Source organism: Lentzea sp. NPDC092896 (genome assembly GCF_044754905.1).
GTDB lineage: Bacteria > Actinomycetota > Actinomycetes > Mycobacteriales > Pseudonocardiaceae > Lentzea.
In genome coordinates this window covers 387,582-445,252 of record NZ_JBIVPX010000001.1, presented here as the reverse complement: position 1 = coordinate 445,252, position 57,671 = coordinate 387,582, and the positions used below count along the sequence as shown (strand labels likewise).

The 57,671-nt window shown below is 65.6% G+C and carries 49 protein-coding genes and 1 pseudogene (2 of these 50 cut by a window edge); 19 read left to right on the top strand and 31 right to left on the bottom strand.

The genetic code is table 11. The features are described from left to right. Positions 1-848: the 3' portion of a glutamate decarboxylase gene (locus tag ACIQF0_RS02350; protein WP_401027660.1), read on the top strand. Its footprint begins 511 nt before the window's first position; 848 of the gene's 1,359 nt are visible here — the last part of the coding sequence; its start codon lies beyond the left edge, outside the window; its stop codon occupies positions 846-848. Between the two features lie 108 nt (positions 849-956). Here the strand turns inward: ACIQF0_RS02350 and ACIQF0_RS02345 are convergent, their stop codons facing one another. From ACIQF0_RS02345 to ACIQF0_RS02335, 3 genes are all read right to left on the bottom strand, one after another. After that, the gene (locus ACIQF0_RS02345; RefSeq protein ID WP_401023622.1) at positions 957-1,955 is read right to left on the bottom strand and encodes an alpha/beta fold hydrolase; all 999 of its coding nucleotides are present in this window, start codon (positions 1,953-1,955) and stop codon (positions 957-959) included. 13 nt (positions 1,956-1,968) lie between these two features. Further along, positions 1,969-3,153: an MFS transporter gene (locus ACIQF0_RS02340; protein WP_401023621.1), complete on the bottom strand. Its 1,185-nt coding sequence runs from the start codon at positions 3,151-3,153 to the stop codon at positions 1,969-1,971. Positions 3,154-3,244: 91 nt separating this feature from the next. Continuing rightward, a complete protein-coding gene (locus ACIQF0_RS02335) occupies positions 3,245-4,216 on the bottom strand; it encodes an aldo/keto reductase (protein WP_401023619.1) in 972 nt (323 codons plus the stop codon). 96 nt (positions 4,217-4,312) lie between these two features. Between ACIQF0_RS02335 and ACIQF0_RS02330 the strand changes: the two genes are divergently transcribed. From ACIQF0_RS02330 to ACIQF0_RS02320, 3 genes are all read left to right on the top strand, one after another. Further along, positions 4,313-4,918, top strand: a complete 606-nt coding sequence (locus tag ACIQF0_RS02330) for a TetR/AcrR family transcriptional regulator (protein WP_401023617.1) — start codon at positions 4,313-4,315, stop codon at positions 4,916-4,918. 106 nt (positions 4,919-5,024) lie between these two features. Continuing rightward, positions 5,025-6,092, top strand: coding sequence for a Gfo/Idh/MocA family protein (locus ACIQF0_RS02325; RefSeq protein WP_401023616.1), 1,068 nt, complete (start codon positions 5,025-5,027; stop codon positions 6,090-6,092). 108 nt (positions 6,093-6,200) lie between these two features. Continuing rightward, positions 6,201-6,593: an ester cyclase gene (locus ACIQF0_RS02320; RefSeq protein WP_401023614.1), complete on the top strand. Its 393-nt coding sequence runs from the start codon at positions 6,201-6,203 to the stop codon at positions 6,591-6,593. Positions 6,594-7,432: 839 nt separating this feature from the next. Here the strand turns inward: ACIQF0_RS02320 and ACIQF0_RS02315 are convergent. From ACIQF0_RS02315 to ACIQF0_RS02295, 5 genes are all read right to left on the bottom strand, one after another. Further along, the gene (locus ACIQF0_RS02315) at positions 7,433-8,038 is read right to left on the bottom strand and encodes a hypothetical protein (RefSeq protein ID WP_401023613.1); all 606 of its coding nucleotides are present in this window, start codon (positions 8,036-8,038) and stop codon (positions 7,433-7,435) included. Positions 8,039-8,061: 23 nt separating this feature from the next. Continuing rightward, positions 8,062-8,766: a hypothetical protein gene (locus ACIQF0_RS02310; RefSeq protein ID WP_401023611.1), complete on the bottom strand. Its 705-nt coding sequence runs from the start codon at positions 8,764-8,766 to the stop codon at positions 8,062-8,064. A gap of 4 nt (positions 8,767-8,770) precedes the next feature. Beyond that, the gene (locus ACIQF0_RS02305) at positions 8,771-9,499 is read right to left on the bottom strand and encodes a hypothetical protein (RefSeq protein WP_401023609.1); all 729 of its coding nucleotides are present in this window, start codon (positions 9,497-9,499) and stop codon (positions 8,771-8,773) included. Positions 9,500-9,552: 53 nt separating this feature from the next. Then, positions 9,553-9,900 (bottom strand): hypothetical protein, encoded by a 348-nt coding sequence (locus ACIQF0_RS02300; protein WP_401023607.1) that lies wholly within the window; start codon positions 9,898-9,900, stop codon positions 9,553-9,555. Between the two features lie 111 nt (positions 9,901-10,011). Further along, positions 10,012-10,338: a hypothetical protein gene (locus ACIQF0_RS02295; protein ID WP_401023605.1), complete on the bottom strand. Its 327-nt coding sequence runs from the start codon at positions 10,336-10,338 to the stop codon at positions 10,012-10,014. An 834-nt stretch (positions 10,339-11,172) separates the two neighbouring features. Here ACIQF0_RS02295 and pssA point away from each other — a divergent pair. Then, a pseudogene (pssA, locus tag ACIQF0_RS02290) lies at positions 11,173-12,061 on the top strand (CDP-diacylglycerol--serine O-phosphatidyltransferase). 142 nt (positions 12,062-12,203) lie between these two features. On the opposite strand, the gene ACIQF0_RS02285 reads toward pssA, so the two are convergent. The 5 genes from ACIQF0_RS02285 to ACIQF0_RS02265 form a co-directional block, all read right to left on the bottom strand. Further along, positions 12,204-12,551 (bottom strand): hypothetical protein, encoded by a 348-nt coding sequence (locus ACIQF0_RS02285; protein WP_401023604.1) that lies wholly within the window; start codon positions 12,549-12,551, stop codon positions 12,204-12,206. A gap of 79 nt (positions 12,552-12,630) precedes the next feature. After that, the gene (locus ACIQF0_RS02280) at positions 12,631-12,810 is read right to left on the bottom strand and encodes a hypothetical protein (protein ID WP_401023602.1); all 180 of its coding nucleotides are present in this window, start codon (positions 12,808-12,810) and stop codon (positions 12,631-12,633) included. 33 nt (positions 12,811-12,843) lie between these two features. Beyond that, positions 12,844-12,969: a hypothetical protein gene (locus ACIQF0_RS02275; protein ID WP_401023600.1), complete on the bottom strand. Its 126-nt coding sequence runs from the start codon at positions 12,967-12,969 to the stop codon at positions 12,844-12,846. A 240-nt stretch (positions 12,970-13,209) separates the two neighbouring features. Then, the gene (locus ACIQF0_RS02270) at positions 13,210-14,436 is read right to left on the bottom strand and encodes a CHAP domain-containing protein (RefSeq protein WP_401027658.1); all 1,227 of its coding nucleotides are present in this window, start codon (positions 14,434-14,436) and stop codon (positions 13,210-13,212) included. A 692-nt stretch (positions 14,437-15,128) separates the two neighbouring features. Beyond that, positions 15,129-17,054: a CHAP domain-containing protein gene (locus ACIQF0_RS02265; RefSeq protein ID WP_401023599.1), complete on the bottom strand. Its 1,926-nt coding sequence runs from the start codon at positions 17,052-17,054 to the stop codon at positions 15,129-15,131. A gap of 356 nt (positions 17,055-17,410) precedes the next feature. Here ACIQF0_RS02265 and ACIQF0_RS02260 point away from each other — a divergent pair, with 356 nt between their 5' ends. Continuing rightward, positions 17,411-18,808 carry an FG-GAP-like repeat-containing protein gene (locus tag ACIQF0_RS02260; protein ID WP_401023597.1) on the top strand — a complete coding sequence of 466 codons (1,398 nt, stop codon included), beginning with the start codon at positions 17,411-17,413 and terminating at the stop codon, positions 18,806-18,808. Positions 18,809-19,053: 245 nt separating this feature from the next. Continuing rightward, the gene (locus ACIQF0_RS02255; protein ID WP_401023595.1) at positions 19,054-20,694 is read left to right on the top strand and encodes a CHAP domain-containing protein; all 1,641 of its coding nucleotides are present in this window, start codon (positions 19,054-19,056) and stop codon (positions 20,692-20,694) included. A 714-nt stretch (positions 20,695-21,408) separates the two neighbouring features. Here the strand turns inward: ACIQF0_RS02255 and ACIQF0_RS02250 are convergent. Both ACIQF0_RS02250 and ACIQF0_RS02245 read right to left on the bottom strand, forming a co-directional pair. Next, positions 21,409-23,124, bottom strand: a complete 1,716-nt coding sequence (locus tag ACIQF0_RS02250; RefSeq protein WP_401023593.1) for a hypothetical protein — start codon at positions 23,122-23,124, stop codon at positions 21,409-21,411. Between the two features lie 247 nt (positions 23,125-23,371). After that, positions 23,372-25,552, bottom strand: a complete 2,181-nt coding sequence (locus tag ACIQF0_RS02245; protein WP_401023592.1) for a DUF262 domain-containing protein — start codon at positions 25,550-25,552, stop codon at positions 23,372-23,374. A gap of 1,075 nt (positions 25,553-26,627) precedes the next feature. Here ACIQF0_RS02245 and ACIQF0_RS02240 point away from each other — a divergent pair. Next, entirely contained in the window at positions 26,628-26,972 is a 345-nt protein-coding gene (locus ACIQF0_RS02240) for a hypothetical protein (RefSeq protein WP_401023590.1), read from the top strand. 478 nt (positions 26,973-27,450) lie between these two features. Here the strand turns inward: ACIQF0_RS02240 and ACIQF0_RS02235 are convergent, their stop codons facing one another. From ACIQF0_RS02235 to ACIQF0_RS02220, 4 genes are read right to left on the bottom strand one after another with little or no spacing between them, the layout of a single operon-like run. Then, complete coding sequence (locus tag ACIQF0_RS02235; RefSeq protein WP_401023588.1) at positions 27,451-27,939, bottom strand: DUF6346 domain-containing protein; 489 nt, start codon at positions 27,937-27,939, stop codon at positions 27,451-27,453. After that, complete coding sequence (locus ACIQF0_RS02230) at positions 27,936-28,994, bottom strand: hypothetical protein (RefSeq protein WP_401023587.1); 1,059 nt, start codon at positions 28,992-28,994, stop codon at positions 27,936-27,938. Before ACIQF0_RS02230 ends, ACIQF0_RS02235 begins: the two co-directional genes overlap by 4 nt. Next, positions 28,991-29,290, bottom strand: a complete 300-nt coding sequence (locus ACIQF0_RS02225; RefSeq protein WP_401023586.1) for a hypothetical protein — start codon at positions 29,288-29,290, stop codon at positions 28,991-28,993. The genes ACIQF0_RS02230 and ACIQF0_RS02225 overlap by 4 nt, the downstream gene beginning before the upstream one ends. Then, positions 29,287-29,811 (bottom strand): YbaB/EbfC family nucleoid-associated protein, encoded by a 525-nt coding sequence (locus tag ACIQF0_RS02220; protein WP_401023584.1) that lies wholly within the window; start codon positions 29,809-29,811, stop codon positions 29,287-29,289. The genes ACIQF0_RS02225 and ACIQF0_RS02220 overlap by 4 nt, the downstream gene beginning before the upstream one ends. 1,260 nt (positions 29,812-31,071) lie before the next feature. Between ACIQF0_RS02220 and ACIQF0_RS02215 the strand changes: the two genes are divergently transcribed. Further along, positions 31,072-31,668: a helix-turn-helix domain-containing protein gene (locus tag ACIQF0_RS02215; RefSeq protein WP_401027655.1), complete on the top strand. Its 597-nt coding sequence runs from the start codon at positions 31,072-31,074 to the stop codon at positions 31,666-31,668. Then, on the top strand, positions 31,665-32,546 hold the full coding sequence (locus ACIQF0_RS02210) for a hypothetical protein (RefSeq protein ID WP_401023583.1): 882 nt from the start codon (positions 31,665-31,667) through the stop codon (positions 32,544-32,546). The genes ACIQF0_RS02215 and ACIQF0_RS02210 overlap by 4 nt, the downstream gene beginning before the upstream one ends. Before the next feature lie 2,224 nt (positions 32,547-34,770). Here ACIQF0_RS02210 and ACIQF0_RS02205 read toward each other — a convergent pair. Continuing rightward, entirely contained in the window at positions 34,771-35,037 is a 267-nt protein-coding gene (locus tag ACIQF0_RS02205; protein WP_401023581.1) for a hypothetical protein, read from the bottom strand. Here ACIQF0_RS02205 and ACIQF0_RS02200 point away from each other — a divergent pair. The 3 genes from ACIQF0_RS02200 (at position 34,942) to ACIQF0_RS02190 (ending at position 38,325) form a co-directional block, all read left to right on the top strand. Next, positions 34,942-35,316, top strand: coding sequence for a hypothetical protein (locus ACIQF0_RS02200; RefSeq protein WP_401027798.1), 375 nt, complete (start codon positions 34,942-34,944; stop codon positions 35,314-35,316). The two genes, ACIQF0_RS02205 and ACIQF0_RS02200, sit on opposite strands and share 96 nt — an antisense overlap. A 1,184-nt stretch (positions 35,317-36,500) precedes the next feature. Further along, positions 36,501-37,238, top strand: a complete 738-nt coding sequence (locus ACIQF0_RS02195; RefSeq protein ID WP_401023580.1) for a helix-turn-helix domain-containing protein — start codon at positions 36,501-36,503, stop codon at positions 37,236-37,238. A 43-nt stretch (positions 37,239-37,281) separates the two neighbouring features. Next, a complete protein-coding gene (locus ACIQF0_RS02190) occupies positions 37,282-38,325 on the top strand; it encodes a hypothetical protein (RefSeq protein ID WP_401023578.1) in 1,044 nt (347 codons plus the stop codon). A gap of 352 nt (positions 38,326-38,677) precedes the next feature. On the opposite strand, the gene ACIQF0_RS02185 is transcribed toward ACIQF0_RS02190, so the two are convergent. Further along, entirely contained in the window at positions 38,678-41,635 is a 2,958-nt protein-coding gene (locus ACIQF0_RS02185) for a tetratricopeptide repeat protein (protein ID WP_401023576.1), read from the bottom strand. Between the two features lie 1,064 nt (positions 41,636-42,699). Beyond that, entirely contained in the window at positions 42,700-43,935 is a 1,236-nt protein-coding gene (locus ACIQF0_RS02180; RefSeq protein WP_401023574.1) for a hypothetical protein, read from the bottom strand. A gap of 1,107 nt (positions 43,936-45,042) precedes the next feature. On the opposite strand from ACIQF0_RS02180, the gene ACIQF0_RS02175 reads away from it, so the two are divergent. Further along, positions 45,043-45,969: a hypothetical protein gene (locus ACIQF0_RS02175; RefSeq protein WP_401023573.1), complete on the top strand. Its 927-nt coding sequence runs from the start codon at positions 45,043-45,045 to the stop codon at positions 45,967-45,969. A 16-nt stretch (positions 45,970-45,985) separates the two neighbouring features. Here the strand turns inward: ACIQF0_RS02175 and ACIQF0_RS02170 are convergent, their stop codons facing one another. After that, positions 45,986-46,585 (bottom strand): hypothetical protein, encoded by a 600-nt coding sequence (locus ACIQF0_RS02170; RefSeq protein WP_401023571.1) that lies wholly within the window; start codon positions 46,583-46,585, stop codon positions 45,986-45,988. A 754-nt stretch (positions 46,586-47,339) separates the two neighbouring features. Here ACIQF0_RS02170 and ACIQF0_RS02165 point away from each other — a divergent pair. The 4 genes from ACIQF0_RS02165 to ACIQF0_RS02150 all read left to right on the top strand — a co-directional run bounded on the left by ACIQF0_RS02165 (position 47,340) and on the right by ACIQF0_RS02150 (position 50,554). Beyond that, positions 47,340-48,092, top strand: coding sequence for a hypothetical protein (locus ACIQF0_RS02165; RefSeq protein WP_401023569.1), 753 nt, complete (start codon positions 47,340-47,342; stop codon positions 48,090-48,092). Then, positions 48,089-48,820 carry a hypothetical protein gene (locus tag ACIQF0_RS02160; protein WP_401023567.1) on the top strand — a complete coding sequence of 244 codons (732 nt, stop codon included), beginning with the start codon at positions 48,089-48,091 and terminating at the stop codon, positions 48,818-48,820. Before ACIQF0_RS02165 ends, ACIQF0_RS02160 begins: the two co-directional genes overlap by 4 nt. A 61-nt stretch (positions 48,821-48,881) precedes the next feature. Beyond that, a complete protein-coding gene (locus ACIQF0_RS02155) occupies positions 48,882-49,469 on the top strand; it encodes a hypothetical protein (protein WP_401023565.1) in 588 nt (195 codons plus the stop codon). Beyond that, positions 49,466-50,554, top strand: a complete 1,089-nt coding sequence (locus tag ACIQF0_RS02150) for a hypothetical protein (protein ID WP_401023563.1) — start codon at positions 49,466-49,468, stop codon at positions 50,552-50,554. The genes ACIQF0_RS02155 and ACIQF0_RS02150 overlap by 4 nt, the downstream gene beginning before the upstream one ends. Positions 50,555-50,713: 159 nt before the next feature. On the opposite strand, the gene ACIQF0_RS02145 is transcribed toward ACIQF0_RS02150, so the two are convergent. Beyond that, positions 50,714-51,295, bottom strand: coding sequence for a GNAT family N-acetyltransferase (locus ACIQF0_RS02145; RefSeq protein WP_401023562.1), 582 nt, complete (start codon positions 51,293-51,295; stop codon positions 50,714-50,716). Between the two features lie 490 nt (positions 51,296-51,785). Here ACIQF0_RS02145 and ACIQF0_RS02140 point away from each other — a divergent pair, with 490 nt between their 5' ends. After that, positions 51,786-52,016 carry a hypothetical protein gene (locus ACIQF0_RS02140; protein WP_401023560.1) on the top strand — a complete coding sequence of 77 codons (231 nt, stop codon included), beginning with the start codon at positions 51,786-51,788 and terminating at the stop codon, positions 52,014-52,016. A 142-nt stretch (positions 52,017-52,158) separates the two neighbouring features. Here the strand turns inward: ACIQF0_RS02140 and ACIQF0_RS02135 are convergent, their stop codons facing one another. The 7 genes from ACIQF0_RS02135 to ACIQF0_RS02105 all read right to left on the bottom strand — a co-directional run. Further along, positions 52,159-53,361 carry an AbrB family transcriptional regulator gene (locus ACIQF0_RS02135; protein ID WP_401023558.1) on the bottom strand — a complete coding sequence of 401 codons (1,203 nt, stop codon included), beginning with the start codon at positions 53,359-53,361 and terminating at the stop codon, positions 52,159-52,161. 13 nt (positions 53,362-53,374) lie between these two features. Further along, positions 53,375-54,250: a formyltetrahydrofolate deformylase gene (locus tag ACIQF0_RS02130; protein ID WP_401023557.1), complete on the bottom strand. Its 876-nt coding sequence runs from the start codon at positions 54,248-54,250 to the stop codon at positions 53,375-53,377. Next, positions 54,220-54,390 carry a hypothetical protein gene (locus tag ACIQF0_RS02125; RefSeq protein ID WP_401023555.1) on the bottom strand — a complete coding sequence of 57 codons (171 nt, stop codon included), beginning with the start codon at positions 54,388-54,390 and terminating at the stop codon, positions 54,220-54,222. Before ACIQF0_RS02125 ends, ACIQF0_RS02130 begins: the two co-directional genes overlap by 31 nt. A 249-nt stretch (positions 54,391-54,639) precedes the next feature. Beyond that, positions 54,640-55,182, bottom strand: coding sequence for a hypothetical protein (locus tag ACIQF0_RS02120; RefSeq protein WP_401023554.1), 543 nt, complete (start codon positions 55,180-55,182; stop codon positions 54,640-54,642). Positions 55,183-55,266: 84 nt separating this feature from the next. Beyond that, positions 55,267-55,497: a helix-turn-helix domain-containing protein gene (locus tag ACIQF0_RS02115; protein ID WP_401023552.1), complete on the bottom strand. Its 231-nt coding sequence runs from the start codon at positions 55,495-55,497 to the stop codon at positions 55,267-55,269. 285 nt (positions 55,498-55,782) lie between these two features. Further along, a complete protein-coding gene (locus ACIQF0_RS02110; RefSeq protein WP_401023550.1) occupies positions 55,783-56,748 on the bottom strand; it encodes a S1 family peptidase in 966 nt (321 codons plus the stop codon). 322 nt (positions 56,749-57,070) lie between these two features. Continuing rightward, positions 57,071-57,671: the 3' portion of a hypothetical protein gene (locus ACIQF0_RS02105; protein ID WP_401023549.1), read on the bottom strand. It continues 140 nt past the right edge of the window; the window shows 601 of its 741 coding nt (coding positions 141-741); its start codon lies beyond the right edge, outside the window; it ends in the stop codon at positions 57,071-57,073.

Sequence of the window (57,671 nt, the reverse complement as noted above, 5' to 3'; positions counted from 1 at the left end):
ATCGCTTCCACCTCACCGCCGACCAGGTCGCCGAGCACTGCGACGAGAACACCATCGGCGTGGTCGCCGTGCTCGGCTCCACGTTCGACGGCAGCTACGAACCGGTCGCCGAGATCTGCGCTGCCCTGGACGCGGTGCAGGCCGACAGGGGCTGGGACATCCCGGTGCACGTGGACGGCGCGTCCGGCGCGATGATCGCCCCGTTCTGCGATCCCGGTCTGGAGTGGGACTTCCGGCTGCCCAGGGTCGCCTCGATCAACACCTCCGGCCACAAGTACGGACTGGTCTACCCCGGCGTCGGCTGGGTGCTCTGGCGCGACGCCGCCGCGCTGCCGGAGGACCTCGTGTTCCACGTCAACTACCTCGGCGGCGACATGCCCACCTTCGCGCTCAACTTCTCCCGCCCCGGCGCCCAGGTGGCCGCCCAGTACTACTCGTTCCTACGACTGGGCCTGGAGGGCTACACCCGCGTCCAGAACTACAGCCGCGACGTCGCCACCAGCCTCGCCGCCCGAATCGAAGGCCTCGGCCCGTTCCGCCTCCTCACCCGCGGCGACCAGCTCCCCGTCTTCGCCTTCACGGTCACCGACGACCGCTTCTCCGTGTTCGACGTCTCCGCCGCCCTGCGCGAACGCGGCTGGCTCCTCCCCGCCTACACCTTCCCGGCCAACCGCGAAGACCTCGCCGTGCTCCGCGTCGTGGTCCGCAACGGCTTCACCCACGACCTCGCCGACCTCCTCGTCGACGACCTCATCCGCTGCCTGCCCACGCTGCAGGCCCAGCAACAACCTCGTCACACCGAAGCCTCCGCCGCCTTCTCCCACGGCGCCGATGGCGACAAGCGATGACCTCGTCGCACGAGGAGAGCTGGGACCCGTGTCCGGTCCCCAGGGTCGCTGGTGCCGCTCCCGTTCGGCGGCGCGTGGACGACCGCCTGCTCACCGTGTTTCCGGTCGTCAGCGCAGGAACTTGAGCAGCATCGCGGTGAGCTCCTGAGGTCGTTCCTCGGTGAGCCAGTGACCGGTGTCAGCCATGACCTGGGTCTCGACATTGGCGGCGTAGCCCTGCCACTGAGTGCCCACGGCACCGCTGAGGGCTTCCTCGCCTCCGATGGCCAGGACGGGCAGCTGGAGCAGCCCCGCCTCGCGGAACCTCTCGTTCTGGACGATGTCCGTGTGAAGGGCTTGGTACATGTCCATCCACGCCTTGAACCGGCCTGGCTCACGGAGGTACCGGGCGTAGAACTCGTAGTCGCGGTCGTCAAAGGCGCCGTCCACTGCCAGGTACTGCTCGATGAACCCCTTGACCAGGTCGCGTTCGTGTCCACGGACCAGGTCCTGAGCGAAGTCCTTCTGGAAGAACCCGAGGTGCCACGTGGACAGCTCGCCCTCCGCGGGGAAAGCCGGGAACGTGTAGAGGGACCGGTCGGGGATGGGCCCTTCCATCACCACCATTCGACTGACCTCGCCGGGCCACATGGCGGCGTACGGGTAGGCGATCCACGCACCGATGTCGTGGGCGACGATCTGGACACCCTTCTCGAGGTTGAGCCGGGTGAGCAGCTTGTGCACGTCGTCGGCCAGTTGTGCCGTGTCGTAGCCCTTCTGCGGGACGGAGGAGTCTCCGGTCCCGCGCAGGTCGACCGCGATCACGGTGTGGTTCTTGGCTAGTGCCTTGAGCTGCGGCTCCCACTCGGCGGAGGTCTGCGGGAAGCCGTGCAGCAGCACCACCGGCGAGCCGTTACCGCCGCGGAGGTAGTGCATCCGGAAGCCGTTCACTTGCGCGTACTTCGACTGGAAGCCGTCCGGCGGTCGGTAGGACAGCCCGGCCGTGGCGGCCGACTCCGTCCTCGAGTTCACGCCGACGTCCGCTGAGACCGGTCCGGGCCCTGTGAGAACGGCGATTCCGGTGATGGCGACGGCAGTCCTGATCAGGACGGTCATTCTTCTTCTCATGGTTCTCTCCCGGCTAGTTGCTCGAGGGGCGCAGTGAGGTGAGCAGGAGGCCGCCGGCGATGACCGCGATGGCACCCACGATCAAGGGGGCGGTCGCCGACTGACGGTCCACGATGACTCCGCCGGCGGCCGCCCCCGTGGCGATGGCGAGATTGCACACGGACACGATGACGCCGCTGACCTGCTCGATCCGGGTCGGCTCGGTGTGCGCTCCCCAGGTGAGCACCGTCGTAGGGACACCGCCGAATCCGAAGCCCCACAGCGCGACGGCGAGCAGGAGGCCGTGTCCGCCGATGGTGTACATGACGAACATTCCGGCTGCGAGAGCGGCAGGAAAGAGGAACAGTCCTGCGCGCAGTGACCGGTCTGCGAGCGGCCCGGCCAGCAGCGTGCCGAGGAAGTTGGTGACGCCGAAGAAGATCAGCAGGCCGGCGAACGAGCCGGGGTCCAGTCCCGCGATGGCGTCGACGGCAGGCCGGATGAACGTGAAGCCGCCGAAATGCCCGCTGAAGATGAGGACTACGGCGAACAGTCCCGCAACGATCGTGCCGGAACGCAGGACTCCTCCGAGTGCCCGGAGGCCGCCCGCGGCCGGTGGCGTCACGCGCGGCAGTGTCACGGCCTGGGCGGCCAGCGCGATCCCGGCGATGCCGGCCCCCATGATGAAGGTGCCACGCCAGCCCCAGACTTCGCCGAGCCAGGCGCCAAGGGGAACGGCGACGACCGTGCCGAGGGCCACTCCGGAGCTGATGACCGTCAGCGCGCGTCCGAGGTGACTCTCGTGCACCAACTGCGCGGCGACCGCGGTCGCCATGGCCCAGAAGCCGCCGAGCGCCGCCCCGAGCAGCAGACGAGCGAGCATGACGGTTGCCAGGCTGGGTGCCATCGCAACGAGAAGGTTCGACACCACCGCGAGCAGGGTGAGGCCCATCATCACCCACCGTCGGTCGGCTCGCGGGAGCACCACCGAGAGAAACAGGGCCGAGGCCGCGGCGGCGAAGGCGGTCGCGCTGACGGCCTGCCCGGCCGCGCCGGTGGACACGTTCAGGCCGTCGGCGATCTCCGGGAGCAGGCTCGCGGGCAGGAACTCGGCGATGATGAACGCGAAGATCCCGAGGCTGAGAGAACCGACGCCGGCCCAGGCCTGCGGGCCGCCGGCGGCCGAGGCACCGTCCAATGCCTTGTGACGGGTGGTCATGTGATGCCTTTCAAGGCGATGCTGTGCGTCACGTAGCGGCTGCGGGAATGTGCGCGCCGCCTCCAGAGGTGACTCCCGGGTGGCAATCCGCTCAGTGGTCGAGGGCGGCCATGTTGGCTTCGTCGTAGCGGTCGCCGGTGGCCGGCGTCAGGTTGTTCAGCCGGGTGATCTGGCCGTCGGTGAGGCTGACGCGGTCGGCGGCGGCGTTCTCCTCCAGCCGGTCGATGCGCGTGGTGCCGGGGATGGGGACGATGTCGTCGCCCTGAGCGAGCAACCAGGCCAGGGCGACCTGCGCGGGCGTGGCCTCGGCCTCGGCGGCGACGGCGCGGACCTCGTCGACGATGCGCATGTTGCGTTCGAGGTTGCCTCCCGCGAATCGCGGGTTGGTACGGCGCCAGTCGCCGGCGTCGAGGTCGTCCAGCGTGCGGATGCCGCCGGTGAGGAACCCGCGGCCCAGCGGGGAGTACGGAACGAGGCCCACGCCCAGCTCCCGCAGGGCCGGCAGCACCTCGGCCTCGGGGTCACGGACCCACAACGAGTACTCGGACTGCACCGCGGCGATCGGATGAACAGCGTGCGCCCGCCGGATCGTCGCGGGCCCCGCCTCCGACAGTCCGATGTGACGGATCTTGCCCTCGGCCACCAGCTCCGCCAGCGCCCCGACGGTCTCCTCGATCGGCGTGTCCTGGTCGCCCCGATGCTGGTAGACGAGGTCCAGGTGGTCAGTGCCGAGGCGGCGCAGTGATCCCTCCACCGCGAGCCGGACGTTGGCCGGGCTGCTGTCGTTGCCCAGGCGGCCGGTGTGGGAGATGTGACCGAACTTGGTGGCGAGCACCGCCTCGTCCCGCCGTCCCCTGACGGCACGGCCGACCAGTTCCTCGTTGACGTAAGGGCCGTACGCCTCGGCGGTGTCGATGTGAGTGACGCCGAGGTCCAGGGCCCGCTGGATGGTGCGGATCGACTGGTCGTCGCGCTGGCCGGCGCCGGTGTAGAAGGCCGACATGCCCATGGCACCCAGGCCGATGCGGGAGGTCTTCAGCCCGCCGAGCGAGGTGGTTGTCATCGTGGTGATCCTCTTCCGTGGTGAGTCCGACGCTTTAAGTTCCGATCGGTACAGAACGCTAACACATCTGGACCGAACGGTAGTAAAGTCGGCGTCATGAGTGGATCCCAGCGCACAGTGTTCGGCCGCCCCCGGGAGTTCGACATCGACGAGGTGCTGGAGCGCGCGATGCAGGTGTTCTGGGCGCGGGGGTACGACGGCACCAGCCTCACGGACCTGACCGACGCGATGGGGATCACCAAGTCGAGCATGTACGCCGCCTTCGGCAACAAGGAGCAGCTTTTCCGCAAGGCCGTGCAGCGCTACGCCGAGGGGCCGGCCTCCTACGCGACACGCGCCCTGCAGGAGCCCACGGCGCGGGAGGTGGCCGAGGCGTTCCTCCGGGGAGCCGTCCGGACGACGACGTCGCCCAACGCCCCCGCCGGATGCCTGTCCGTTCAGGGAGCGCTGGCGCTGAGCGAGCAGGGCCGGCCGGCGCACGACGTGCTGGTCGGCTGGCGCATCGATGCGGGTGACCAGCTCGAGGCGCGCTTCCGGCGCGCCGTCGAGGAGGGCGACCTCTCGGATGACGCCGACCCGGGACGCCTCGCCCGTTTCATCATGACGACGGCATTCGGCATCGCCGTCCAGGCCGCGAACGGCCTCGGTCCCGACACGCTCGACGAGATCGTCGACACGGCACTGCTGTCCTGGCCGACGTGACCACGGCGCACGGGCCCAAGCACTCGAAAGGCGAAGACACGTCATGAGAACACCCAGGAACTCGACTGAGCGGCCATGCGGGAGACGCCCGCTCGGCGTCGGGATCGTGGGGCTGAGCGCGTCCGGCGGATGGGCGGCTGGGGCCCACCTGCCCGCGTTGTCAGCGGTCGACGGCATGGAGCTCACCGCCCTGTCGACGAGTTCCCGGGCGTCGGCCGCCGCTGCCGGCGCCGCGTTCGGGGTGCCCGGCTACGCCTCGGTCGACCAGCTCGTGGACGACCAGAACGTCGACCTCGTGGTCGTCGCGGTCAAGGTGCCCCAGCACCGCGAGCTGGTGCTGCCCGCGCTACGGGCGGGAGTGCCGGTGCTCAGCGAATGGCCCTTCGCCACCGACCTGGCCGAGGCCGTGGAGATGCAAAACGCCGCCGGCGAAACGCGTAACTTCATCGGGCTTCACGGGCGTTCCTCGCCCACCATCCGCTGGCTGGCCCGCCTGGTCGCCGACGGGTACGTCGGGGACGTGCTGTCCGCGACGGTGCTGGCGTCATCGATCGAGTGGGGAACCCCGGTCTCCGAGCGGATGCGATACACCCTCGACCGCACACTCGGCGCCACGATGCTCACCATCGCTTTCGGAAACGCCATCGACGTGGTGTCGATGATCGTCGGTGAGCTGCAGGACGTGGTCGCCTCGACGACGACCCGGCGCCCGATCGTTCCACTCGGCCACACCGGACAAACGGTCAGGATGACCGCCGAGGACCAGATCGCCGTCTCCGGCGCGCTGCACGGCGGAGCGATCCTCTCCGTCCATCACCGTGGAGCAACGGCGTCCGGACCTGGGTTCTCCCTGCTCATCGACGGCACCGAGGGAACTCTCGAAATCACTTCCACGAGCGGGTATCCACACCTCGGCCCCGTTGCGGTGCGCGGCGCACGAGGTCACCTCCCTCTGTCTCAGCTGACACTGCCCGATGGCCACGACGACTACCCCCACCTGGCCGGAGAACCAGTTCACAACCTGGCGCACACATATGCGGCGATCCGGAACGACCTCATCGACGGCACCGCGACCGCCCCGGACTTCGCCCACGCCGTGAGACGTCACCGACTCCTGGACGCAGTCGTCAGATCGGCCGCCGAGGGACGACGCGTGTCTCTCGCGGAACTCTGACAAGGAGTTCCCGTAATCCGCTGGACGGCTTCGCCTCCGGCGATCACCGCACCGCTGCATTCACGACTACCTCAAACGAGCAGATCCCGCACGGAAGGACCAGTGTTGATGACCGAGAACAGCCTGCACGACTTGTATCTGCGATACATCGCGGCACTCAACGCCCACGAGTTCGGCGGCATGGACGAGTTCATCTCCGACGAAGTTCTGCTCGGCGGCGAGCCCGGCACACGGGACGCCGTCGTCGAAGTCCTTGAGGGGATCGTCGACGCCGTGCCGGACATCCACTGGGAGATCCAGGAGATCCTGTTCGACCGCGACGGCATCGCCGTCCGCCTGACCAACACCGGCACGCCCGCGAAGGAATGGCTCGGCGTCCAGCCGTCCGGGGCCTCGTTCAAGATCGTCGAGTACGCGATCTACAAGGTCCGTGACGGCAGGTTCATCCACATGACCAATCTGCACGACTCGGCCGAGATGCTCCGCCAGCTAACCGCTTGACCTCTCCGGCTACCCGGCGACGTTCTGGCGCTATATCCAGGGCCGCAACGGCGCGCGTGAAGACGTAGGCGTACTCAGCGAACTGCTCCTACGTCCACATCGGACGGCACCCTCGACACGTTCCGTCTCCCGGACTCGCGTCGCGCCCTGGATTGAGACAGCTCGCGTTCTGGTCGATGACAAGCACTTCCTGCTGTAACTTGTCGCCAAGCTGAGAGACGAGATCCAGGACCTTGAGTTCCCGCCGGCACCAACTGCGACGCATGGAGATGCGCAAGTTCAGAACCTGATGATCAGTGGCGCTGCTGCACTTTGCTGCTGCACCGGCGAAGAAAGACGCCGTCGACTCCAAAGCGCCGAGGGCCGTCGGCGTGCTGCCGACCTGTGGGCGATCACCGATGTCGACACGACGACGGACCACGGGGCGGAGTTGACCAGCCAGAAGACCACACGGCTGGCAGCCGGTGCGTTGCGAGGGTTGGTCTAGGACTGTCTGCGTGACCACCCCGGCGAGGAGTTCGGCCCTGCCGCGATCGCGAAGGCCCTGGACGGAAAGTCATCGGGGGCGGTGAGCAACGCACTGGACAAGCTGGTCGCGAACGGTACGGTCGCGCAGGCCAACGACAACCCGAAGCGTTCGCCCTGGCCCGCGCGAAGCAGACGGCGATTCCGGTCCCGGCCAGTTAGCCCGCGTCTGGGTCAGACCCAGCCGTGTCCCGACGACATGTGGCTGTCGCCGAGAAGAACCGTTAGCAGCTCAAGTGCCCTTCTGCCTCACGCCAGGTCGATCGCGTGGCAGAGGGACGAGGGCCGTGCTCTCGGCCGGGGTCTGGCGGCGCTCACTGCGTCTGGACCGCGTCGTAGAACGACTTCGCGAGTTCGCGTAGCGGCCCTCGGCACCCCTGCGACCTCGGCGCCGGTTTGTCTGCTGGCTTGTACTCGAGACTCAGCACGGCGTTCTTGTCGAGGATCATCAGGGTGCAGCTGCCGTTGTCCTTCGGTGTCAACCATTTCGCCTTCTCGCCGACCTGCACGTCCTCGGCGGTGCCGTCGTCGGCTGGGTCGGAGCCCGGTTTGGAGGACGCGTCGTAGGCTTCACGAGCCTTGAGCCCGCCCCGGCCGGCACCGGCTGGATACGAGATGTCGCCAACGTCGTCTCGCCACGCCGATACCTGCAAGTTGACCCGCGGCCAGTCGGGTATGCGCTGGAACTCGCAGCCGGTGAGCATGTCGGACGCTGAAGGCCTCTCGTTGCCTGACCGGAGCGGCGGCAGACCTGTCACCTTGTCGGTCACCTGCCGGCAGGTCGGGAGTGCTGTGTACTTGGCTGGCACGAGTGTGGACGGTGTGGTGGCCGTCGGCGGCGCGATCGACGTGCTTTCCGGCCTGCCGATCACCGTGCCGCCACCAGTGCACGCCGCCGTACCCAGCACGAGCACCGCCATGCCCACGATCCCGGCGGATCGATTCACTGCGCCCCCAGCCCCTTCCACAAGTCCTCTTCCGGATCCTCCTCGGCACGCCGGCGACGCCTTGACTGGCTCAGCGGTGCCATGCCGCGGTCCGACGTGAGCCCGGCATCGCCGAACACCTCCCAGAGGTCCTGCTGCACCTGCCCGATGTTCGCCTGGGAGAGCGCGGCGGTGTTCGCGGTCAGGCCGACCAGAGCCCCGTTGCGGATCTGCAGTGTCACGAGGCCATACGGGCTGCGCAGTGCAGTCACCTCGAGTGACACCTTGTCCGCGTTCTCCCGGGCTTCGCGCAACTGCCGGCCGATAGCGGCCTGCTCTTCTCTGATCTGAGCCAGCCACGTGTCCATGTCAGGCATGCCAGACCAGCTCTGGAATTCGACCGGCTCTGGTTCGTCGCGGTGGTCACGCCGCGCCTGGCGCTCGACGGTGGCGGCGATCCGCAGCGCGTCGAGGTAGGTCATCATCAGCGCCTGACCGAACTCCGCGACCGGCAGCCGCGACTGCCAGCTGCTGCTCACGTCGAACCGCAGCACCTTCCCGTCGGGGTCCACGATCACCCACAGCGATCTTGAGGCGTCGATCGCCTTGTACTCGTCGGCCGGCTCGGAGGGAAATTCCGGAAGCGGCGACATTCTGGTCGCGGCGATCGGCGGCAGGTGCAGCTCGGCCAGCTTCAACTTGCCCAGCTCTTCTTCCAGCATGATCTCAGGTCACCGCCTGCGGCCAGGCTTCGCTGGGAAACGCTCCGTTGCTGGTGCGCGCACTAAGCATGTCTCGCATGAATCCGACCGAGTTGGTGTAATACTCCACGCTGTCACCGAAAACCGTCACCGCGGAGGCGACCAGGTTCCCGCAAAGCTCAGCGGCGTCACCGATCGCTTCCAACGCACCGACAATCGTGCCAGCGGAGATCAGCGCCGAAACAGCGTTGGCGGCGAGGTCGCCGATCCTCTTGGCGTAGGTGTTGAGAAATTTGATGTTCGCCTGGGCGACCTGAGTCAACCACTTGCTGATAGCTTCGGCTTTCGGGAACAGCTGGTCCAGCGCCTTCTGCTGCCGGGCGAGCACCTGGGAGTTGTAGTAGGTCGCAGCGGGACCGGTCCACTGGCCGAAGCTCTTGTTGTCGCTCTGATCTCCCGCTCGTGCGGCGATGTCCGAGACGGGCTTCTGCATCACGGTGAGCCAGTCGAAGCTGGCCTGGATCAACGCGATGACCGGGGCGCTGTGCTTCAGAAAACCCAGCATCACCCTGGCGAACTTGTCGACGTAGTCGCGCAGCTCGTTCAGCGCACGATCAAGGCCGCCGAAGAAGTCCGGCGCCAGGTAGATCAGCGGGTTGGTGTTGATGTTGTGGACACCCTTGTTGAAGTTGTCGATGAGGAGGTTCACCGCCTCAGCAGCCAGGCGGAACGAGTCGTTCAACACCTGGATCAACGCCGGATAGTGTGCCGCTTCAGGACTGCTCATATCCCCCGGATCCCCCGAACCTAGTAGACCTGATCCAGGTCAAGCTCGACGACCTCTTCGTTCCGTTCATATGTATCGGCAATCTTGATCAGGGTTTCACCGATCTCCCTGAACTCTGTTTCCGCCTCAGCAGCAAGCTTCTCGATGTAGGACCGCATGTCCTCGTACGAACGCTGCAGCTCCTCCGGAGGCGTCAGGAGATTCAGCGGAAAAACAGCAAACGTGATCGCATCGGCAACGAAGAACGCGAGCGGAGACAGCGCGAGCCCGGACAGTGCGCTACGCACCGAGCCCATTTCGGAGGCGAACTCATCCCACTTAGCGGCTTCCTTGCGCACCGCCGAGTTCACCACCTGATAACCAGTCATCAGCCCTCCCCGTCCAACCCAAGCCGCGTGGCGCCATCAAACATCAGCAGCCAAGCTAGCGCAGTACCGGCGACCAGACCGGAGTTACCGCATGATTGCGCTCAAAGGCACCTAAATCAGTGACCAGCGCCTCGACAGGGCGACACTGGATTTGTCATCGGTCGCGACCGTGAAGGAGCCAAGGCGATGCCATCGGCCCATCTGTCCCTTGGTCAGGCGATGTCGACTGGGATCGGCACGTTGGGGCAGCGAGCAGCCTTCTCGACGAGTAAGCACCTCCGCTCGTGTGCTGCATCCGTCGCGATCCGCGCCTGTCCAGTGCCGGAACTTATCACGCTGGTAGATATCACGAACCTCGTCGGCGACCTTCAGCGCCGAGACCGCGTCACGCAGCGGCAAGGCCGTGGCTGTGACCGGCGAAGCGGCCAGGGACGACACAGCACCGACGGCGATACCTATCCGACAGCGGTGGCGCCGACGCGTTCGCCCACTCCTCAGCCTTCGCCTCATGGAGTTACCGATCTCCAGGAAAGCGCCAGTGGGATTCGGCGCCAGGCCTGCCCCGGCGCGCGCCTTCACCTGAATTAGAAGTCCGATAACCGCCCCGCGACCAACACCCGCATCTCGACCTTCTGACAACTGACGCGAACGGCGTCAAAGCCAGAACAGCACGCCTGCGGATCAGCTCCCGCTGACGAACGATCACGTCAGTACACGGCGTTTCGGCACCCTTCGGTAGTTCACCCGCTCGCGAGCGACCCCACTTGTCGTTAGTCAAAACGAAGGAGCCAGTGGCTCCTTGTTCACACCTTCATCTGCCTGTCAATCATGAAAATGATGATCAGACGAAGATCATCCTTTAGACATGAAAATCCCGCCGACCTGAGCTTTCACCCAGAGCCAGCGGACTCCTTCAGACCGTCTGGACGACAGGATTTGAACCTGCGAACCCCTTGACCCCCAGATACGGGTTCACGGGCCGCTGACCTGCAAAAAACAGGCACGATGGATGCAGTTCGGCGCATTTGACTGCAACTCAAGTGCGTTACTGCCTTTTGCGCAGCCGCCCAAGATCCACTCCTTCGCACCTGAGGTTCATACGACTTCGCTCCACCTGCGACGCCGCACGAAGAAGTCCGGCAGGCCGTTGCCGGAACCATCTTTCTGTAGGTCTCGTCCGATTGGCCGCCACAGTCTCCTTGAAGCAGCGAGAACCGATGGCTCCAGCGACTCGTCGTTCACCTGCTGCCGAACGCGATCACGGTCCTGGCCATGTGCTCGGGCCTGTCCGCGGTGCACTTCGCGAACGTCGGCATGTGGGACGCGGCCATCACCGCGATCGCGGCGGCAGCCGTCTTCGACGGCCTCGACGGCCGCATCGCCCGCCTGCTGGACGCGACGTCGAAGATGGGCGCGGAGCTCGACTCCCTGGCCGACGCCATCTCGTTCGGCGTCGCGCCGACCCTCGCGATCTACCTGTGGAAGTTCGAGGGCAACCGCGCGGGCTGGGTCATCGCACTGATCTTCGCGGTCTGCATGGTGGTCCGCCTGGCCCGCTTCAACACGTTGCCGGAGAAGGAACAACCGCCGTTCGCGAAGGAGTTCTTCGTGGGCGTTCCCGCTCCCGCAGGCGGATTATTGCTGCTGCTGCCTTTGATCATCGAGGAGCAGGTGCGGACCAGCGGCTGGTGGAACAACTCCTACGTCGTGGGCGCCTGGACCGTCCTGGTGGCGGTGCTCCTGGCGTCGCGGATTCCCACCCTGTCGGCAAAGACCGTGAAGGTGCCGCCACGCGGTCGCGCCGTTGCTGGCCGCCGCGATCATCACCTATCCGCTGGTGGCGCTGATCATCGCGATGGTCGTGTACCTGGCACACCTGCCCTACTCGGTGCGGCGGTACATGTGGCCCTCCAAGTACCCCTGAGGCTTGGACCGTCACCGGTGCCGACCGTCGCGCCATCAAGCGGCGCACGGGGTGACGGCTCGCCGGCTCGGGCTGCGTCAGCCGTTGCACGGCCGCGTCGCCGGTGCGGCCCATGCGAGCGGTGTGTCGGCCTCGGCGTGATGGTTCTGTCGCGGCTGCGGAGGGCGCGGTTCCCGGCACCAACGGGCGTCGTCGCTCGTGCGACAGTTGGGGCTGCGACGACAGCCGAAGCGCTGATCTGGCTCATACAAGCAGGCTGTGGTCCGGACTCGACAAAGTTGTCCGGCCCACAGCTTCACCAAAAGCATTTCCTACCAGGATCAATGTCGATCAGGCCATTAAAGACAACGTCACCTGGACACGGAGATGCGACGCTTGATCACTCCAGCTCTGGTCTTACCAGCGAGCGAAGTCGCCTTATCTCCGCCACGAGGCGCGGGACATCCTCCCTTGCATTTGCAATGAAGGTCGCATTCTCATCCCATAGATCATCGGAAACAGCCGCATACTGAGGATCTTGCACGAGAGTCAGCGCAACATTCTTCTCACCTTCGAGGGCATTCTCCACACCAGACGACTCAGAGTCAGGAATCGTACTGACCGCCACCAGGGTCATGAATCTGTTGTCATTTAGCTGCCGAACGAACCACGGCCCAGGAGTTGCCGAGTTCGCGCGCTCTTCGATGTAGCCGAGCTCCCGCTCGCTGATGAAATCCGAAGATTCCACGGTCGCCTCCAGAAAATTCCTACAAGAGGTGACGTCGGCGGCTGGCCCCAAAACCCTCCGCCGACGTCACGACATTTACTCAGAAGGTGAATTTCTCCACCAGCATCCCGATTCTGGGTGCCCGCGAACGCGTCCGCGTCGACCGCCGCAGGAATATCGCCGGCATCGAGGCGGGGCGGGTGCCAGAGGGCAGCTTGTCGCCGTTCATGCCGCGGAAGTAGCGCTTCTCGGTCAGCGTCTGCTCTTCCGCGTCGCCCATGCGCGTCTTCACCGCCCCGTAGCCCCGCCACACCTACCACGTCATGTACTCGCTCTTGGTCAAGCCGTCGTCGTCCACGTGGCGCCAGGCCGGGTTGCCGACGTACTCGTAGTCGGTGACCACCCGTATCGAACCACCGGTCAGATCGGCCTCCTGCACGCCCTTCCGTGAACCCCACGTTCGCCGCGAGGATGCCGATCATGTCGGCCGGTCAAGCCGTGTTGACGCTCGTGCCCGGCTTCCGGAAGTCCGCTCCTTCGCTCGCAGGTTCGCTAGATCGAGCCTCGCGCAAAGATCATCAGGCCGGTCGAGCTCAGACTGTTCAATGGATCTTTATCTGCGCGTGTGTCGCAGCCGTCACCGGACGGCGCCAATGGAGGTAGCGCCGTGACGGTCCGGCTAGATTCGGCCTGCCGTACCCGTGGACCAGATCGCGCCGGCGGATCCGTAGATCACGGCGTTTCCGTCACCCTGCACGTTGAAGGCGAACGATCCGACGCCGAGAACGTTGGAGGACCACAAAGCGCCTTGGCTGCCAGTGCCATAGAGCACGAGGTTCGCATCCGACTGCATCACCAGTGAGTGCACTGTCCGGCCCGCGGTACCTGTCGACCACAGGACGCGATAGCCCGGCGAGTACAAGACCAGGTTCCCGTCGCTCTGTAGAGCCACGTAGTACCTGCCATCGGCCGAACGCAGATACTGACCGGAGTACAGCCTCTCATCGGCGCTGAGGCGATCGGTTCCCTTCGGCGTGAGGCCTGCGGACGCCCCAGCTGTTCCCGTCGACCAGCTTGCACCCGCAGCCGAGTAGAGAACAGCGTTGCCATCAGTCTGCAGCAACAGGGTGGAGTTCCCGCGACCGGAGGTGTGGCTAGCCCACAACGCGCCTCGACTGCCAGTGCCGTAAAGCACGAGGTTTCCGTCGCCTTGCATGACAACGGAGTGCACCGATCTTCCCGCCGTGCCGCTGGACCACAGCGCGCGGAAGCCGGCACCGTACAGGACCAGATTGCCGTCTCCCTGCAGGATTAGGACGAAGCGGCCGTCCGACGACGTTAGATACTGATTGGGGTAAATCCGTTGGTCCGCGGCGAGGCTGTCCCGTCCCAAGTATTCCGCAGTGCCAACACTACCCCCGCCGGGCAAGGCGATGATGTCCTTGGCGTGGATGTAGCGGAACGAGCCAGCGGTAACAACACGTTCATGGTAAGTACCGGTGAAGCCGTAGTTGTATTCCTCGACGGTCACGGTTGCGTTGGCGTTGACGGCTTCCACCCAGGCCACGTGTCCAGCCGACTCAGCGATGGCGCCGACCGCCGGGGTGTTGTTGACGGCGTAGCCGCGGGCGGCGAACCACGATCCCCAGCTACCTGCGTTGCCAATCGCCCTGGGCATCTCGAACTCGTTGCGAGAGTGCAAACGCCAAGCGACGAAGCTGGTGCACTCGCGGTTGGAGTAGCCCCACGAGTCGATCAGCGAATCCTTCGGCGTTGTACGCCACTGCGCCGGATAGTCATCGGTTCCCGCCCACGCGCCGGCAGGCGCAACCACGGTGCCTGCTACCAGAACAAGAACTGCCCCAACTACCCAATGCCACCACGCGCTGCGGGCCGATCTTCGCATCTTCACGAGCCCTCCTTCGTCGGTATGGAAGGAACACCGCAACGGAGGCGCAGGCGTGAGCTCCGTCTGCTCGGAATCAACCAATCAGACTCCGGTGCCGCACCGCCGGTGTCGATTCGTGGCCTGTCACAAGAGTGTCTGATCCCGATCGGACCAACGGCGGTACAGCTAGGGCTCGCGGTTGCCGAGAGGCAATGAGCTCGCGGCCAGGTCTCACCTCTGCCCCCTCGCGCCGAAGGAGGGGTTGCGCCAGCAGTCACATATACAGCTTTGGGGTCCACACTCGGCGAGGACTCCGACTCCGCGACCACGACCGAGCGGCCATGATCGTCGCAAGGTGATCCGGCACTCCAGGATTCGAGTTGGTATTCAACGACTGCCACAGATCCTGGTGCTCGTGAGTGGAGGTTCACCCGAGCCACGCGATCCAGGCTTCTCCAAGGGCAAAGAGATCGATACATCCAACGGCGACACAGAGATGCCCAGCTTTCTTCCCGCCGTAGCCCGGAACTTACGGAGCAAGACCCCCGAGGCAAGAGCCAAGACGCCAACCTCGCCGTGCTGTGATCACATCTCCTGGTCACTTCCTCGGTAACTCGCCTGCACTCATCGCTCAGCTGACAGGAGTACCACCGATGAACCACGGCATCGCGCAACGGCCCGGCGACAGTACGCCGGGCCGCTGGACACAATCAGACGAAGCTGTCCGGGTAGCCGGTGTCCACAGCAGGCGAGGTGATCGTGGACCAACTGGTTCCGTCAAACCGGTCGCACATCACGTTGCCACCAGCTCCCACTCGACGGCAGTAGGACACGGTGCCGTCGTTGTTGGTGAGCCAGGCTCGGTCTGAGCCGTAGCCCCAATCACCACGTCCAGACGTCACGGATGTCCAACCGTTCGGCGTCAGCACAGTGCACACCAGCACCTGCCACTCCTGACCACCCGCACGGCCACATACCGCCGGCCCGTCCTTGGTGGTCAAATAGGCGCGGTTCTCCGGGTAACCGACGTCCACGTTCGGCGACATGAAGCTCGTCCACGCCGTGCCGTCGAACCGTTCACACCTGATCTGCCCTCCTGCACCGACTCGACGGCAGTAGGAGACGGTGCCGTCAGCGTTTGTCAGCCAGGCCCTGTCCGTCTCATAGCCCCAGTCACCACCTGCGGACGTCAGGGAGGTCCAGCCGTTTGGCGTCAGCACCGTGCACACCAGCGCCTGCCAGTCCTGACCACCCGCGCGACCGCACAACGCCGGCCCGTCCTTCGTGGCGAGGTACGTGCGGTTGTCCGGATAGCCGACGTCGACCTGTGGTGACGTGGAGCTCGTCCACGTCGTGCCGTCGAACCGGTCGCAACGCACCCGGCCACCATCGCCGACTCTGGCGCAGTACGACACCGTGCCGTCGCGGTTCACCAGCCATGACCGGTCAGCCGGGTAGCCCCAGTCGCCACCGCCCGTATACACCGTTCTCCAGCCGGACGAGGTGAGCACCGTGCAGACGAGCACCTGGTAGTTGTCACCACCAGCTCGACCGCAGAGCGCCGGCCCGTCCTTGGTGGCGAGCACCGCGCGGTCTTCCGGGTAGCCGACGTCCACGTTCGGCGACGTGGAGCTCGTCCAGGTGGCACCATCGAACCGGTCGCACATGATCTGGCCGCCTGCGCCGACGCGGCGGCAGTACGACACGGTCCCGTCGCGGTTGGGCAGCCATGTCCGATCAGCGAGGTATCCCCAGTCGCCTTGTCCTGTCGACGCGGACGACCAGCTGGTCGAGGTGCGCATGGTGCAGACGAGCGCCTGGTATTGCTGCCCGCCAGCGCGGCCGCACTGTGCTGGACCGTCCTTTGTGGGCAGATAGGCGCGGTCGGCGGCCTCGAAGTTCGTGGAGATCCGCTTGACCGTGCCTGGCGAGGTGCCCGCCGAGTTCCGTGCGACGACGGTGTAGTTGTATGACTGGCCTGGCGACACCTGCGCGTCGAGGTGCGTGGTGCCACCGACCGTCGCGACGAGCACTCCATCGCGGTACACCTGATAGTCGGCAGCGCCTGACGACGGACCCCAGGACAGGTTCACCCGCGACCCGTGCGTGAGTGCGGTGATCGCGCCGGGCGTGGCTGGGCCGGCAGGCGGTGCGTCGGGCAGGTCGGCGATGTGCAGGAACGCCTGAGGCCACTCGCCGGATCGTGTGAGCGTGCGGGTTCCGAACCTTCCGGTGTTGCTGCGGTTGTACTCGTGGATGACAACGGTGTTCCCGCCGTCGCGCACCTCGGCGACGATCGCGACGTGTCCGTACCCACCACCGTGGCTGGCTCCCCACCAGGCGACGGCGCCTCGCTTCGGCGAGTTGTCGACTGGTTTGCCCCTGTTGATCGCTCCTTGCCTCCAGTCCTTGGCATGACCGCTGCCGCTTGACTGGATGCTGCTCCAGTTGAATCGGATGTCGGTGGCCGTGCCGCCGAGCTGCCGGTTGAGCGTCCACGCGGCGTAGTCGGTGCAGTTGCGGTAGTTGAATCTCAAGGGCGAGAGCTGGTTCATGTCCGCGTTGGGCCATGGGTAGTCGTCGCCCAGTGCCTGTGCGGAGGTCGGGATCAGCAACGCTGCGAGGAACGCGATCACTCCCGCTATCCCGAACAAGTGTCTTCGATGTCGGTAGTCGCCGCTGCGTGTCTGTCTGCCGTGGATCTGTTGATTGACCATGCCGGATCTATCGGCTCACGGGAATCGATTGTGACAGAACGCTTTTATGCCTAGACGCGTGGAAAATTCCTTTATGGACGGTCATCGGAATTTCCGTGATCGGCCACCTGCTCGCGACTGAGGACGTTCGAGTGAGCAGTGAGGACGTGCAGCCACCGTGCGTCTGCGTATAGGACTTTCCGCTGAGCGTTCCGTGTGGTTACAGGTGGATTGGCTAACCGCGAGACACGACCGCGCGACAGACCAGAGGCCACTCCGCGATGAAGGAGTCCACCGTGTCGTTCTTGGCTTTCCTGCGAAGACGTTTCGTGCCGCTCGCCATCCTGGTACTGCTCGTCGGGTTGATTGCACCCGTCGCCTCGGCCGTGTCCACCACCCTCTGCACCGGTTACGCGGGATGCGCGAGCACCGGCCGCGGTGACGGCGGTCACGGCGCGAACAGCGGCACGCCCTACTGGGGCATGACTCCAGGGCACAACTGCACCAACTATGCGGCCTATCGGCTCCAGCGCAACGGCGCCAATGCCGGGTACCTGCAGAACCACGGCGATGCCTACAAATGGGGACCTCATGCCGCGCAGTACGGCGTGCCGGTGAACTCGACGCCTGCGGTCGGTGCCATCGCCTGGTGGGCCGCGAACTCTGGCGGCTCGGGCTCATCGGGTCACGTCGCGTATGTCGAGGAGGTCGGTCCCGGCTACATTCTGGTGTCGGAGGACAACTGGGGTGGGACCTTCCACTGGAAGAAGATGACGCCGGGCGGCTACTACCCGACCGGGTTCATCCACTTCAAGGACATGGGCCAGCGGGACGTCTCCGGCGACGGCCGCGCGGACCTCATCGCGGTCAGCACTGGTCCGACCGGTTCAGGCCGCACCGAGGCACACGTCCTCGACGCAGCCACCGGCTACGCGACCTGGTACTCGCACTGGGCAACCGCGGCCGGGTACAGCGACGGTCCCAACGACAGGCACCTGCTCGGCGACGTCAACGGCGATGGAAAGCCGGATCTGGTCATCGTCGGCACTGGACCGACCGGCTCAGGCCGGACCGAGGCGCACGTCCTCGACGGCGCCACCAACTACTCGACCTGGCTCGCTCACTGGGCCACCGCCGCCGGGTACAGCAACGGTCCCAACGACAGACACCTTCTTGGTGACGTCAACGGCGATGGTCGAGCCGACCTCGTCATCGTCGGCACCGGACCGACCGGGTCAGGCAGGACCGAGGCCCACGTCCTCGACGCCGCCACCGGCTACTCCACCTGGTACGCACACTGGGCAACCGCATCGGGATACACCGATGGCCCCAACGGCAGGCACCTTCTCGGTGATGTGAACGGCGACGGTCGCGCGGACCTCGTGATCGTGGGAGTCAGCTCCACCGGTTCAGGCCGACTCGAAGCGCACGTTCTCGACGCCGCCACCGGCTACTCGACCTGGTACGCACACTGGGCAACCATCGCCGGCTACGCCGCGCCATCGGACAGGTTCGTGCTGGGCGACGTCAACGGAGACAGCCGCGCCGACCTGGTCGTCGTCAACACCGGACCTACAGGATCGGGCAGGCTGGAAGCGCACGTCCTCGACGGCGCGACGGGCTACTCGACGTGGTGGGCGCACTGGGCAACCATTGCCGGCTACGCGGGACCGGCTGACCGGTTCGTCATGTAGCGAAGCGTCCGCGACATCACGCTCACCCCAGATAGGCAAGCGCGACACCTGCAGCACATCACCGCCGTTGCGCCGCTCCAGCACGGCAGTGGGTCCAGCTGTGCCAACGGCCTCTGGTCGGCTCACCGAGTGTCGCCCTGCAAGACCTTCGTTTGAGCGGTCCGCGTGATCCAGCACGACCGCGCTAACGGCGCGGCGCGCTCCTCGCCGTACCACCCTCATCCACCGCCAAGGAGGAACCGCTTATGCGCATCCATCTCACCTTGCGAAGACGGCTAGCGCCCCTGGTCGCCTTGATGCTGGGCGTAGCGCTCGTTGCGCCCACCGCATCAGCAGCGTCGACAACGTTGTGCACCGGGTATGCGGGATGTGCCAACACTGGACGCGGCAACAGCGACTACAGCGCGAACAGCGGCACGTCGTACTGGGGCATGTACGCCGGCCACAACTGCACGAACTACGCCGCCTACCGGCTCGTCCGCAATGGCGCAGATGCCAGCTACCTGCGCGGCCACGGGATGGCCTACGAGTGGGGATCCCAGGCACAAGCGCATGGTGTGAGCGTCAACTCGACTCCAGCGGTCGGTGCAATCGCGTGGTGGGCGGCCAACTCTGGCGGTTCAGGCTCGACTGGGCACGTGGCCTACGTCGAAGAGGTCGGCTCGGGCTACATCCTCGTGTCCGAGGACAACTGGGGCGGCGACTTCCACTGGAAGAAGATGACGCCGGGCGGCTACTACCCGACCGGGTTCATCCACTTCAAGGACATGGCGTCGGCTCCGAACAACCCGCCGCCCGCGCAGCCGTCGCCGCGGCGCAGCAGCAACGTAGTGTTCGGCCCGAGCGGCTACCAGGAGGTGTACGGCCGGGGGCCCACGGATGACCTGGTGCACAAGTGGTTCGTTCCCGGCGCCGGGTGGCAGCCATCCGCGTTCGGCGACTTCGAGCACCTCGGCACCGGGCTCGGCGGTGAGCCGACCGCGATCCGGCGCCCCAACGGGATTCTCGACGTCTTCGCCCGCGGCACCAACGGAGATCTGCTGCACAAGTGGCTCACTCCCGGCGTCGGCTGGCAACCGTCGCCCTACGGGGACTTCGAACGACTCGGCACCGGGCTCGGCGGCGATCCGATCGCCATCATCCGTCCCAACGGGACTCTCGATATCTTCGCCCGCGGCACCAACGGAGACTTGCTCCACAAGTGGATGGTCGACGGCGTCGGATGGGGGCCGTCGCCGTACGGCGACTTCGAACGGCTCGGCGGCGGCCTGGGCGGTGATCCGGTTGCGCTCGTGCAAGTCAACGGTCAGCTGGACGTCTTCGCCCGCGGCGCCAACGGAGACTTGCTCCACAAGTGGATGGTCGACGGCGTCGGGTGGCAGCCGTCGCCGTTCGGGGACTTCGAACGGCTCGGCGGCGGCCTGGCCAGCGACGTGTCCGTGACCCAGCTGGCGAACGGCCAACTGCATGTGTTCGGCCGAGGACCTGCGGGCGATCTGATGCACAAGTGGCTCGTACACGGCGTCGGCTGGCAGCCGTCTCCCTTTGGCGACTTCGAACGGCTCGGGAGCGGCCTGGCGAGTGAACCGGTTGCGCTCCAACAGGCCAACGGGCAGCTCGACATCTTCGGCCGCGGTAGCGCGAACGATCTCTGGCACAAGTGGTTCGTGTCCGGCATCGGCTGGCAACCTACAGCCTTCGGTGAACCTGAACGTCTCGGCACTGGCCTGGTCAGCGAGCCTTCGCTGATCCAGCAAGCAAACGGCCAGCTCGACATCTTCGGGCAGGGCACGGGAGGCGACCTCGTGCACAAGTGGGTTGCGCCGGGGGTCGGCTGGCAACCGTCGCCGTTTGGCGACTTCGAACACCTCGGTTCCGGCTACTAGGCGCGTAGCGGTGGTTCCGGTACAGCGGCCAAGCCGCTGGCCGGCACCACCACCGCCATGCCGTGCTCACGGTTCGGTAGGCCATGGTCTTGAGGAGCCGCGAACGCTGATCGCGGGGCTCCGCCGTGACGAGCCGTTCGACGGCCAACCAAGATCCGCGTGAGTGTTGCCGACTGTCGCGCCGGTCGCTGTAGCTACCTCGTCGACTGGGTGACCGTGAAGATCCTGTGGAGCTTGAGCGTGGACGAGCAGGAGAGGGCGGTGCTGATCAATCTCACCGCAGCGTGTCCGGACGTCCCGTAGCGATCGGAATGTTCGGGCACGTCGCGCGAAGTCGGACATCCGTGCCTTCCGAGACAGACGCGAACTTGCGCCGTCGTCTTGACTTTCGGGCGCTGACGCCTGCTACGGCGCCAAGCAGCTCCACGATGGAAGGCCTTAACTGAAATCCGGCGAAGGCTTTCCGTCGTTCATAGCCCACCGCAGTGGGGTGCCCAGTCCAGGCGCGACACGACGCACGCGAGTCCGGCTCCCGATACAGCCAGACCGCACGCGTCCCAGCTCATCGGGGTACTTCTTCGGTGGCGCCAGGACTGTTCCTTCAAGCCCTGTCGGACCATGTCCGGAAAGAGTCCGGGCTATCGGGAAGCTCACCGGCCACGAACCGTTCATTCAACTCGGGGCTTACACCGCAGCACGGGTCGTAGCCTCGAATCAGGTCAGTTCGGTAGACGTCGTGCCGGTGCTCTCTTTCTCTTCGCCTGTCTCGATGGAGGGGTAACGCCGCCGCTGAAGCTGGACGCGTTCGGCGTCCGGGATAGTCATCGACTCGGCGAGCACGGCGGCGAGTGCGGCCACTTGGCTGTTGTCGACGTCGGCGTGGAAGAGCCAGCGGATGTTCTCGTCGCGCGTGATGAGGTCGATCGCCAAGCGTGAACTGCTGTCCGGTGCGGTTGGTGCTCGAACGTATCGCACCTGGTCGATCGGGATGTCCTGGTCGATCGCAGCTTGCTCGAGGAAAGTGTTCGTCGTGGCCAAGATGATGCGGCGATCCGTGACGGCGACCAGTTCCTTGTCCGCGGTCTTGTCCATCGCTGCTGCCAACATCCCCATCGCTCCGCCGACGATCGCGGAAATAGGACCATCGTCATCGAGCTGCTCGGGGAAGCCGAGGGCACGCAGGGCTTCACCGTCTTCGAAGAGCCAGCGCAGAATGCGGCGGTACGGCTCTGAGTCCAGCGATTCGGGTCCGCAGATGACGTCAGGGGCCTCGAGCGGAGAGACTGGCGGGTGGAGAGAGTCGGCGAGGGGCTCGATCGCCTCCAGAAGCCGGGCGGAGATTTCGCGGGCTGCCTTCACATCCTTCCGCTTCCCCGACAGCGGCCATGCGTCGGGGCCGCGGAGCTCGGCGGTGATCCGAAGCTCCCGAACCAGCGCGTCGACGAGGCTCGTCATGTCGGCGAGGGTCGAGTCGAACTCCGCTCGGGTGTCGCGGGCGATGACCTCGGCGTAGTGCGCCTCGGCGGCGTCGTCACGTCCAGCGGCTCTCGCCCTTGCGGCGCGAAGCGCGTGATACCCCGTCCATGCGTTAAGGGAGGACAGCAGGGCGCGGACGTCGAAGGCGATGGCCTCGGCGTTGGTCTGCAGGTACTCGCGGTGGCTGCGTGCGTCGGCCCGACCGATCTGCCTGACGTGGTCGCGGACGTTTCCCTGGTAGAGCTCGAGCTGCTTCTGCAGCAGCGCTCCGCTGCCCGCGACGTCCTCCCACAAGGACGTCGGCACCGACTCGATCTCTCGGGCCTGGTCGACCGCGCGATCGACGGCGGCAACGAGCCCTGTCAGTTCGGCCCATTGATCCTTGCGGATGGTGGTGAGGACCTGGTTCGTCACCGCGAGGTTGGTCCTGACGAGGCCCGAGACCTCGTTCAGCATCATCTGTAACGCGACCATGGCCAGGGCAGGCCCGATCGAGGCCGCGATCGGCGCCTTGCTCACCGCAGTCACGGGGTAGAAGCGAGCCTGACGCAGGATGCCGCCGGGACCCATCACCGCTCCGAGGTTCCCGCCGTCCTTGACGGCGAGCGTCGCGCCGCTCCTGAGCAGGGCCTGTGCCGTGTCGCCGATCCTGTAGAGCCCCTGCACGCTGGCGAACGCGTTTCCGAGATTGCCGGCCACGGTCGCCGCGTTCCCGATCGAGGCAAGGATCGCTGAGATCTGCTTGCGGTCGGCAGCCGGCACGATCCCGAAGTCGATCAGATCGGGCTTCAGCTCCGGCGGGACCTCACCGGCGACGACAGCCACCCCTGGGAGCACCTCCACCAGGACCGTCGACGTCGTCGAGTCGATGTCCGAGTCGGACGTCGACTCGTCCCCAACAGGCGAGTCGCCGGTATCGCTCCGGCCGCTCTTCTCAGGCTCGGCGATCTCCATCGAGTCCGAAGGGCCCCGCATCCGATCTCCTCCCACAGACACACAACGGCCGAACCTCATCGGCGTTGACCGCCGAAGCCTACGGCTCAATGCCTTCGGGCAGCCCGAATCCACCGGGGGTCAAGTCCCAAGCGGGCGAACGATTGGGAAGTGGCTGGTTGCGGTGCTTCAGGTGCGGATCGACACTGCCGCTGGGCAGTGCCAGCTGGGCTCGAGGTCCGGTCGGTCAAAAGTACGGCTGGCTCGCTTAGTCGTTGACTTGCACGAAAGTGACGTGTTCGTCGGTCAGATTGACGTGTGTGGCTTTCCAGCCAGCATCGCGGATCGCCCGGCCGAGAGCGGTGCCGTCGTAGCCATACCAGTGTGGGAGATGGCTGCGTGCCGAGGGCGGTAGAGGGCCGTCGAGGATCCGTTCAACCTGCGCGAAGCTCAGCGAGATGTCGTTTCCAGGTTGCTGTCGAAGCCATCGCCACAGCGATCGGTATTTGCCGGTATGCGAAACAGCAGTTGGTCCCTCAGTCTCGTCATCGTCGTTGTGGATCATGAGATCGTGGGTGGCGTCTGCTGACGTCGACTGCTGTGGGCGGACTGCTTCTACAGGTCCGGGCCAGATGCCGCTGATGCGGTGGATGAGCTTGCTGGTGCGCTCGCGGATGTCGTGTTCTGTCCAGGTGGCTTCGTGCTGTGCGACGAGGATGGCGTTGAGTTTCAGCTGACTGTGGCGGAGCAGGTAGTCGCGCTTGCCTCCGCCTGTCAGTCCCCGCGTCGCGGTGTCGTCGTCGGTCCAGGGCCGGTTCGACAAGGTCGGGTTGAGTTTGCCGTTCACGAGACTGAGGTTTCCCAACGTGTGCACAAGCTGATCACGCTCTGCCTCGGCGTTGCGGTCACCCTCGACACCAGCGCCCCAGTGCTCTCGCCACGCTTGGGGCATGACGTGTTCCACGGTCAGGTTCTGCGGGCATGTCTGCCCTTCGCCGAGTGGTCCGCGGAGCGAGTCCTCCAGTGCCTCGAGCAGCATGCGCATGCGGGGCCTGGTGAGGATCTTGTAGATCGGCTGCGTCTCGAGCACGCGATGCAGAGCCTGATCGTCGGGCCAGTAACGGGATTCCGCGTGTTGTGTGGCGAGGACTGTTTCGACGGTGTCGCCAGCTCGTGCGGGTCCGTCGTTGTCCAGGGCGCGCAGCAGGTCGAGGATCATGCGGTTGAGATCTTTGGCTGTGGCTCTGGTCAGCGCTCGCCGGACGATCCAGCTCTCCAGGGCGGTGATTGCCTTGGTGCGCTGCTGCGCTGGCATATCGGTGGCCGACCAGCGCAGGATCCACAGGAGGAAAGGGCTGACCACAGCGGAGTCGAGCGCGCGGATGACCCGGTAGTGGAACACGCCCTCGACGCTGTCCGGTGCGAGGTTCTCCATCTGCTGGTAGACCTGCGCGCCGGCGGCGAGTTCGGCGAGCAGGTCGGCGATGGCTGGTTGGTGAGTGAACACGTGGTCGCGGAAGTCGGTGAAGACGCGGTCACCCGCGACCTCCCGCAGCAACTTCATCGTGAGCCAGTGGTTGAGGAACAGGTCGATCCGTGGCCTGCGGCGGCGGCCTTGGGCGACGAGCAGACGCCAATAGTCGCTGTCGAGCGGTTTCCAGTAGGTGTTGTAGAGGTGGTGGACGTCCGCGCCCTCGGCCTGCGCGAGCTGAAAGATCAGGTTCTTGATGAGGTCCGCAGCCAGCAGCGGGCTGCCGCGGTGGTTGAGGGTTTCGAAGATGACCTGTGCGTTGTCGCCGGGCTCGAGATCGATCGCAACGATCTTGAGATGATCACGTAGTGCTCGGACCAGAGCGTTCAGCCGGGCGCCGACCTTGGCCGCGTCGCCGGTCACGTCGGCCCACTCGGTGATCTGTTCGACGAAGAATGCATGGGCTTGGGCAATCTTCGATGTGGCCAGGTCTGGCGGCAGTTGAACGGTGTTGTCCATGACGGCACGGAAGGCGTCCTGGTCGCGGTCCGTGGGCCAGACCTTGAACACGTGATCGGCATGCATGGTGAGGCTGGAGTCGTTGAGCACCAACGTCTTGAGCGCCTGCGCGTCGATGTCAGCACCGTGCTGTTCCACGACCCATTGAGCAGCGTCAAGCAGAAGCTGCAACGTGGTCAGCCGTTGTTGTCCATCGATGATGTGGCGCGCCGCGATGAAACCGGACGGGGTGATCTGCTGGTCCAGCACGATCGCACCCAAGAAGTGCGGAGGCACTGGCTGCGCCCCGTACACAGGCTGCGGGGCATCGAGCAGACGCTCGGTCAGCGTACGTACGTCGTCCCACAGTGGCTGCCACTGATCATCTTGGTTCCAGACATACGGACGCTGAAAGAGCGGCACGACGTACCGGATGTGATGCCCGAAGACGATCGCCGGCGTGTGCGTGTGCGCCTGCACCAAGCCTCCCTATCACTGCGGGCCAGTAAGCAGACCTCGCCGAACTCATCAGACAGCTGGCACGTCACGACCTGCAGCGCTCGGCGCTGCTCTGGCCGACAAGTAGAACGATGCCTTCGCACCACTTCAGACAACGCGATGAGACAACCAGCTGCTGTAGGTGCCGCCCGCGCTCCCGCTCAACAGATCGACACCCTCGTCACGTTCGTTACGCGCGACAAACACGTCGGCTACACCGTCACCGACCAAAGCCCACCGCTAGCGAGGCATGGCTGCCGCTGGCCTGGCCGACCAAGCAGGCTTGAGCGTCCGGTTGGCGTTTGCTTCACAGCAGACCCGCTTCGTGCAGCTGCAGCGCTACGGCGAACAACCCAGTCGCACCCGTGACGACAGCCAGTCAGTGCCTGAACATCATTCGCGCGTCCTCGCGCTTCTTCTCGTCGTACGAGCTGTCGGTGAACGACGAGATCAAGGAAGCCGTGCAACAGATCATCGAGGATCTGAGAAGCTCCGACAAAACCAGGCTATCCCAAAGAATGATCTTGGAACACTGTCGATCGTCCCTGCGTTCACCTTGGCATGTAGAAGGGTGAGCAGCTTCCCTGGATCGTGTCCGACGAGCTGTGAGCGCGGATCAAACCGCTGCTCCCCGCAGTCACGCATCACGCCGAGCATCCGGGTTGTAAGCAACTGGACGATCACACGGTGTCGTACGGCATCCCGTTTGGTGCTCTCACCGGGATACAGCAGCAGAACAACGCGGACGAAGAGCTTTGAAGGAAGTTCAGCGCGCTTGAGGACACTTGCCCCCAGTCGTGGAACGACGGGGGGCGTGCTCCAGCGTGTTCTTCCAGGTCGCTTTCAACGGGCCCAGCCGAGTAAAGGAGTCGGTGCTCGCACGCAGGCACCGGCCAACAGGGCAAGACGGTCCCGATTCGATGGCAGTTGGCATGATTCTTGAAAGATGCTCACCTTGCCGACCTAGAAGGGGCGCTGCGAACGCTGGAAGAGCCAGTACGTTTCAACATCGTCGAGCACAAGTGATCCCGACAACCACTCAAACAGGGAGGGGCTCGTGAAGAGGCCAGTCGGGCGGTGGCGGATCGTTGAGACGGAGATGTGGGACCAGGAAGCCATCGACCTCGTGAAACCTGGATTCATCGAGTTCACCAATGACGGAACAGGCCGTTTCGGCTTCATAGCCGTAACGGGGCGGATGGACTGCCGGTGGGCGGAATGTGACGGCCAACCGTTCGTCGAGTTCAGCTGGGATGGGGAGGACGATCAAGTGAACGGGCGAGGCTGGGCCGCTCTGGCCCTGGATGGCACACTTTCCGGACACCTGTTCTTCCACATGGGTGACGATTCGAGCTTTCGCGCGACACCCCTCGCCGAGGACAACACCGGGAACGGCCACTGAGCGAATGCTCAGTGGCCGACCATCGCCGACGAGATCTCGATCGCATTGGTACATCCACACGGACTCGACAGGTAGCGTCCACTTCAGCGTGTATTCGTCGAAGTCACCGCTGATCGCGGATCCGAAGCCACCGGTGAACGTCACCACGTTCTTGGCAGTGTCGGCGCTGCCTTGAGGCGATCCGCGCGTGGTTCGAATGCCAGGCCGACACGCCACAGCCGACACATTCGCGTGATCAGCCCGCGGATGACGAAGAGGATGTCGCAGCCCGTGGCCTCAGACGCCGCGACCAGCTCCCCACGCAGATGGGTCAACCTTGGCAGCTACTCAGTTCGTGGGGTCCTGTGGACGAGCAAACTCGGAGCCGGCTGGTCGTCGAGCGGCAGCCGCCTGAGTGACGAGGAACGGTCTCGCGGCTTTGCTTCGGTCACCTGCCAAACGCTTAGCGCTGCCGTCCGCATCGATCCGACGTGACTGCTCACGGCTGAGGCGGCTCGTATCTGATCGGCATGCGGCGCTTGCGCCGAGGAGCATCGGGCCACACGTGACGTGCGATCCAGACGTTCAGGAAGAGGAACGCGATCGCGAAGGCGAAGGTGCACAACCAGCCCAGGAAAACCTGACCCTGCGATCGCACGTCCGGCTGTAACGGCCTGCCGTGCCGCACGGTGTGGACGGCGTACTTCTTGCCGATGTCTTCGGGCATGAGCCACCCCGTCACGGTCGACGTGTACGTCTCTCCACTGGACCTGACCCGGACCTCGGCCTGGCACTCGTAGTAGAAGCCGAAGCCCCGCAATGCCACCGGGCCGCGGCGTTCGCAGGACTTCGCCGTGGCCACCAGATCGGCTTTCGCCAGTTCGCCTGGTTCGACCTGGTTCCAGAAGTGGTTGAAGATCGCGGCGCCGAGCAGGTAGCCGAGCAGTGGAACGATCAGGGCGACGAGGACGCGCCGGAGGGTGTTCACCCGCCTCGCTCCTCTTTCTCCTGGTCTGCTTTCAGCTCGCGCCAGTCCTTCCAGCCTCGGTTGTCGACGATCTTCGCCCCTTCCTTGCGGAACTCTTCGGCCATGGCGGGGCCGATGTCCTTGGGCAGGCCTGTGACGCCATCAAGAACGACCTTCTTCGCGCCGGCTCCCGCGTCCCTCAGCATGGCGCCGACGTTGAAGTCCTTCATCGCCCGCGCGATGTCCGCATTCGCGCCCTGCTTCAGCACGGTCACGAAGTCGTCGCCGCGCTTGGCGAGGTTGACGCTGGCGTTGGCGAGGACGTCGTCAAGCTTCTTGAACAGACCGCCCGCCTTGCCGAACGCCCTGGTGAGCTTCCGGCACCACTCGATGCACTTCTGCGCGTAGCGCACCGCGACGGGGACACCTTCCGCGACGGCACCGGCGATACCCGCGCCCAGCGCCGCCATGGCTGGCGCCCAGCGGATGCAGATGCTGATCAGCTTGCCGATCGCCTCGGTGATCAGGTCGCGCACGATGTCACGGACCACCTTGAGGATGGTCTTGCAGATCGTGATCAGGATCGACATCCCACGCGCCGCCGTGCCGACGGCGCCGTAGGTGTCCGCACGGTCAGCACCGAACTCGCGGTACTTCGCCGAGTCCCTGCCCACCCACTGCCCGGCATCGTTGTCGACGGCCTTCTTGAGGTCGGTGGAGATCTCGTCGAGGTAGCTCGACACCGACGACCACGTCTGCGCCATTCCATCGAGTGTCTGCTGGTCACCGGTCAGCCAGTCAAGCGGCTCCTTGAGGAAGCCGATGTGCTCGAACATCCAGCCGAAGCCCGCGCTGAACAGGTATGCCAGCGGATCGGTCAGCATCTTGCCGATGTCACCTGCCGCGCTGGCGAGGTTGAGCAGGCCCTCGGCCCAGTTGCCATCGGAGAAGCCGCTTACTGCCTCGGTCACGTCGTGGAACAGCCCGGCGCCCTCGGTCTTCGGGGTGTCCTGGCCTTTGCGGATCAACGGGTTCTCGGCGGGGGCCGGAGCAGGCCCCATGCTCGGAGTGCTCATGAATCGCCCGTCTTGAAGCGGCTGGTCTGCTCTTCCTCGTTGTTCTTGACGTCCTCACGCCATGCCTTGACTCGCTTGTGGTGGTCGAGCGCGGCCTCAGCGGCGTCGGTGAGGGTGTTCATCGCCATGTGCTGCGCGGCCGAGCAGAGGGCCGCGAGCGGAATTCCGAGCAGGCCGAACGCTTCGGGGTTCGAGGCCGCGTTGCCCGCTCCGATGGCGGTGCCGATGCGCCCGCCGATCTCGTCCACACGCTTGGCGTGAGCGTCCATCTCGGCGAGATCGATGCGGTAGTTCATCGCAGGATGCTCCCGTTGCCGAAGTCGTCGTCATCGATCGGACGATGCTGCGGCGGACGAGGAGCCTGCTGCGGCCGCGGCGGTGGTGGCGTGTCGTCCTCAATAGAACCCAAGCGGGGCTCTGTCGGCCCCCAGCCTCCGTTCCCCGGCACGTACTGCTCCGGAGGAGGCGGTGGCTGCGCGCTGCGCAGCTTGTCCATCATCAAGTGCATGGTCTCGGAGTCGGCACCCAGCAGCGGTGCCATCGACTCCTGGACAACGCTCGCAATACGGCTCTGCGCCGCCTGCAGGGTGCGCATGACGTCGTGCGCAACGGCTGCACCGTCCTTGCGCTGCAACGCCTGGCCGAGCTGCAATGCGACCAGGTTGCCTGCGTCATTGACGGTCACCGTGATCTGCCCGTCAGGACTGCGCTCAGTGACCTGCAGGTGGGCGAGGTTCTCGCGGATGGCATCGCTCTTGGCCTGCGCCTGCGCGAGCTTGCCTTCGTACTGGCTGAGCAGCTGCTCAGGATCGATCATGCGTCCCCCAGGGTCCCCTCTTACTCAACGCGAGCAGAGAGTAACGGACCGTGCTACGGCATGCAGCTCAATCACGTAGTCCTGATATGGCAGGTTCACGACCAGACCAATGAGCATCGCGAACCGCTCGAGTCCACGGCAGCGACTGGTCAGCAGGGAACCGGAATCGCGACTGAACAGGCCATACGCCTCACGGAGGTTTCGAAGTTCATACCCACCTTTCCGGATCGGCGACACTGGCTCAGTACGACATGCATGTGAGTCGCCGCGAAGCGGGCCATCATGATCATCCGATCCGAGTCCGAGTCCAAGGAACTGTCGGCCCTTACCCCGACCCACCGGACGGCACAGTTCAGCCACCGCCCAACTCTTCCCATGAACGTGACGCGGCTGGAGGGCGTGCCCCTTGACTCCTGCCACGTGGCCGGTAAAGGGGTCCATGGCTTTCTTATCGGATGAAGATGCCTCGTTCTGCCCGCCGAGCCCGTGCGAAAGACACCGAAATATGGGCACAACTACCGAAGCAAAGGGGTCGATGAGCGTCGTGCTCGACCCGGCAGAACTCGGCAAGATCACAAAAAGAGGGTCCTCGCAGTATCTGACCTGCGAGAACCCTCTTGGCCGTCGGGACGACAGGATTTGAACCTGCGACCCCTTGACCCCCAGACAATGAAAAAGGGTCCAGGACGTCCCCGCGAGAACAAAAGGCCAGGTCAGAGCGTAACACCGTCCAGGTCAGGGCTTCACGTCCAGCCACGTCCACCCAGTCTGTGACACGGGTGTGACAGCGGCCCGAGCCCCGTGAGGCCTCCTGATGGATCACCGAGACAACCCTGGCTACAGCCCGAAAAACACTGCATTCGCTACCGTTCGAGCAGCGGGCCAGCCTAAAGACCCCGCGAGAGTCGTGAAATTCTCAGGCCAGCGGGATGCACAGCGACGCATCCCAGACTTTCGCACCAAGAAGAACGCCTCCACCCGCAGCGCCGAAATCGAAGTTGATCGGCACGTAACTTGCCGCGCAGCAAATTCAACTTTTTCAAACAACCAGCCCTGGGGCCAGGTCCACAAAACCTCCAAGCCCAGGAGGAAGAGAGGAGCATTTCCGCCAGACCAGTTCTTCGCCGGCCGCGGTGCACTCAAGCCACCTTATGCGCCCGGCAGGGCTTCATCGCGAGAAGCCCTGAAAACACCCAAGCGCCACATCAACCCCGACCCTATCGTTCTCTGCCCAGGAGAATCGACGTGAGCATCGAAGCGATGAACTGGGCGCTGAATGAGGCTGTCGTTCCGGCCACAGGGCGGGCGAAAGCATCGCATCTGGCCTTCGTGCTTCTTGGACTGGCGAACCACGCGGATTCCGAAGGCAGAAATGCATTCCCTTCAGTAGAACGACTGGCGGGCTACACGCGTCTGTCTGAACGATCCGTGCAATACGCACTACGTGACCTTGAAGAACTGGGTCTGATCACTCGTTCGGATCCCAGCATCGTGGCGGCTCACATCAAGCGAGGCGACCGAAGGCCACGGGGATGGAACCTTGCCATGCACAACGGGGTGCAGATAGTGCACCCCGCGCCCACCAACGGGGTGCACTCCAGGACGAGCGGGGTGCAAATAAGGACCTCACGGGGTGCACACAGTGCACCCGAACCTTCCCTTAACCATCCAGAGAACCTTCGCGCGGGCGAGCGCCGATCTCCGGGCGAACCGTGCGGTAAGTGCGATGGCCGCCCCGGCGAGCCTGTCTCGACCAGGCTCGTGTGGCTCGATCGCGTGGGTGGTGTGTCTAAGTCGAAGCCATGCCCGAGATGCCATCCCGCAGGTATGGATCAGCTCGGGGAGGCACGAGCGTGAAGGTCGTTGAACTCGACGAGCTCGTCGAAGAGATTCGCGGAATCTACGAAAAGGCGCATGCTGCATATGAACCCCGTCCTGGCCGCCCCAAGATCAGGGAACTCACGGGGGCTCCTGATCACGCTGTCCGCAAGGCAATGGAAGTGCTCAGAGCTCAGGCAGACACTTCGGATGTGTCGACTGAGCATGACCTCGGCGTCAGTGCCGTCGTTTCCTTGGATGCCTCAGCTTCGACCAACATCGCGTTGGCTGTGGCAGGCGATGAGTCAGCACGCGACGAGCTCACCATCGCCGCGGCTGAACTCATTGCAAGTAGCGCGCCCGCAGTCGTCGGCGAAGCCAAGTTCGCGAGCGATCGGCTCCTTCACTCCCAGGCTGAAGGGGCGACGAGCAATGTCGAGCAACGTGGTGTCGTGGAGTCGGCGTTGGCTCTCGAGCAGCCGCCAGCAGCAGCTGTTCCAGAGCCAGCGGCCAACGGCCGCGTCGTGGCGTGGACCGGGTTCGTCTTCGGATGCTTCGCCTCCATCGCCGCGAACGTGCTCCACACATGGCTTCCGGCGGCTCAGTACCCGCCAGGATGGGCACCAGGGCTGGCGCCCCAGATCGGTGCCGCGGTCTGGCCGATCGGTCTTCTGCTGTCCGTCGAAGTGCTATCACGCGTTGCGTGGCCGCCAGGCTGGGCATGGAACCTCGCCCGATACGGCGGCACCGGCATAGTTGCCCTCGGTTCCGCAGTCATCTCCTACGGACATCAACGAGACCTTCTCCTGGCCTGGCACTATGGACCGCTCGCCGCCGCAGTCGGACCACTCGTCCTCGACGGCCTCATGGTCATCTCCGGCTTCGCTCTGCTCGCCATAAGCAGGAAGCTGGCCTAGCGCCTTGGGCCCCGGTCCGACGCACGCTGCTGGCGCCAGCACACCACTTCTGGCGCCAGCTAGGAGCCCGACTTCGCCACCGCCTTGTAGAGAATCTCACCGCCCAGCAATCCGTTGTGCACTGCTTCCTCGCGTGCGCGGCGTACTGCGGCACTCGGCTTTGCGCTCGTCGCTGGGTGGTAGCAGGCCACACACGGGGTGCACACACTGCGCCCCGTTGTGGTCACGACTGCCAGAGTTCAACAAAGGGGAAGTCCTTGCATGTTTGCGAGCAGGCAGCATCCCGAAGGTGCTAGCTCAGCACCACTCCTCGGTTGGCCGTCACAGCGCTGCAAGACAGAGCGTCTACGGCAGTCGGGAAGGTCCATCAATTCCCGCCCCACGCACTAGAACTGTTGCCAGGCTTACGGCGCCGCCCGCTCCAACGCTGGCGTCAGCCCAACCGTCTGCTCCCGTTCTGATCAAGGAGCACAACCTGCACGCGCCAGCACTGCCGGCAAGTACCCGCCCAGCGGCAACCGCAAGTCCAGTCCTGGAGAAGTCATCAATCGCCAGCCACCTACTTGGGTTCGCATACCCGCTTGAGCCGCCAATCCTGGCTTGCCGCGCGGCCGAGACGCCGCTGCCCTGGAGACGGCCACGACGCGACAGTGCCCGACAGAACCACGTGACATGTGACCGTAGGACCCGACACGCCAGTCCTGGCTCCTCATCTTCCGGCGACAGTGCCAGAGCTGGCGGGCACCAGCGAAGAACGGCAACACCCAGCGGAGGCCGGCCAGGTACGGCGCCAAGTCTGGCGAGGGTGTCGCACAGCGCACGTCAGCGCTGGCGGAGACACCTGCAGTACCCACCTACGCTGGCGGACACTGATTGAGCACTCCACCAGCCTATGAGTGGTGGTGGCTGCCGAACACGCACCAGGGTTGGCGAACTGCTCGCGAACCACTCCTTCAGCGCTGGCGGAACGGTTCAAGGCACACCAGGGCTGGCAGACAGCGGCCAACTCGGCACCAGAGTTGGCAAGGCGGCTGCCGTGGACACGCCAGCAATGGAGAAAGCCGTGGATCGGCTGGCCGACAAGTTCAGGAGATCAAGCTGATCCGGCGCCGACGCGACGTGATCTCCATCCGCCAACGTGTACACGTGCCGGCCGCCAGTAGCCGCAGGCGCCCATCCGGAGGTCCGCCGCGGCGCTTTGGCCAGCGCCACACGGCCACGCCTTCACACACTCGGCACACTCATCCCCGTCAGCTGGGCCGCCGCTGCGATCCTCGTTGTCGACGTGCCCACCACTGACGCCGGAGTGGAGTAACCACCACGCAAGGCCAATCGGCCGACTGATCGCAGGCGCCCGCCGCGCCATCTCGCGCCGCACCGCCAACCCTCGCTGGCGCCGCAGCTCCGGTACCTAGGCATATGCCAAAGTGCGCTGAAGCCGCCTCTGACCTGTATCCAGCTGGGCACATCTGTGCCCAGCTGGATACAGATGTGTAAGGTGGGCAAGTCGGTAACGTTGGTAAGGTTAAGCGTTTGCCAGCCCACTGACCTGCCGAAACGGGCGGCACACGCAAGCGTGCGCCGCCCGGTCGGTGCTGCTAGCGGACGAAGACGTCGTACAGGAAATGCAGAACCCTGACGCCTAGTCCCATGAGTCCGACGACGTGAGTCGAGCCGCAGGTGCAACTCCGGTTCGGCTTGCGTCTCGGCCTTTTGCCGAAACGCTTGTCGTCTCGCTCGGCCCGTCTGGCCACTGTGTTCCTCCATGCCGACACGACTTGTCGACGTAGGGGGTGTCGGCGTCCCCTACCCACGTGTCGCAGAGGAAGACCAACCAACAGTTGCCATCGAGACCATGCGGTAGCAGCGCAACCACACGTGAGCACACTAGCCGTGATCTCCGGGGCTTTCACAGAACCAGCGAAGGAGATAGCGGAAATGGAGTCGCTTCTTCCCCAGGGCCGATGGGCACCGAGCATCGCAGCAACCCGCGCGCGGCGGACCACCGCCGAGCACCTGGACGCGGTGCAGCGCATGCCTCATGAACTGTGTTCACGAGGGCAGCCCCGCTCGCAACGCGGCGGTCAGCACATCGGGCCCGGCGCTCGGATCCGGGATGCGCGGAAGGTGGTTCGTCCATGACCAACCCAACCCACGTGGATTCACTCAGCACGGCGTCGATCGGACTCTCCTTGGTTCCCACCAATCCGTATGAGTGGATTCTTTACGACGACGGAATGGATTCTTTGAGCGCCAAATTCTCCCTTCTGCGCCACAGCCGATGCCAGTGCGCGGACCGCATTCGTTCCAGAGATCTGAGCATACGGGGCCAATCGTATAAGAGCGGCCTCGGGTCTCCCGACCTGTGTTCCTTCCGCCATCCCATGATCGGTATTTGAAGGAGGGGGCGCGCCATCACAAATTCCAATGCGACAGAAAAAGCCTGGTCAGACCACGTGCCGTCGGCTTCGAGATCACGTCGTCGATTCACTGTTCCAGCTCGTCCGCCGCGCGGCGGGGGCCAGTCCAGCGGATCGTCCTAACGCCAGCAGGAAAGCACGCAGCGGCTGTCGTCGATGGCGTCGAGCTCGATCACGATCATCAGATGCAGTCGTGGTTCGACGGGAAGCGGAAATTTGCCTTCCTGACGGTCCTGCTGCTCGGTAGTGCGTCGCAGGGTGTGAATCTTCTGCGCCGCCGCGGCGTGCTCACCGTTTGGGGCGTCAACGCGTTCCTGATGCTTCTTCCACGTTGGCAGGTACAGGCTTGAGCTTGTGCTGGCTGCAGGCGGCAGCCTTGAGCGTGAGCTCGCACGGCAGGTCCGGGCATCAGCAACTCACCGCTGCGACCGCGGTGGCTTGCGTGCACTACGACGCGGTGCCGCAGCGCCTCCAAGCCGGCATAGACCTGGATCGTGCGGCCCGGTGGAGTAGTCGTCAGATCTGGTGGCGGCCTCACCCCCGCCGAGGCCAGGACGTCGACCAGATCTCCGCCTCGGCCGACCTATCGGAGCGTCGACTCGGCGGGGCTGTCCTAGGTGACTGTGAAGCCGAGCTCCCCAGCACCCGCACCGTAGTGTCCGCCAGCGAGCTCGGCACCAGCTGTAGTGACCACGAGCGCTGGCTGACAGCGGTCAAACTCGGCGCCAGGGCTGGCGAGGCGGATGCTGGGGACACACCAGTAATGACGAAAGCTGCGGATCAGCTGGCCGGCACCGGCGGGCACCACCGAAGAACGGCAACACCCCAGCAGACACCGATCACGTACGGCACCAGTTCTGGTGAGGCCTCCGCAAGCGCGCTTCAGCGCTGGCGGAGCCACCTGCGGATCACCCGCCAGCGCTGGCGTACTGATGAACCAAACCGTCAGCGTAAGCAAGCCGGCTGCCGAACACGCACCAGCGCTGGCGAACGGCTCGCAATCCTTTCTCCAGCGCTGGGCGAGCAGTTCGCTGACCACTGCTCCAGCGCTGGCGGGTTGCAAAGCACACACCAGCCCTGGCGAGGCAGCCGCCGTGGATGCACGAGCGCGGGCGCGCCGCTTTCAGAGCAACACCAGCGCCGGCGGACAGCGGTCAAACTCAGCACCAGAGCTGGCGAGGCCGCTGCTGTGGACCACCAGTACAGGCGAAGGTCACGGGTCGGCTGGCCCCACGAGTGGCGACCAACCCCAGTCTGCGCCAGTGGCTTATGCCGCCCTCGACAGGCTCCGGTCGCGCTCATTGCTCTGACCTGCATCGATACGTCAGCCCAGGCCCATATAGAGCACCAGGCGAAGAACGGACCCCAACGGCCTCGACACAGCGGCAGTGGCGGCGTGCGCACGACAGAGAACGGATTGCAGCTCACCAACGAACATCACAGGCCATTTCCGAGGCACGCACACCGTGTCACTGACCTGCACGCATGGCCGCATCGCTAGCACTTCCCTAGCGGGTCCGCTATGGTTGTGTACGTGGCAGAGCTGAGTGTGCGAGAAGCTGCTGAACGCCTGGAGGTCAACCAGGCGCGTATTCGCGCGCTACTGGCAGCCGGCCAGCTTGCGGGACGTCGCATTGGATCGCAGTGGGTAGTGCATGACGATGCTGTGCAGGCCCGGCTGGAGATCGCGGCGTCAGACCGCGGCCGTCCTCTGTCGACCAGAAGCGCCTGGTGCGCAGCCGCTCTGCTGGACAAGCAAGAGGTGTCATGGCTGAGTACCAGTGAGCGATCACGGCTGCGTGCTCGACTGAGCCGTCACCCTTCCAGCGAGGTGTGCACCTACCGCTGGTGGATGCAGCGACGCGCCCGCACCGTCCGCTATCGCGTCGCGGGAAGTGACATCCCCGAGCTACTCAAGGATCAGGGCGTGGTCGCAGGCGGCATCAGCGCAGCCAGCCACTACGCACTCGGTCTCGCTTTCGGCGGTGAGGCAGAGATCTACGTCAACGGATCAGACGCGGCGCGGCTTGTCGACGAGTTCTTCCTCGTCGAGTCGGATCAGGGCAACTTGCTCGTCCACATCGACGACAGCGGTATGCAGTGGCATCAGCGCACAGCGGCAGGCACGGATAACGGTCTGGTGGCCCCCCGCCTTGTCGTCGCGGCTGATCTCATGGACAGCGCTGACTCGAGAAGCCGCAGCGCCGGTGCTCAACTGCTGGAGCAGGCACTGAGCACCGTCCTGAGGAGCACTACCCTCGTTGCCGCCTGACGACGTCCTAGCTGGAAGCCATGAGGTACTGGACGCTCTTGCGTTGACCAGCGGTCAGACTCGTGACCAAGTTGATGCAGCGTTCCGTGCCGCGGCGGCGGCAAACGGCATCACCGCCGCCGCGGCACCAGACAACGTCCTGGCAGAGCTCGAAGGGGTTATCAGGCACGTACAGCAGACCCCTATTGCCTACGACATCAAACCTGCGGTGACCAAACCGCTCATGGCAATGCTCGCTGCGCCGCCGCAGGTCCCGGAAGCGGTCATTCAGGCATGGCATTTCCTGCGGAAGACGCTTCCGCTGAGGATCACCCTGGTTGATCGCGCACCGGTGAAGCTGCCGATCATGCCGGACACACAAGCGGCTGCGTGGTCTGTGATTCTCAAGTTCGAGGACAGCCTGGATTGCCATTGGTCGCTCATCGGCGGCCAGATGGTCGCGTTCACGTGCACCGAGCACGGATACCCGGAGCACAGAGCAACGGACGACGGCGACATCATCCTCGGAGTCTGGCTCGACCGCACCGCATTCAGACAGGCGATCAGCCTTCTCAGCACACACGGATTCGCTGAGGACAGAACATCCGACGACTACGGCTACAGATACAGGCGAGACGCTTACACCACCATCGATCTGCTGCTCCCGGAAGGGATTCACGAGCAAAAAACCGCCCCGACCACGAGCTCGAACAGATCGGGGCTTGAGGTGCCTGGCGGCAACCAGGCACTGATCCGCAGTGAACGCGTGCCAGTACAGCTCGGCACGACAACCGGATTCGTCCGGCGCCCCAACCTGCTCGGTGCGCTGGTCGCCAAATCTGCGGCAGCTGTCACCGACACCCGTGACCCAGATCGTCACAAGGAGGACATCGCCGTCCTCGGACAGATCGCCCTCACAGCCGGCGCCTACCGATCCATGCAACGGGAGAGCAAGGGCAAGGACCGCAGGCGGCTCAGACGAGCGTTGCTACTCATGCCAGAAACACACGCGGCATGGCGAGGAATCGCTGAACCTCGCGAAGTGCGCTCAGCGTTGGAGCGTCTCGCAACCGTCAACGTTCGCGGCTCATCAAGGTCGTTGGCGTAGGCCTCGCGCCGCTGCGCGAACCACGCCCAGGCGCCGGAGTCTCATGCCTGGGCCAGCGAACGCATGTGGTCGATGTCCAAGCTCGTCGTATCGGTGACGTAGGCGTCGTCGTACGCGGAGTACCAGGGCCCGACGCCTGTGAGCGCCGGTCCTTGGCGGCGCAACCGCCTCCTGCTGCAGCACCTCGGCGACTGGCAACCGGACGGTATCTGGAACCTGCGCAATCGCTGATGCCTAAGCTGCGGTTACCGACCTGCGTCGATGGGTCTTCACATGACGTTGGTCGACGATCCACGCGCCTTTCAGTGGCTTTTCCCCGCCGCAGCCGTACAGCCGGGCGCGCTGCTATCACCTACGACGTCGCGGTGGAGTCGGTGTCCGGAGCGCGACCCGGATCAGGAGCAACCGCCTCCTCATGATGGCCCGCCTGGTTGAGTTGTCGGCGCAGTTTTGCCGCTTCACGCTGGTAGATGGGTTCGTACAGCTCGGGGTCCTGGTCGGCACACGCTCGCCATACAGCCACCATGTCGCGTTTCGCACGAAGGGCGCCGTCGAGGTCTCCCACCTGCGCGAAGCCGACCGCCAGATTGTTCAGTAAGGTGGCCAGGTCGGGGCGGTAGCGGTCGGGCTCGGCTGCCGCCAGTTCTCGCTTGATAGCGACGGCCTGCTTGACAGCGGTCAACGCCTTCTGAGGCCGGCCCACGCCACTCAAACACGCCCCAAGGTTATCCAGCGAGGCGGCCAGATCGGGACGGTACCGGTCGGGCTCCACTGTCGCCAGCTTTCGCACGATGGCGACGGCTTGCTCGACAGCGGTTAACGCCTCCTGAGGCCTGCCCACACCGCTCAACCGCATGCTGAGGTTAATCAGCGAGGCGGCGAGGTCGGGGCGGTAGCGGTCGGGCTCGGCTGCCGCCAGTTCCCGTCGGATGGCGACGGCCTGCTCAACAGCGGTCAACGCCTCCTGAGGCCTGCCCAGTTCGGCTAAATAGTCACCGAGGTTGCTTAGCGAGCCGGCCAGGCCGGGGCGGTAGCGGTCGGGCTCGGCTGCCGCCAGTTCCCGTCGGATGGCGACGGCCTGCTCAACAGCGGTCAACGCCTCCCGAGGCTGGCCCAGTTCGGCTAAATAGATCCCAAGGTTGCTTAGCGAGCCGGCCAGGCCGGGGCGGTAGCGGTCGGGCTCGGCTGCCGCCAGTTCCCGTCGGATGGCGACGGCCTGCTCAACAGCGGTCAACGCCTCCCGAGGCCGGCCCACACCGCTCAAACAGATCCCGAGGGTGTGCAGCGTATCGCCCAGCTCTGGGCGGTAGCGGTCGGGCTCGGCTACCGCCAGTTCTCGCTTGATGACGACGGCCTGCTCAACAGCGGTCAACGCCTCCCGAGGCCGGCCCACACCGCTCAAACAGACCCCGAGGTTGTTCAGCGAGTCGGCTAGGGCGGGGCGATACCGGTCAGGTTCAGCCTCCGCCAGCTCCCGTCGGATGGCGACGGCCTGCTCGACGACGGTCAACGCCTCCCGCCACCGGCCCACGTCGCCTAAAAAGGCTTCGAGGGCGATCAGCGAGTCGGCTAGGGCGGGGCGATACCGGTCAGGTTCAGCCTCCGCCAGCTCCCGTCGGATGGCGACGGCCTGCTCGACGACGGTCAACGCCTCCCGCGACCGGCCCACGTCCCTCAAATCGATCCCAAGGTCGTTCAGCGAGGTGGCCAGCTCAGGACGATGGTTGTCAGGTTGCGCTTCCACCAGCATCTGAAAGTGCTCGACGTGGAGGCGGGTCAAGGCAAGACGCAGGTGGGGTAGCGCAGTGGTGCGGTCAAGTGCAATGAGCCGTATGCGGAGGTCGACGTCGACGCAATGAGGGTCAATAAGAGAGGAAAGGGCAAGGTCGAGGGGGCGGCCGGTGACGCCGGTGGCGAGGACGGAAGTTAAAGCGTCCGGCAACAGATCAGGTCGGCGAATCAGTGGGGCGGTGAGATGGGCGCGCGCATCTCGGAACGTGGCGTAGGCGAAGGTCAGCACCGATGCCGCGGCGGGGATGTCGTCATCGTGGAGCAGATTCGGCGTCCGGGTAAGAATGTCGAGCACGAGTCGCTCGCCGACCAGGTGCGGCTGTAGGTCCGGGCGGTGGTCGCGACCGGGCGGGTAGCGGCGGCGTGCCCAGCGGGCCACAGCGACCCGGGACTCCTGTGCGGTGTCGTGGGAGAACTGGGGCACCCGACGCAGCAGTTCAGCTGCTTCTTCCGTGCCCGACGCGGGCAACAGCAGCAACACAGCCAGCGCCTCGGCCAACACCTCGGTATCGCATCCCGCCGGTAACCGAGGCAGATCGGACTGCCAGGATCGCTGCTCCAGGCTCACCAGTTCGGTCATCAGATCGGTCAGTGACCAGGTGCGGATGTCGCTGCGGCCCAGCACGGCCAGCAGGGCGCGGGCGTGCAGCATCAACGGGGTGTCCCCGTCGGTACCGACCGGTCGGTCGGGCAGGTCCGGCGCGGGCACACGCCACTCACGGGCGTATGCCCGCGCCGCCTCGACGAACCACCGCTGCCGGTCTTCGGCCTCGCCCACCGGACCGAGGACCTCCACACCGGCCAGCCGTGGCCGTACTTCGTCGGGTAGCAACCGCAAGGCGGCGTCGGTGCGCGCCAGCAGCAACACGCGGATCAGGTCCGGATGCCGCACAGCACCGGCGACTAGAGTCTCCACGGCGGATACCGCAACGCTCTCGGTGTCGTCGACGATCACCAGCGTGCGATCCCCCGCGGCGGCGATCCGCTCCACCAACCCGGCCGCATCGTCGCGCAGACGACCCGCCACCCAGCCCGCCGGCAGCGCCGCGGCGACGGCCAGAGCGAGGCGGCTCTTGCCCACCCCCGCCGGCCCCGTCACCACCCGCACCACATCCGCCCCCGACGCCGAGGCGACGCACCAGGCCACCAGGCGATCACGCATCCCGCTGCGCCCCCACAACGGCGTAGGAGTGAACGGCGCTGTCAACCACCCCACCACCGCACCCACCTGGAGCACCGAACCATCCCGCCCCACCGGGGACTCGTCCGCCACCGGAGACGGCGGCACCGGCGGCCTCAACGGCCGCAACAACTCGTCACGGGCATCCCGCAGGCCCTGCTGATCCTCCACCGCCTGCCGCACCGACAGCCCCGCCTGCATCAGCACGAACGCCACCAGGCCGCAGGTCAGCGCCCAGGAGAACTCCTCGGTGGCCAGATTGGTCATCACACCCACTCCGGCTGCCACCGGCACCGACACCACGCCATGCCAGACCCGGAACGCCCACAACCGCTTCACACCACCACTGTCGCGCACATCCCCACCCGCGTAACGATCAGCTTCAAATCCGGTTGAAGTAGGCCTGCAGGCGGTGCCCTCAGAACTCATCTGGTGCTTTGGTCGGCGCCAGCCGGCCAATAGGTTCACATGCCCAGAGGGGGAAATCAGCGGCGAGGCTGTGACGTGGTGTTCAGGACTGAGGAGCGCAACAGTCCGCAATAGGCGAGAGAAGCGGCGGCAAGCGCCGCAGCGCGGCGATCGCACTCGCCATCATCGCCGCGCTCGTGGTTGCCCTGGCCACTATCGTCGGCGCGATCCCGTTGTCGCCGGAATCGCCGCACTCGCCGGAAGTGGTGGCGCAGCCGTCGCGAGAATCAGCCGCGAGCGACGCAGGAGACGTTCCAAGGCGCTGATCGATGACGTCGACCCGTGACCTCTCAACGGAGGACAAAGGCTCTCACCACACCAGCAGAGAGCAGCTCACCCACAGCCATCACGAACGCCAGCACCGGATCGATCACGCTGTCGACCGAATGGTCTGTCAGGGACGGGAGCCCAAGACCTATCTCGCCAGTCCTGGCTCCCCGCCTTGCCGCGACGGATCCAGCATTGGCGAGTACCAGCGAAGAACGGCAACACCCAGCGGACGCTGGTCGAGTAAGGCACCAGGTCTGGCGAGGCTGTGGCACAGCGCGCTTCAGGGCCGGAGAAGCCACCTGCGGCACGCCCACCAGAGCTGGCGGATGCTGATGAAGCACTCCACCAGTGCAGGAGCGGTGAATTCCGAACACGCACCAGCACTGGCGAACCACTCCTCCAGTGCTGGTGGAGCGGTTTCACAACACACCAGCACTGGCGAAGCAGCTGCCGTGGACACACGTGCGGTGACATGTCGCTTCAGTACGCACCTGCGCTGGCCGACAACGATCAACTCGGCACCAACGTTGGTGAGGTGGCTGCTGTGGACACACCAGCACTGGCGAACGCCGCGGATCGGCTGACCGACAGGTGGCAGGAGATCACCGGTGCTCCATCTTCGTCGGCGAGCGCTTCGCGCGCGTACCTCGTCGAGGCTCGTACAGCTACGCGAAGGTCGCGCGGACTTCCTCCATCGCAGCGGGCTCATACCCGTGTGAGCCGCCCACAGCGAACATCGTGGTATCCCACAACCGCTCGAGCCGATGGCTCGGAGTGAGCAGCACGCCGACCACGCCCTGCCGGTCGGCGGCCTCACGGCCGTGCAGGTCGTAGTGGAAAAGGTCCACCCGGCTGTGGAAATGGTGCCGAAGATCCTCGTTGAATTGCGAAGCGACCATGAAAACCATCGGGGTGAACGCATCAGGATTGGGTGCGACAAGTCGGGTTTCGGTGCGAATCCCCTCCCCTGTCCACGAGCCCAAAGCGGAGATGAACCCCAGCAGCGTCCGCCCGAGTTCGGTCCGCGCTTCAACCGGAAGACTGTCGAGTTCGGCGAGAACCTTGATCCGATCCGCCTCCCGCTCCTCCTCGAGCGGAGTACGCGCGATGTCCTCCATGATGACCCGCAACAGCAGGTGAGCCGCCATGTCGTCGCGTCCGGCCGGGTTCAGGGGTGCTCGTGCGGTAGACACCGCAGGGCCGAGTCCGGCGAGCTCAGGAGCGACGGGATCAGGTTCCGCTTCAAGATCTGCCAACGCGAACTCGTGGTATCGACGCGGTTCACCGCCCAGCTTCACCCGTTCGCCGGAGACGCGATGCAGGTAGGCCAGCACCGCGCTGGTCGAGTAGAGATGGTTGAACAGGAACTCCCAGTCTCGCCGCATCAGTACAACCGCCGGCGTGTTGCCCTGTCCTGATGGAGGCAGGTATCCCTCCGGCACTTCAGGATGGTCGACGATCACGACCGACAGCCACTGGTAGGTGGCCCCGGCAACGATGATCGACCGCCCCCTGGCGTTGGTCAGGATCGCGGGAGTGTTGGTCAGGCGTCGGATCGTTCCGTTCGCCTGCCTGTGAGCCTTCTCGATGTTCTTGGTGAGCCAAGAGGACTCCTTGGACGCGACGCTGCAGGAAGCCTCTTCGCGGCTCTTGATCTGCAGCACGGCAGCACGGGAGCCGACAATCACGATCCCGTCACCCAGCTCGCGCATGCCGGAGCCGTTGCGTTGCTGCTTCGGCAGGAACACGAAATCCGGCATGCCGAATACGGAGGCGGCACGGCGGGAAGCGTCCTCAACCGCGTACCCCCGCTCGTCATCTGCGGGCAACGGCGAGGCATCCGGGATGCGCCGTATGAAGGTGCCGTCGGCCGTCTCCAGCACCAGCGTCAACTCCGCCATGGCTACCTCCACCTACGCCGCTCGTCCGTTCGGGGCAGCGTAGGCGGAGGTAGCACCTCGACACTGCTCAACCCCACGTGCTGTGCTCGCGCTTCCACCTCGCCTCGACCTTGGCGCCAACTCTTCGCGCAGGTCATCCTCGGTGCGGTCGTGCGTCGCTGCGAGAGCGGCCAGGATGAGGCCCGCGTCCTCGTGGTGCTCCGCAACGGCGTGCCGGTTGCCGGCCACGCTGCGCTGGCCAGGTACCGGGCGTAGCTCAGCAGCTCGCAGTACTCGCGTCGTGCGCTGAACTCGGTCATGATCACCCGCTGTGCTAGGTCCGCGCCGGAAGGCCGCCAGACGCCGTGATCGCCTTCGCGGCCTCCGCTTTCGCCCGCTCGGCCTTCTGCTCATCTCGCGCGAGCTGCTCCGGGGTCTTGATCCTGCTGGGCCAGTTCCGGACCTCGACCGGGGAACTCGGGTAGCAATCGGTACAGGTGGCCGGCGAGATCGACGATCTCGGCTACTGACCACGAGCGCTGGTATACAGCGGTCAAACTCGGCACCAGAACTGGCGAGGTGGCTGCCGTGGACGCACACCAGCAGTGAGGAAGCTGCGGATCAGCTGGCCGAGGCTGGCGGGCACCAGCGAAGAACGGCAACACCCCAGCAGACACCGGTCACATGCGGCACCAGATCTGGTGAGGCGGCCGCGAGCGCACTTCCGCGCTGGCGGAGTCACCTGCCGACCACCAGCCAGCGCTGGCGTACTGATGAACCAAGCGGTCAGCGCAAGGAAGGCAGCTGCCGAACACGCACCAGCGCTGACGAACGGCTCGCAATCCTTTTCCCAACGCTGGCCGAGCCGCTCGCTGACCACTTCTCCAGCGCTGGTGAGTTGCAGAGCATGCACACCAGCGCTGGCGAGGCAGATGCAGTGGACGCACGGACGCGGACTCGCCACCTTCAGTGCACACCAGCGTCGGCGGACAACGGTCAAACTCGGCACCAGAACTGGAGACATTCACTGGCTTGTCGCCAGGGCTGGTGGCGTTCGGGTCGGCTGGCAATCAGGACTGGCGCCCTCGCTCGCAGCCGGCCGAGAACCAACGCTCTAGGCTCGTGCCTATGCGTGACGATGACCTGAGCGCTTCGCGCTGGTACAGGCTCACTGCGGAGATCGAACTTGAGGTGGTCGACGCTGAGGCCCTGCGACAAGCAGCGTCAGCGCACATCGACGCGATGCATTTCGTTGTCAACACGGAACGTGGGCAGACGCAGGACGATGCACGGGCCGCCGAGCGTCGGGAAGTTGCCAGCGATGCTGTCGCCGCGATTGGGCTGCTCGCAGATCCTGAGAGCGTCTTGGATCAAGCGTTCATCCAGATCGGCAGTACAACACACTGGGTTGAGGAGACTGAACGAGACGGCTCCGCCAAAACGCCCGTACCAGACTTCGCCTCGCTGTTCGCACCATGCAAATGCAATGGATCTTCATGTCCCAGGTGCGATGCCTTTCAGCTGACACCCCGTTCAGCGGCGGTCTTGTGGCGAGTGCTCGTGTTTCTCGCTGATCAGGCTTTCGATGATGTGCTCGCACACGGAGACACGCCCGTCGACCATCGCGTGCACTGGATGGTGTTCGACAAGCTTCCCTTGATGACATGGAAGCGAGATGCCATCTGGCGCAGGCAGGTGGCGCGCTCGTTCGACGATCTCGCGGCAGATCTCGAAACAGGGCGGCCACCTCTACCGCGTTGCCTCGCGGAGACGTTGTTGCTTCACCTGGCCATCCTCACCGGGGAGGACGCGGTCGAGGATGGTTGGGCCGGCTTGAACGGTGAGTTCAGGAGCCTCCCTCAGCACGCGGAGGACTTTGCCTGGACGGTGGTCGAAGACTTTTTGAGGCTCGACAGCCGTTTTCGTGTGCTCTGCAGCAACGGCGGAGCCGGACACGATGACTTCGGGAAGCTGCATGACTTCTACTCATCGACGTGGTTCGCTCCCTCAGGGAACTTGCAGCCGAGGGATCCGCGCAGGCCGTTTCGGCGCTGAGCGTCAGGCTATGCCGTCAAAGTGCTGCCACGGGGGTCTCCGATCGGCGGGTGTCGGCCGGGCGCCGGGGACGGCGAAGCAGTTCGAGGTAGACGATCTCGTCCACGATTGCGACAGGCCTTGTCCCGGGAAGCGTCAGCCGTGCGCGCACACGAAGCAGCTGTTGCTTGCCGTGATCGTCGACGATGTCCAACGGCACAGCCTCATCGGTGTGCCGACGCACACCATATCGGCGAAGAGCCGCACCTAACGGAAGCTCGTCGTCATTCTGCAGCGCAAGCCGGGCCTTGTACGGCAACCGGTTCCACACGACTACTGACCTGACAGTGGCGACCTGCAACGGTTCTGTTGCATGGATCGCCGGACACAACATGCCGCTGCGTGCGAGGACGTCGCCCGATCTTGTCGTGCCAAGGTATAGGGCCTGACTCTCGAGGATGGACGGTCGACGTCGCTGCTGATCAGAGACGCTGAAGCGCAGCGGGCTCCCAAATTGCTCTGCAAGTGTTGTGCCCAAGTCGTCTGTGTTCCACACGCGTTTGATGAGCCGGTCGCGCTGGTCGATTTCTCCTGGACTCAGACCGCCGCCGTGCGTCGTTGCTGTCGCCGCCGCCATTCCTGATCCCCCTAAGCACGGCACGGCCAGTCTCTCAGCCGTGAACGGAGCTCGCGTCACTCTGACCTTGCTCTCAGGACAGGATGACTCCAGGACAGCCGGACTTCCAAGCCCTGGGCGAAAGTATGCGGATCCTGGACTGCGGAGGACTCACCACCACCCAGACCAGGGCCTTTCGGATTCTTACCCCCGAGCGATTGACGTCACCTCACTGTTGCCTCAACGTCTCCCTTGCGCCGGATGAGAAGACTGCGCCGGCCATGGCCAAGCGGGCCGGCGTGAGCGTGAACCTTGAGGAACGCAGGGACTTTGCGCGCTGCGATCCACTGAGGACGCCCACGGCTACAACGCGCCTAGGCCTTGCGAGTTGGCTCGCTGCGTCCGGTCGCGTTCGATCCGCACGACACGAGAGTAAAGACAGACGGCCTACCTGATCCATTGTGGACCTAGATCTGGGGGGATCATGTTCCAGCGCAGGCGTTTGACGCTTGTTGCACTCATCGCTGCCACGCTGTTGTCTTCAGCGTGCACAGCGCCTGGCGGCGTTCAACAGCAAGCTGCAGAACACGCCCAGCAGGGCGAGTACCAGGTCGAGGCGGGAGTATCGGAGCCGTACCGCGCCAAGGCCCTTGCTGACGGAAAGCACCGTGCCATCGACGCGTGCGGTCTGCACGACCCGGACGCGGCGAAGAAGGTCACGGGCGATCAAGGAGACGAACTCGTCCCTTCGAGCTCTGGGCTGCAGGAGTGCACGATGCGCATGCACCAGGGCGAGTTCAAGTCGACCTGGACGTTCTACCTCGAAGTCGGCGCGGCGTACGACGCTTCGGCGCGTAAGAACGACGCGCCCGAGAAGCTCGGCGGGATGGACGTGTTCGTCTCCGAGGACGAGCGTCGCTGCGAGATCTCCAAGCCGATCGACGACCAGTACGCGGTGCAGGTGCGTGCCAGTGCGTCGAGCGACACTCCCGCGAAGCCTGCGTGTCAGGTGTTGAGGCAGTACGTCACCGAGCTGGCGCCGGTGTGGCAGGACATGCCCAAGCATGGTTCCGGCCGTACGAAGCCGGAGCTCACGCTGGTCAAGCTCGATCCCTGTGCGGCTGCCGCGGCGACGCTGGACATGTTCGAGGAGGGCTACCTCGAGACGTCCGGGCCGATGGCGTGCACTGCGCGCTCGGGCAAGGTGACCGCGCCGCAGAAGCGGGACAAGGGCGTTGGCCGGCCTGAGGTGAGCGTGCTGTGGAGCATGAACACCGATCCGTCCAAGCTGGTCCGGGCCGGTGACGACGCCGCGCGTGAGATCACGGTCGAAGGCCGGAAGGCCGTGCTGTCCAAGGGTTCTTTCGGGTGCACCACGTACATCGTCTGGGATGACCAGATCAGGGTGGACCAGGACAACCGCGTCGACGACGATGATCTCACCCAGCAGATCCGGGTGCAGACCGCGACGTGCGACAACGCCGAAGAGGTCGCGAAGAAGATCCTGGCGAAGGTGGCCAAGCGATGAACCGCCGCCACACCCGCGCGCTCGCGATCTCTGCGCTGGCCGCTCTGCTCGGCGGCTGCACCAGCATCGTGTCCGGCACACCGGCGCCCCAGTCCGATCCGTCCGGCGAGAGCACGACGACGGGCGGCGGCGCGTGCGCGCGCAGCACAAGTCCCGACCGGTGCGTGGAGTGGAAGGACACCAAGCCCAAGAGCGGCGAGGAACTGCTTGCGCAGGCGAAGCAGGACCCGCTGGTCACAGCGCAGATGCTGTGCTCGGCGGTTCCGACCTCGGTGTGGGAGCGCTACCTCGGTAGCGGTCACTACCGCGTGATCGATGAGGGCCAGGCCTGCACGATCAGCTCCGATGACACCGCGAAGACCCCGGACGGCAAGTTCGCACCCGTCATCGAGGTCCAGGTCTACCTCTCGCCCACCGACACGATCGCCCGCGACCTGCAGATTCTGCGCTCGCGCAAGGACACCGCGGCGATGGTCACCGAGCTGACGCTGGCCGGCAAGCCCGTCATGCGGGTCGGCGCGGAAGAGGACGCCAACGGCACAGGCCGGGAGAAAGAGGAGCTGAACGTCGCGGTGCTGGGCGATGTCGCCAAGGCCGGTGCACTGCGGATTCGGCAGAGCATGCGGCCGCCACGCGGACAGCCCACCGAGGCGAAGGTCGATCGGTCCAAGTTGGACGTCATGCGCGATCCGGTCGTGACCGAGTTCCTCAAAGTCCTTTTTCCGTAAGCCTTTGTCCTACATCTCGGGGGAGATCATGAACATCAGGAACGCAGGGCGGGTGGCGATGATGATCGCCGCCATCAGCGCCGTGAGTCTGTCCACAGTGCCCGTGTCGCACGCCGCGGTCGCGACCCAGGACCGGAAGACGATCGAGCTGGGTGACCTCGATCCGCGGGTGGATGCCAAGTCGGTCAACGCCGCGTTCGACCCGTGCACGGTCGGCTGGGAGGCGATGCCGCCCGAGGTGCGCTCCGCCGAGAACACCAAACCCAAGTTGCGTGCCCCGGGCAAGGAGGATGCCTTCAGCACCGCGTGCCGCTACGACAACGGCGACAAGAGCGTCGTGACCACCGAACAGGGCGTCGCGCCGAAGCAGGGTCGCAACTTCATGGTGTTGATCGCCTGGGCGAAACCAGGATTGATGTCGACGACGCAGTCCGATCACAAGGACTCCCAGCCCACGCAGTTCGGCCCGAAAACAGGGCTGCTCAAGGCGAGTACGAACAAGGCGAGCCAGGAGGCCGCTTGCACGGCGCTGCTTCCACTGGCGAATGGCTCGGCGGGCGTCAGCATCACCAACGGGCGCTTCCCCCAGGTCGACACATGCATGATCGCCAAGATGATCGCCGCAGCGATCGCGGAGAAGACGCCGTGAGCGGACGATTCGGCGACGGCGTCGCCGTGATCTCCGGCGGTGGCACCCTCGCCGATCCGACCGGCGTGCGGGTGCAGGCGGTGCCGGAGACAGAGCTGGAGAAGACCCGGCCGATGAGGCCGCTCACGACGAGGACACTGGTGCTGCGGGCGATCTGGCTGCGTCTGGTGGGTTGGTGGCGCCGCGGTGCGACGGTGAACCTGCTGCTGGGTGGCATTCTGATCGCGCTCCTGGCCATTCTGCTGCGTCAGCCCGGCGTCGGTACCCCGGCGGCCGGGCCGACGGAACCCGTGACGCCGCCGACGACGACGTTCACACCGGCGCCTCCGGTCTCAGAGCGGATTCCAGTTACGGCACAAGAAGACCCGGCTGCGGTACCTCCCCAGAATCTCGGCGGCAGGGCGCTCGCCGCGCTGCCGGCCGCAGTGGTGGGGGCGGCGGTGCCCGAAGTGTTGCGCGATCCGGCGCCAGGCGCTGAGCCCGGCTCGGTCGTGCTGCATCCCACCGTCGAGGTCGCGATCTACGCGGAGCCAGGCGGCCCGGCCGTCGCGATGCTGCCACCGTGGCAGATGCTCTCACCGACGTGGGTACCAGTTGTCGACCGCCGACCTGGCTGGGCCCTGGTTCTGTTGCCAGCGCGGCCACACAGCAACGGTGCCGCGTCTGCGGGATGGATCCACCTGAACCCCACGGTGCAGCTTGCCAATGCCGGTGTGCGCATCGAGCTCAACGCCGCCACTGGCGTGGTGACCGTGCTCGCTGAGCTCGGCCGCACCAAGCCCGAGCGATCTGTTCTCGGCCACCCCGCATCAGGACATCCCACAACCGGACGGTCCGCTAGCCGCACCTTCGTCGCCATCGGCGCGAGCGTTGACGGGGTGCCGTGGTTCCTGCGGCCGCTGCTGCCCATCGCCGTCAACGCGAACCGCATGTGTACCGGGCCCCTGGGAGGAATCAGCGTGCCGGGCCTTCCCGCCACCTCAGCACTCGGCTCGCTCGATGGCACCGGCTGCGTACCCCTACCAGCGGCGCTGTGTCAGGCGCTGGCCACTGTGCCCGCTGGCGCAGCCGTGGTCACTCGATGATCAGCGCGGAGCCCCGCGGTAAGTCGCGGCGACGACGTGTGTCGCACGACGCGATGAAATGTCACCGCGGCACGACGCACCTGGCGACACATTGATCGACTTGCGCGTGCATGAGGATGGCTCGTATGTCTCCCAGGCGTACGGGCCTTCTTCAAATTGTCAGCCGTTGCGCCCGTCTTCGGGCCCAGGACGCCGACATGCAGGACGGCCAGGGAGCCGCTCCGTGGAGCCGTCATCGATAGGCGGTGTTGCACGCGAGCGCAGCAACACCAGTCCCGACACGAGGCCGGCATCCGGCGGCGAGAACCACACGTGTGTGCAGCTGCTCAACAGCAGTGCTCGCGCCGCGGTGTTGGTGACGAGAAATTCGACGACGGCGTGGTGCCACCCTGTCGCGACGGCTTGGTCGCTCATCGCACGGATCAGGCGCGCTCCCACACGTCGACGCTGCCACGTGTCCTCGATCAGGATCGCGAACTCAGGTGCGTCTTCGCGCAGGTGGACGGACCCGACACCCACCAGGTCGTCACCGCACCACGCGCCTATCCCGATCACTGCGGAGTGACTCACGACCGAGTCGGCGAACCAGTGCGGCGCCGGGGCCGCCGCGGCGAAGCGCTGCTGCAGCGTTCTCGGCGAGCACCGCCCGAGCATCCGCTGCACCCCCGGCCGATCTGTGACGGCGAGCCGCCGCACGACGACCGCTGCGGTGCTCGTCGCACTGGGCGCGGTCTCCTTCACGCCGCACCGGCCACGCCGGTGCAAGCGGCCGAGACTTCGGGCTGCTCCAGCCAGAGCGTCCCCGCTCTGGCAACGCGCTCGTCTACTTTGGTCGGTGGTCCGTCGTTCACGATCATGGCGCTCCCCCTATCCGCCGAACCTCAGGCAGGCTGCGACGCGCGCATGGCGCGGGCGGGGGAAAACACCATCGGCACGCCGAACGGCCACGAAGATCGTCCAGCCTTCCTGGACGCTGTGGTCGGGCCGGCGACGTTCTCGGCCGCCGCCGCGTCGGCTGTTGCACAAGCACGATGTCACGCGGCGGCCGGACAGTCACCGCTCACACGACGAATCCCGAATTCACAGGCCAACAACCACTAGCCGATGCCCGTTCTGGAACATGGATTGGGATTTCGCGGCTCGGGTCGACCGCGCCGCACCCACCTCGACTACAGTTGCTTTCGCAAACCCGTGTCGTGGGCGTGAGCTCCGCATCGATGAAGGGAACGACATGCTGTTGACGTTGCACGGAGCACAAGCGCTCTCGATCGAGGACCTGGCGCGCCAGGTCGACAGCGACGCCGCGGAGTGGCAGAACCGCATCGACTCGGGCCGCATGACGTCCGGCGATTGGGCGCAGCACGAAGTCTTCGTCGCGTGCCGCCAGCTGCTCGCGGGTCTTGGCGATCCGTTCCCCATTACAGACCAGCTCGTTGGCTCGCTTGGGGCCGTGGCACCGTAGTGGCCGAACGCGAACGCCGCCTTCGGTCGCTGCGCTCCGTTCACTCGATCTTTAACCGCACCAACGTGATCAGGCAGGCGTCATGAAGGCGACTCGGACTCGTCCGGTTTCGTGGGGTGTGGTGAGTGGTGCGCCGCGGGCCTCAGCGGGCAGACAAGCTGACTCGCGGCGACGAAGCCTTCGACGCGGTCTTGTTCTCCACTACGGAGTGCACGGCAGCATCGTGGGTCCGCCACTGCGCTAAGACCCGGATCAGCAGCGGCACTACCAGGGCGACGACGATCAGTCGCACGCATTGGGCCGTGGAGACAACCGTCATGTCGGTCCCCATCGACGCGGTGGCGGCGAGCACGGCCGTGATGCCGCCAGGCGTGGTCGCCAGATAGGCGTGGACGAAACCCACACCGGTCACGGAGCCGAAGACCCAGGCAATCCCACCGCAGGCCACGCACACCGCGGCGATCGCCATGACCAGATGAGGGAGTACGGAGATCGTCGCGCGAAGCCGTGAGCGGCTGAAGCGCAGCCCGACCTCCAGCCCCGCCATCACCAGGACGACGTCCTGAAGCACGCCGTCGGGTCCGAAGCCCGTCGCGGTGCCGGTGAAGGTGACCACCACGGTCAGAACCGCCGAGCCCAGCAGGGCGGGTGCTGGAAGGCGCAGCTTGGTCCCGAGTTGCGAACCGAGAACGCACACCGCGGTGAGCACGAGCAGCGGGGCGATGCCGCCCGGTTGCTCCACCACGTGAGCCACGTCCGGCCAGGCGAAGGTGTGCTGCGCGGGGGCAGAAGGCTGCGTGTGCGCGGTCACCGCGACGACCAGCAGAGGGGCCGTGACCGCCACCATCGCGACGCGCAGGTACTGCGCACAGGCGACCTGCCACGCGTCGGCGCCCAGTTCACTCGCACTCGCGATGATCGAAGCGGAGCCCCCAGGCGCCAACCCGAGCAGTGCGTCCACCCTTGTCACCGCCGACAGGCGGGCCAGCAGCAACGCCGTCAGCGTGCACACGACGATCGTGGCGATAGTGGCAGCCAGTGATGCGAGCACGATCTCGGTGGCGTCCTGCAATGCCTCGGGGCGCAGATAACTGCCCATCAGCACGCCGATCAACGCGTGAGACGCACGTGCTGTCCGTGCGGGTGCCGCCCTCTCCGCCTTGCTCAGCACCGCCACGGCCGCACCCGCCACCGTCGCGATCAGCAACTGGGGAGCCGGCATCCCGAGGACCTCGCCCACGCGGGAGAGGACGAGGCAGACGCCCGCTAACGCCAGCCCCGCCGCGACCGCTGGGATACGCCTGGATACTCGCCGCAGCCCCGATTCCGCGCCCGCACTGTTCACACTGTCACCGCCATCAGAAGATCACCGGGTGGTCCCGGTGCGGCATGACGCGTCCCGCACACAGCAAGCGAATCGCTTCGGCGAGCGCCAGCATTTCCGCGTCGCGACCTGCTTCGGCCAAGGCGCCGGGGCTGCTCGCGCCGGGTCCGACCGGCACCGCCTTCTGAACGAGGATCGGCCCCTCGTCGACGCCGGCGGTCACGAAATGCGCGGTCGCGCCGACCAGCCGCACGCCCCGGTCATGTGCTTGGTGGTAGGCCCGGCCTCCGACGAAGGCCGGGAGCAAACTGTGGTGCACGTTGAGGATTCGGCCTGCGAGCTCGTCGCACAGTGAACCCGACAGCACCTGCATGAAGCGCGCCAGGACGACCAGGTCCACCTGGTACTCGCGGACCAGGGCGAGCAGTTCTCGCTCTGCGGCCTGCTTGTCCTGTGCCCACCATCCGATGTGGACGAACTTCAGGGCATGTGCCCGTACCTTGGCTGCGTGACGGTCGTGGTTGGACAGCACCGCGGCGATCTCGCCGCCCAGTACTCCATCCTCGTGCCGTGACAACAGATGCGTCAGCACGTGGCCCTGCTGTGAACACAGCACCAGGATCCTCGGACGCCGGTCGTGCCGATGAACGGTCCATCGCACCGCGCGGTGCGCAGCCGAGAACACGGCGAGGTCGCGCTCCAAGGCGGCCAGGGCCTCAGAACCCGCGACGAACTCGCCACGTAGAAAACCAGAGCTCCCGCGGACCTGGGTCTCGATCTCCGCCTCGGGCCCAACCAGCGCGTCGGTGCCAACCACCGTGCGTACCAGCCCGGCCAGCGTGGCACTCGGCGCCACCACGGTCAGCACGTGTCGGCCGCTCACGCCGCGCCCCTCGCGGATCGCGACCACGGAAAGAGAGGCTTCGGCAACGCCATCGCCACCAGCGTCGCGGTGCTGACAACTCCCACCGTCAGCACCACCCCCACCCCCGCCATCGCCACGGACGCCCCGATGACGATCACGGCCCGCCGAACTCGCTTGTTACTCACGTTGTCCCCCTGGATCGCTGCTCAGTACCCACCCTCATGCCCCCGACACGCAGAGTCACGACATCAAGAGGAAGATTGCGAGAAGCGGCTTCACCTGCAACAACATGAAGACGCTCGACTGCACTGCGTGACTCCGCAGACGTGCCAGACGGCCGGTACCTGAACGAGGAGGCGCACGTGTGCGATCCGGACACCAGTGCTGTGGACCGGCGCCATCCCTCGACGGCGCCAGGGCCCCGCCACGTCGTGCTACGGAGCCGTGAGGTCGCTGACTGATTTGTCCGATGGCACAAGGCTTCGAGATGGCGACCAGCGGTCGTCTCCCGGAACGGGGACGCCGATGCCGACCGCGGCGAAGAAGGCAGTGGCCTCGGCCTGGAAGTTGTCGGCGGCCGCGATAGCAGTGACGCGCCGCGCCTTCAGGTCGTCGATGTCCACGCTCTTGTGCATCGCGTAGGTAGCCGCGACTGCCGCGTCGGCAGAGGCTCTAAGGGCCGGACAGAGCACCCGCAGACTCATCTGCGGTCCCGTGATCGCTCGGCGGGTGTCTTGGGTGCGAGTGCGGTGCGCGCTGTCGGCGCGCGCCTCGTGCTGTGACTCCTTCAGCTCCCACATCGCGAAACGGTGGGCGTCTATGGCCGTCATCAACTCGACGGCGATCTCGAACACGCGGTTCTCCTGGTTAAGTCTCCGGGCTTCGGCGAAGGAGCCATGCTGCAGTCTGGCCGCGAGCATGAGGCCGCCAAGCGCCACAACACCAGTGATCAGAGACTGCGCGAGAACCTCGAGCACAGTGAGCTACTCCTTCGGAACGTCATGCGGTGCGAACTGCCAGAAGTTGCTGCCGATGTGCATCGGTCGAATCTGTCGGCGGTGTTAGGCCGGAATCGCTCGCGCTTTCCCTGCCCGCTGCGCGCCGCCGCGCTCACGCATCACCACGCCGGATTCGCCCAGGATCCGGTGTACGAAGCCGTACGAGCGGCCGGTCGCGCCGACCAGTGCGCGGATGCTGGCGCCCTTCTCGTACTTCTTCTTCAGGTCGGCAGCCATCTGGGCGCGAACTTCCCCGGTGATCCGCTGTCCCTTGATCGCGGTGTGCGCTGGCATGCCGTTTCGCTCCCTGTTCGGTTCAGACGGTCGGTTGGTTGAAATCGAGGAATGTCGTCGGTCGATGACTGCGGCCTCGCCGTGTCTCGGCGAACGGCCACCCCGGACGGTGGCGGTGATGGAGGGCCGATGCTGGTACGCGGCACCGCGCATTGAGCAGGAGGGCGCGGTGCCGCGCGCCGGGTCCGGTGCGCAGATGGTGGCGACGCACCGGACCCGAAGCACTCTGACTGCGGGACAGATCATGCGGGCACGCGGCGGATTTGATCCGCGCGCGAGTCGCTTTTAGCTGACGGATACCCGCCGCGGTAGCGCGATCTTCTTGGTGGTGTTGAACTGGATGGTCGGGTGCCCGGGATCCCCACCTTGTTCGGGGGTCACGGGCTGGTCGAAGGCGAGCGTGCCGTTCATGACCGCGTCGATCCACGGCTTGTAGGTGGCCAGTCCTGTGAGGACATCAGGACTCTCGCCGCACAACTCGGCCTCGCCGCGGCTCACCAGGCCCACAACTTCCGACCGGGCGTTGTAGCCCCCGGCGCCGGAGTCTGCGTAGCAGGCGCCTTTCTTGCCTCCAGGGTTGTTGCTGCAGAAGTCGCCAACGGAGATGTCGGCACCGGCGCACTTGTGCGCCGGGATGATCCAGGTCCGCAACTGGTTGGCGACGGTCGGCGTGGCGGCCGAATCGTTCGACGTCCGGCCCCAGCCGAACAGGTCGATGGCCGTGCCCGTTCGCGGCTGCGCTGACGCGATCCTCGCCCCCTGCATCTTGACCGGGGACTGGAGACGGAACATCGCGAAGTCGGCGGCCATCGTCGGGTCGACCGGCGCAGGGCCCGCGCCAGTGAACCAGGTGAACCACGGGTTGAGGACGGCCCGGTCGATCTGCGACGCGGGGACCTTCGTGCGGTCCACGTCGCCGGCCCTGACGTGGAACTGCCTGTCCTTCACCGGCACCCAGATGGGCGCCCCGAAGAAGCGGGCAGCGGCCTGTGCTACTTCCGCGGGCTTTTCGGCGAGGCAGTGGCCGGCGGTCAGCCCCCACTGCGAGAAGCCCTTCTTCCTGGGGTTCTCCAGGAGGACCACGGTGCACGTCTGATGGTCGGTGCGCAGCGGGATGACCGAGTTGTACTCCAGCGCCGCGGCACCGGGCTTGAGTTTGGCCGCGGGCCGCCCGCCGACGATCTGCGCGCCGATCTCCCCTGAGGGAGCAGCGTCGGGCTGGGCACCCGCAGCCGGGACGCTGGTGGCCATGAGCAAGGCCGCAGCGAGCAAAATGAGCCCGCGTTGAATTCTGTTTCTCAAAACTGGACTTCCCTTTTTCGTTGTGTTGCAACAATATCCGGACTTCCGTGAAGCTGTCCGGACATTCAGAGGAGCACCGCTGCAGCCGCTGAGCGGCCGGGTGCTCTCGCCCAGTGCGGCTGTGCCGCGCCGGTGCATCGGGGCCTGGGGCTCGCTGTCCGTTGTGGACGGTGACGGGGTGGTGGTGCGATGCAATTGGCCTGGGGGAAGCCGCACCACCACCACCCGCCTCGGTTCCGGCCCGAACACCGCTGTCGCCGGAACCGAGCTCTCATGGCCGTCCCGCGGCGTCAAGTCGAGCGGTCGACGGATTCGGCCAGCGCCACATCGGGTACATGACGTGAGCTGGGCCCGCGCACCCGGCACCCAGTTCCAGTACCCGGTCGAGCTGCTCGAAGCCATGCTGCTCGTAGAGGGCCCGGGAGCCTTCGTCGGCGGCCACGAGATAAGCCCCGAGGCCGCGGCAGTCGAGCTCGTCGAGGTGGTACCGCAACAACTCGGCGTCCAGCCCGAGGCCCTCGTGCGCCGCTGCCAGGAACCTCAGGCAGTCGTACGGGCCGCGATCGAGGGGGCGGTGCTTCTCGAACAGCGCGTCCAGTTCAGCGGCTCGCGCGGCGAACGGCCCGAAGTACTCGGTGAGGCGTCGCGCGTAGTTCTGTGGGGCCGGCGCGGGCTGGGATTCGGGCTGGTCGCAGTGCAGCCACACGGCGGCGGCCTGGGGTACCGGTGATTTCCGCTCACCAGCGACCGGGATACGGCTGGTGGCGAGGTCGATCTCCCCGCGCTGCAGGGCGTGCCCGCCCCACATCAGGACGTAGTTGCGCATGACGGTGTTGCGCTGGCCCGCGTCGGGGATCAGCCAGTGCGTGGCG

What these genes read in the sequence shown, in the direction of transcription:
- ACIQF0_RS02345 (WP_401023622.1), bottom strand. Translation starts at nt 1,955, where the DNA reads ATGAGAAGAAGAATGACCGTCCTGATCAGGACTGCCGTCGCCATCACC.
- ACIQF0_RS02340 (WP_401023621.1), bottom strand. Translation starts at nt 3,153, where the DNA reads ATGACCACCCGTCACAAGGCATTGGACGGTGCCTCGGCCGCCGGCGGC.
- ACIQF0_RS02335 (WP_401023619.1), bottom strand. Translation starts at nt 4,216, where the DNA reads ATGACAACCACCTCGCTCGGCGGGCTGAAGACCTCCCGCATCGGCCTG.
- ACIQF0_RS02330 (WP_401023617.1), top strand. Translation starts at nt 4,313, where the DNA reads ATGAGTGGATCCCAGCGCACAGTGTTCGGCCGCCCCCGGGAGTTCGAC.
- ACIQF0_RS02320 (WP_401023614.1), top strand. Translation starts at nt 6,201, where the DNA reads ATGACCGAGAACAGCCTGCACGACTTGTATCTGCGATACATCGCGGCA.
- ACIQF0_RS02315 (WP_401023613.1), bottom strand. Translation starts at nt 8,038, where the DNA reads ATGGCGGTGCTCGTGCTGGGTACGGCGGCGTGCACTGGTGGCGGCACG.
- ACIQF0_RS02310 (WP_401023611.1), bottom strand. Translation starts at nt 8,766, where the DNA reads ATGCTGGAAGAAGAGCTGGGCAAGTTGAAGCTGGCCGAGCTGCACCTG.
- ACIQF0_RS02300 (WP_401023607.1), bottom strand. Translation starts at nt 9,900, where the DNA reads ATGACTGGTTATCAGGTGGTGAACTCGGCGGTGCGCAAGGAAGCCGCT.
- ACIQF0_RS02280 (WP_401023602.1), bottom strand. Translation starts at nt 12,810, where the DNA reads ATGGGCGACGCGGAAGAGCAGACGCTGACCGAGAAGCGCTACTTCCGC.
- ACIQF0_RS02270 (WP_401027658.1), bottom strand. Translation starts at nt 14,436, where the DNA reads ATGCGAAGATCGGCCCGCAGCGCGTGGTGGCATTGGGTAGTTGGGGCA.
- ACIQF0_RS02255 (WP_401023595.1), top strand. Translation starts at nt 19,054, where the DNA reads ATGCGCATCCATCTCACCTTGCGAAGACGGCTAGCGCCCCTGGTCGCC.
- ACIQF0_RS02250 (WP_401023593.1), bottom strand. Translation starts at nt 23,124, where the DNA reads ATGGAGATCGCCGAGCCTGAGAAGAGCGGCCGGAGCGATACCGGCGAC.
- ACIQF0_RS02230 (WP_401023587.1), bottom strand. Translation starts at nt 28,994, where the DNA reads ATGAGCACTCCGAGCATGGGGCCTGCTCCGGCCCCCGCCGAGAACCCG.
- ACIQF0_RS02225 (WP_401023586.1), bottom strand. Translation starts at nt 29,290, where the DNA reads ATGAACTACCGCATCGATCTCGCCGAGATGGACGCTCACGCCAAGCGT.
- ACIQF0_RS02220 (WP_401023584.1), bottom strand. Translation starts at nt 29,811, where the DNA reads ATGATCGATCCTGAGCAGCTGCTCAGCCAGTACGAAGGCAAGCTCGCG.
- ACIQF0_RS02215 (WP_401027655.1), top strand. Translation starts at nt 31,072, where the DNA reads ATGAACTGGGCGCTGAATGAGGCTGTCGTTCCGGCCACAGGGCGGGCG.
- ACIQF0_RS02180 (WP_401023574.1), bottom strand. Translation starts at nt 43,935, where the DNA reads ATGGCGGAGTTGACGCTGGTGCTGGAGACGGCCGACGGCACCTTCATA.
- ACIQF0_RS02175 (WP_401023573.1), top strand. Translation starts at nt 45,043, where the DNA reads ATGCGTGACGATGACCTGAGCGCTTCGCGCTGGTACAGGCTCACTGCG.
- ACIQF0_RS02170 (WP_401023571.1), bottom strand. Translation starts at nt 46,585, where the DNA reads ATGGCGGCGGCGACAGCAACGACGCACGGCGGCGGTCTGAGTCCAGGA.
- ACIQF0_RS02165 (WP_401023569.1), top strand. Translation starts at nt 47,340, where the DNA reads ATGCGCATGCACCAGGGCGAGTTCAAGTCGACCTGGACGTTCTACCTC.
- ACIQF0_RS02160 (WP_401023567.1), top strand. Translation starts at nt 48,089, where the DNA reads ATGAACCGCCGCCACACCCGCGCGCTCGCGATCTCTGCGCTGGCCGCT.
- ACIQF0_RS02155 (WP_401023565.1), top strand. Translation starts at nt 48,882, where the DNA reads ATGATCGCCGCCATCAGCGCCGTGAGTCTGTCCACAGTGCCCGTGTCG.
- ACIQF0_RS02140 (WP_401023560.1), top strand. Translation starts at nt 51,786, where the DNA reads ATGCTGTTGACGTTGCACGGAGCACAAGCGCTCTCGATCGAGGACCTG.
- ACIQF0_RS02115 (WP_401023552.1), bottom strand. Translation starts at nt 55,497, where the DNA reads ATGCCAGCGCACACCGCGATCAAGGGACAGCGGATCACCGGGGAAGTT.
- ACIQF0_RS02110 (WP_401023550.1), bottom strand. Translation starts at nt 56,748, where the DNA reads ATGGCCACCAGCGTCCCGGCTGCGGGTGCCCAGCCCGACGCTGCTCCC.